The sequence below is a fragment of the Mizugakiibacter sediminis genome (assembly GCF_000953855.2).
GTDB lineage: Bacteria > Pseudomonadota > Gammaproteobacteria > Xanthomonadales > Rhodanobacteraceae > Mizugakiibacter > Mizugakiibacter sediminis.
The window spans coordinates 1-56,966 of sequence record NZ_DF970160.1; the positions used below are offsets into that span (position 1 = coordinate 1).

A 56,966-nucleotide genomic window follows, 5' to 3' on the forward strand; every position below is an offset into this window, starting at 1 on the left:
CTCCGACTGGCTGGCGCATCCGTGGATGCGATTGGCGCTGGCGGTGGCGGTCGCGCTGGCGCTGGGAACGCTGGCGGCGCGCGCGGTACGGTTCACATTGCGCCGCCTGCTCGAGGCCGGCGGCTTCGCGTCGATCGTGCTGCGCCGCTGCGCGCAGCCGTTCGAGCTGGCGCTGCCGCTGATCGCGGCGAAGGCGGCGCTGCACAGCGGTATGGCCGGCGGCGGCGCGGTGGACGCGTTGCAGCATGCGGCCACGGTGGCGGTGGTCGCCGCGCTCACCTGGCTCGGCGTGCGCGCGATTTCCGGCGTGGAGCGCGCGGTGATCGCGCGCCACCCGGTCGACGTCGAGGACAACCTGCAGGCGCGTCGCGTGCGCACGCAGACGCGTGTGCTCGCGCGCACGGCGATGTTCGCGGCCGGCCTGTTCGGGTTGGCGGCGGCGCTGATGACGTTTCCCGGCGTGCGCCAGCTCGGCGCCAGCCTGCTCGCGTCCGCCGGCGTGGCCGGCCTGGTGGTGGGCCTGGCCGCGCGGCCGGTGCTGTCCAACCTGCTGGCCGGCCTGCAGATCGCGCTGACGCAGCCGATCCGCATCGACGACGTGGTGATCGTCGAGGGCGAATGGGGGCGCATCGAGGAGATCACCGGCGCCTACGTGGTGGTGAACGTCTGGGACGAGCGCCGGCTGGTGGTGCCGCTGCAGTGGTTCATCGAGCACCCGTTCCAGAACTGGACGCGCACCAGCGCCCGGCTGATCGGCAGCGTGTTCCTGTGGGTCGACTACGCGTTGCCGCTGGCGCCGTTGCGCGCCGAGCTGGAGCGCGTCTGCCACGCCGCGCCGGAATGGGACGGGCGCGTGTCCCTGCTGCAGGTGACCGATGCCGACGCGCGCGCGATGCAGGTGCGCGCGCTGGTCAGCGCGACGGATTCCGGCCGCGCCTGGGATCTGCGCTGCCGCGTGCGCGAGGCGCTGATCGACTTCCTGCAGCGCGAATATCCGCAGCACCTGCCGCGGCTGCGCATCGACGGAGCGGAGCGCGCCCGCGCCGGCGCGGCATAGCTGCGAGGAGGCGCGGGCCGGCGCCGGAAACGCATCGGGCCGCGCGCGGCGGCCCGATGCATCGGCTTCCGCGCCGGCCGGCGCTCACGCCGCCTGGCGCGAGGCGCGCTTGCGGTCGTTCTCGGTGAGATGCTTCTTGCGCAGGCGGATCGCCTTCGGCGTGACCTCGACCAGCTCGTCGTCCTCGATGAACTCCAGCGCCTGCTCCAGCGACATCTTCACCGGCGGCGTCAGCAGCACGTTGTCGTCCTTGCCGGCGGCGCGGATGTTGGTGAGCTGCTTCTCGCGCAGCGCGTTGACGGTGAGGTCGTTGTCCTTGGCGTGGATGCCGACCAACTGGCCCTCGTAGATCTCCTCGCCGGCGTTGATCAGCAGACGGCCGCGTTCCTGCAGGCCCATCAGCGCGTAGGGCGGCGCCTTGCCGGTGCCGTTGGAGATCATCACGCCGTTCGGACGCTTGGCGATCGCGCCTTCCGAACGCGGGCCGTAGTGGTCGAACACGTGGAACAGCAGGCCGGTGCCGGCGGTGAGCGTGCGGAACTCGGTCTGGAAGCCGATCAGGCCGCGCGCCGGGATCATGTACTCCAGGCGCACGCGGCCGCGGCCGTCCGGCTCCATGTTCTTCAACTGGCCGCGGCGCAGGCCGAGGCGCTCCATCACGCCGCCCTGGAACGGCTCCTCGAGGTCGACGACGAGCTGTTCGTACGGCTCCTGCGGCACGCCGTCGATCTCCTTGACGATCACCTCCGGGCGCGACACCGCCAGCTCGTAGCCTTCGCGGCGCATGGTCTCGATCAGCACCGACAGGTGCAGCTCGCCGCGGCCGGACACCTTGAACTTGTCCGGATCCTCGGTCTCCTCGACGCGCAGCGCGACGTTGTGCAGCGTCTCGCGCAGCAGGCGGTCGCGCAGCTGGCGGCTGGTGAGGAACTTGCCGCCGCTGTGGTCCTTGTGGCCGGCGAACGGCGAGTTGTTGACCTGGAAGGTCATGCTGATGGTGGGCTCGTCGACGGTCAGCGCCGGCAGCGCCTCGGGCACGGCGGGATCGCACACGGTGTCGGAGATGCCGAGGCCGTCGATGCCGGAGATCGCGATGATGTCGCCGGCCTGCGCCTCCGGCACCTCGCGGCGCTCCAGGCCCATGAAGCCGAGCACCTGCAGCACCTTGCCGTTGCGCTTCCTGCCCTCGCGGTCGAGCACCGCCACCGGCATGTTGGCGCGCACCGTGCCGCGCTGCACGCGGCCGATGCCGATCAGGCCGACGTAGCTGTTGTAGTCGAGCTGGCTGATGCGCATCTGGAACGCGCCGGTCGGGTCGACCTGCGGCGGCGAGACGTGCTGCATGATCGCCTCGAACAGCGGCGTCATGTCGCCGTCGCGCGCTTCCGGGTCGAGGCTGGCGTAGCCGTGCAGCGCGGAGGCGTAGACCACCGGGAAGTCGAGCTGCTCGTTGGTGGCGCCGAGGCGGTCGAACAGGTCGAAGGTGGCGTTCAGCACCCAGTCCGGACGCGCGCCGGGGCGGTCGATCTTGTTGATCACCACGATCGGCTTGAAGCCCATCTGGAACGCCTTCTGCGTGACGAAGCGCGTCTGCGGCATCGGGCCGTCCATCGCGTCGACCAGCAGCAGCACGGAATCCACCATCGACAGCACGCGCTCGACCTCGCCGCCGAAGTCGGCGTGGCCGGGGGTGTCGACGATGTTGATGCGGTTGCCGCGCCAGGTGATCGCGGTGTTCTTGGCCAGGATGGTGATGCCGCGCTCGCGCTCCTGGTCGTTCGAGTCCATCACGCGGTCGGGCACCACCGCGCGCTCCGACAGCGTGCCGGACTGCTTCAGCAGCTGGTCGACCAGCGTGGTCTTGCCGTGGTCCACGTGGGCCACGATGGCGATGTTGCGGAGGTTCTCGATGGACATGCGGATCGCGTCCCGCGCCTGCGCGGCGGGGGCTCATGGGGGAGGGCGAGCCGCCGATTCTAGCGGGATTCGCGTGCCGGCGTATGAACGCCGCCGCCCCGGCGGGGCGGCGGACTGGATGGAGAGCCGCAGACTGCGACGGGGGTCGGATCGACGCGCCCGGCGGCACTTCCGGCAGCGGGCGCAGCTTCACCGACTTCGGGTCGCCGAGGTACTTGCCGAGATAGTTCGCGCCTCGCGGCGGTCGACCGCCACCGTGTCACTGCCGCGCGCCTTGCGCAACCGGCCCTGCCACTGCGCCAGCGCGGCGCGCAGCTCGGCATCCGGCTGCGGGTGCAGCTTGCCGCCGTCGAGCGCGGCCAGCGCGCCCCGTCCAGCTCGGTCCATTCGGCGGCGAGCTGCACGGCGGCGGCGCCGGGCGCGGCCGCGGTGCGCGGGGCGTTTCGTGCGGGCGTCGCCGCCGGTGCGCGCCGCCCTTGCACTTGCGGCGCGTGGGGCTAGACTCCGGTCAGACGACTTACGGCGGGCGCCCCGCCGGTGGTCCCGGCGCGCGCCCGAGGCTGCCTCCATGGCTGGCGGGAGGGTGCAGTGCAACCCACCGATATTCGCGTCCCCGACTACTTCCACAAGGTCGTCGATTGCCAGTGGGCCTGTCCGGCCCACACGCCGGTCCCCGAATACATCCGCCTGATCGCCGCCGGACGCTACTCCGACGCGTACCTGGCCAATTGGGTGTCGAACGTGTTTCCCGGCATCCTCGGCCGCACCTGCGACCGTCCCTGCGAGCCGGCCTGCCGGCGTGTGCGCGTCGAGGAAAACAACGGCGAGAAACCCGAGCCGGTGGCGATCTGCCGGCTGAAGCGCGTCGCCGCCGACTTCAAGGACGACATCCGCGCGCGCCTGCCGAAACCGGCGGCGAGGAAGAACGGCAAGCGCATCGCCTGCGTCGGCGCCGGCCCGGCCTCGCTGACGGTGGCGCGCGACCTGGCGCCGCTCGGCTACCACGTCACCGTGTTCGAGGCCGACGCCAAGGCCGGCGGTTTCATGCGCACGCAGGTGCCGCGCTTCCGCCTGCCGGAGGCGGTGATCGACGAGGAGGTGGGCTACGTCCTCGGGCTCGGCGTCGAGTTCTGCGGCGGCTCGCGCATCGACTCGATGAAGGCGCTGCTGGCGGAGGGCTACGACGCCGTGTTCGTCGGCTGCGGCGCGCCGCGCGGGCGCGACCTCGACCTGCCGGGTCGCCGCGAAGCCGCCGCGCACATCCACATCGGCATCGACTGGCTGGCCTCGGTGTACTTCGGCCATGTCGCTTCGGTCGGCAGGCGCGTGATCGTGCTCGGCGGCGGCAACACGGCGATGGACTGCTGCCGCTCGGCGAAGCGCCTCGGCGGCGAGGACGTCAAGGTGATCGTGCGCTCCGGCTTCGAGGAGATGAAGGCCTCGCCGTGGGAGAAGGAGGACGCGATGCACGAGGGCATCCCGATCCTCAACTACCTGGTGCCGAAGACCTTCGAGCACGTGGACGGCCGGCTGGTCGGCATGAGCTTCGAGAAGGTGCGCGCCGAACACGATGCGCAGGGCCGGCGCAGGCTGGTGCCGACCGGCGAGCCGGATGCCTTCTTCGAATGCGACGACGTGCTGGTCGCGGTCGGCCAGGAAAACGCCTTCCCCTGGATCGAGCGCGACCTCGGCATCGCGTTCGACCAGGGGGGCATGCCGGTGGTCGACCAGAGCACGCTGCAGTCGACCCTGCCACACGTGCTGTTCGGCGGCGACGCCGCGTTCGGCCCGAAGAACATCATCTGGGCGGTGGCGCACGGCCACGAGGCGGCGGTCAGCATCGACCGCATGCTCAACGGCGAGGACCCGCGCGAGCGTCCGGCGCCGACCACGCGCCTGATCTCGCAGAAGATGGGCATCCACGAGTGGAGTTACGACAACGCCGTCTCCGCCGACGGGCGCTACAAGGTGCCGTGGGCGCCGGCGGAGAAGACGCTGAAGAGCGTCAAGGTGGAGGTCGAGCTCGGCTTCGACGCGGAAACCGCGTTCAAGGAGGCGCAGCGCTGCCTCAATTGCGACGTGCAGACGGTGTTCAGCCGCGAGGCGTGCATCGAGTGCGACGCCTGCGTCGACATCTGTCCGATGGACTGCATCACCTTCACGAAGAACGGCGAGGAAGCCGAGCTGCGCACGCGTCTGCACGCGCCGGCGCTGAACCTGGCGCAGGACCTGTACGTCTCCGGCGAGCTGAAGACCGGCCGGGTGATGGTCAAGGACGAGGACGTGTGCCTGCACTGCGGCCTGTGCGCCGAGCGCTGCCCGACGGGAGCCTGGGACATGCGCAAGTTCGTCATCGAGATGACCCACGCCGGTCCCGGCTGCCGCGACCGGGCCGCACGCAAGGACGCCGCATGACCCTGCCCTCGACCCGCGCTTCCCGCCCCGGCCTGCAGGCGGTCAACGACTTCGTGGTGAAGTTCGCCAACGTCAACGGCTCGGGCTCGGCCTCGGCCAACGAACTGTTCGCCAAGGCGATCCTGCGCATGGGCGTGCCGGTGAGCCCGCGCAACATCTTCCCGTCGAACATCCAGGGCCTGCCGACCTGGTACGAGGTGCGCGTCAACGAACGCGGCTGGCTGGGGCGCCGCGGCGGCGTCGACCTGATGGTGGCGATGAACCCGCAGACCTGGGACGCCGACGTCGCCGAGATCGAGCCCGGCGGCTACCTGTTCTACGACAGCACGCGACCGCTGCCGCCGTCGAAGTTCCGCGAAGACGTCGCCGTGATCGGCATGCCGATCACCGAGTTGTGCAACGCCGCCTACGGCGACGCGCGGCAGCGCCAGCTGTTCAAGAACATCATCTACGTCGGCGCGCTGGCCGAGCTGCTGGGCATCGACGGCGCGGTGCTGGAAACGCTGCTCGGCGAGCAGTACCGCAGCAAGCCCAAGCTGATCGACGCCAACCGCGAGGCCCTGCGCATGGGCCGCGACTATGCGCGCGAGCACCTGCGCCAGCCGTTCGGGCTGCGCGTCCGGCGCGCCGACAACGTCGGCGACCGCATCTTCATCGACGGCAACAGCGCCGCCGCGCTGGGCTGCGTCTACGGCGGCGCCACCGTGTGCGCCTGGTATCCGATCACGCCGTCGTCGTCGCTGGCCGAGGCGTTCCAGAAGTACTGCGCCAGGTACCGCGTCGACAAGGCGAGCGGCCGCAACCTCTACGCGGTGGTGCAGGCCGAGGACGAGATCGCCTCGATCGGCATGGTGATCGGCGCCGGCTGGAACGGCGCGCGTGCCTTCACCGCCACCTCCGGTCCCGGCATCTCGCTGATGACCGAGTTCATCGGTCTGGCGTATTTCGCCGAGATTCCGGCGACCATCATCGACGTGCAGCGCGGCGGTCCCTCCACCGGCATGCCGACGCGCACCCAGCAGGCCGACATCCTCGCCTGCGCCTACGCCTCCCACGGCGACACCAAGCACGTGCTGCTGTTTCCGGAAGACCCGCACGAGTGCTTCGAGTTCGCCGCGCAGGCGCTAGACCTGGCCGATCGCCTGCAGACGCCGATCTTCCTGATGAGCGATCTCGACATCGGCATGAACCAGCGCCTGTGCGCGCCGTTCGCCTGGGACGACACGCGCGCCTACGACCGCGGCAAGGTGATGACGCGCGAGGAACTGGAGGCGGGCAAGCCGTTCGGCCGCTATCTGGACGTCGACGGCGACGGCATCCCGTATCGCACCTATCCCGGCACGCATCCGACGCGCGGCAGCTTTTTCACCCGCGGCACCACGCGCGACGCCTACGCGCGCTACTCGGAGAAGGGCGCCGACTACGTCGACAACATGCAGCGCCTGCTGCGCAAGTTCGAGACCGCGAAGACGCTGGTGCCGCCGCCGCTGCTGCGCCGCGCTTCGCGGCCGACCGCGCTGGGCGCGATCTTTTTCGGCTCGACCAGCCCGGCCATGGCCGAGGCGATCGACGCGCTGGAGGGCGCCGGCGTGCACCTGGACACGCTGCGCATCCGCGCGTTCCCGTTCGCCGACAGCGTGGCGGAATTCATCGCCGCGCACGAGCGCGTGTTCGTGGTCGAACAGAACCGCGACGGCCAGCTGCGCAGCCTGCTGGTCAACGAATTCGGCATCGACCCGGCGCGGCTGGTGCCGATCCTGCATTACGACGGCACGCCGATCACCGCGCGCTTCATCGCCCGCGCGATCGGCGAGCAGGCCGGAACGCGCGCGCCCGCCGCGCCGGCCGCCGCGGAGGCGCACGTGCCATGACCTACATCGCCAAGCCCGGGCTGCACCATCCGACCCTGCCGAAGAACGCGCTGTGCTACACGCGCCGCGACTACGAGGGCAAAGTCTCCACGCTGTGCGCCGGCTGCGGGCACGACTCGATCTCGGCGGCGATCATCCAGGCCTGCTGGGAGCTGGCGATCGAGCCGCACCGGCTGGCCAAGCTGTCCGGCATCGGCTGCAGCTCGAAGACGCCCGACTACTTCCTCGGCAACTCGCACGGCTTCAACACCGTGCACGGGCGCATGCCGTCGGTACTGACCGGCGCCAACCTGGCCAACCGTGAGCTGCTGTACCTCGGCGTCTCCGGCGACGGCGACTCGGCCTCGATCGGCATCGGCCAGTTCGTGCACGCGATCCGCCGCGGCGTGAACATGGTCTACATCGTCGAGAACAACGGCGTGTACGGCCTCACCAAGGGCCAGTTCTCCGCCACCGCCGACCAGGGCTCGGTGTCCAAGCGCGGCGTGGTCAACACCGACAACCCGATCGACATGGTCGGCCTGGCGCTGCAGCTCGGCGCCAGCTTCGTCGCGCGCAGCTTCTCCGGCGACAAGCAGCAGCTGGTGCCGCTGATCAAGGCGGCGATCGCGCACAGGGGCGCCGCCTTCATCGACGTGATCAGCCCGTGCGTGGCGTTCAACAACCACGCCGGCAGCACCAAGAGCTACGACTACGTGCGCGAGCACAACGAGGCGGTCAACCGCCTCGACGTGATCAGCGCCCGCGAGGCGATCGGCGTCGACTACGCCGAGGGCGAACTGGCGGAGGTGCGGCAGCACGACGGCAGCGTGCTGCGCCTGCGCAAGCTGCACGCCGACTACGATCCGGGCGACCGCATCGCGGCGATGAACTATGTGCACGCGCACCAGGTGCGCGGCGAGATCGTCACCGGCCTGCTCTACCTCGACCCCGACCCGCACGACCTGCACGAGCACCTGAACACGGTGGCGACCCCGTTCAACGCGCTGGGTGCCGAGGCGTTGTGCCCCGGCGCGGCGACGCTGGAGCAGATCAACGCCTCGCTGCGCTGAGCGCGCTGGATGTCCCTCTCCCCCCATCGCTCGCGATGGGGGGAGAGGGCAGGGCGAGGGGGCGGGCGTCGCTTTGCGCGCTGCGCGCCGGCGCCGGAACGCGTAACATCGGCGCTTCGCTTTCCACGCCCTTCCGCCCCCGATCCGCGCGCGCATCGGCGGCGGTCCAACCGAGACGATCCCATGAGCATCACCGCGACCCTGACCACCTCGCGCGGCCCCATCCGCATCGCCCTGCACGCCGACAAGACGCCGCTGACCGTGGCCAATTTCGTCAATCTCGCGCGCCGCGGCTTCTACGACGGCCTGAAGTTCCACCGCGTGATCGCCGACTTCATGATCCAGGGCGGCTGCCCGAACGGCGACGGCCGCGGCAATCCCGGCTACCGCTTCGAGGACGAGTGCCGCGCGGATCTTCGCCACGACCAGCCTGGCGTGCTGTCGATGGCCAACGCCGGCCCCGGCACCAACGGCTGCCAGTTCTTCATCACCCACGTCGCCACGCCCTGGCTGGACGGCAAGCACACCGTGTTCGGCGCGGTGCTGGGCGCCGGGGACCAGGCGGTGGTCGACGCGATCCGCCAGGGCGACACCATCGAGAAGGTGACGATCGAGGGCGACGCCGACGCGGTGCTGGCGCAGGTCAGCGATCGCGTGCGGCAGTGGAATGCGGCGCTGGACGCGCGTCGCTGATTGACGCCTGGGCCCGGGTCTGCCCGGGTACTGGCTGGACCGGCGCGCGCGCCGCGCGCGAACGCCGGCCCAGCCAGATGTGCAGCGGCAGTATCGCCACTGCGCCCAGTCCGAGCAGCAGGTGCACCCATTTGGCGAACTCGCGCAGGTCCTCGCCGGCGTAGTACAGCGCGTAGCCGGTGAGGATCAGCACCGCGGCGAACGCGGCTACGCTGCCGCCGCTCCAGCGGTTGCGCCCGGTGTTCCAGCCGAAGCGCACATGCTGCGGCAGCATCGAGCCCAGGAGCAGCAAGGCGATGAAGCCGCCGGCGCCGTGCAACTGGGTCAGTGAGTGCAGGGCATCGGTCGGTTCGCGGCCAGGCAGATCCCACCACACGGCCCAGACGACGCCGGTGACCGCGACCAGCCCGAGGCCACCGTAGAGCAGCCACAGGTGCAGGCGGATGCCGGTGCCGCGCTGCGAGGGGCGGGGGCGACGGCCGCGCGTCATAGCGTCACCGCCTGCGCGCGCAGTCGCGCGAGCAGCGACGCGCTGGCCTCGGCGCCGCGCAGCCAGACGATCTTGGTCAGCGCATCCGCACGCAGGCAGCTCGGAGCGAGCACGCTGACGCTGCGGTAGCGGCGCGGGCTGCCGCCGGCGGGATCGCGAATCGACCAGTCGCCGCCGCTTTCGCTGAAGTACGGCGCACTGGTGGCGATTGCGCCGTCGGCCAGCGCGCCCAGCGGCAGCAGGCGCTGCGGTTGCTGCGGATCGCGCACGGCGACCATCTGCGGTTCGTCGCCGAGCACGCGCAGGTCGCCGCCGGCGTTGACCACCGCCGCGGTCGCGCCGTGGCGGCGCAGCGCGTCGACCGCGCGGTCGACGGCGAAACCCTTGGCGATGCCGCCGAGATCCAGCCACAGCGGGCGGCGGTAGTGCACGCGGAAGCCGGGCAGCAGTTCCACGGCTTCCATACCCGTCGCCGGCGGCGCTTCGTCGGCGGGAGCGGGCAGGGCGCCCGCGGCTACCGACGCGCCGGCCACGCTGCAATCGAACGCGCCGTCGCTGAGTCGATGCAGGCGACGGGCGGCGCGCAGCACGCGGTAGGTCCACGGATGCACGCGCAGCGCGCGCCGTGCCGCCTCGCGATTGAGACGCGACAGCTCGCTCGTCGGATCGTGGAAACTCATCAGCGCGTGTACGCGCTCGACCGCGGCGAACGCCGCCGTCACCGCGCACGCGTCGCCGCGTGCGCGGATCTCGACCAGCGTGCCCAGCAGCGGTCGCGCGCGTGCGATCACGACTTCGCCAGGACCAGGTCGTACAGCGCGAGGACGCGCTTCACGCCCTGGGTGAGGTGCTTGCACGACAGCGTTGCCCCGCTGATGTTGCGGATGTCGCGGCCCAGCTCGAGCCGGTCCGCCGGCGTCTTGCCGACGAATTGCGCGCGCCAGTCCGCGTTGCGTACTTGCCCGCCGTAGGTTTCGCTGTAGGTCAGGACCTCGATGCCCTTGACCGCGCCGCGTGTGTCGAGCGCGACGGCGTACTTGATCTTCTCGTGCTTGCCGACCACTTCATCGACCACGAAGAACCCCCGGGGGGCGCGCCACACGCGGCCGGCGTCGAACTCCAGGTGCACGCCGGATGCCGCGAACATCGCCTTGCGCGTGGCCTCGTCCAGCGTCAGCGGCATCGGCTGCAGCGTCTCTCCCGGGAAGAATTCCGCTTGCGCCTGCGCGACCGACATGTAGTCGGCGGCATACGCCGGCGCCAGCACCAACAGCGCCGGCGCCGGCGCGAGGCTGCGCCATCGCATCTTCATCGTTTCGTTCCCCCGCGGCTCACCGGAACGGAATGCCGATCTTGAGCATGAATTCGTTGCGGGCGTGCTCGTCGCCGTAGATGCGGTCGCCGCGCACCACCTCCCGCTGTTCCTCGGTGAAGGCCTGTACGACCGGCAACTGGTGGCGCCACGCGGCCGTGAGCCACCAGTGCTGGGCCGCGTAGTGCAGATTGGGGCCGAGGAACCAGGCGGAGTGCTCCTTGTTGCCGAGGCCGTAGCCTTCGAACTCGCGGTGGTTGCGCGCTTCCAGGCCCAGCGACCAGTGGTCGGCGAAGCGATAGCTGGCACCGAAGGCCAGGTCGACCATGGTGGCCTTCTCCAGCGCCATCTTCATTTCTTCGCGTTCGATCTCGGCCATCAGGTTGCCGGCGAGGATCAGGCGGTCGTCGAGGAAGTTCTTCTGCGCGATCAGGCGCAACTCCAGTTCGCGCTCGTCCGGGCCGATCGCCGGCTCGGCGTAGACGGCGAGGCCGAAGCGGTCGGTCAACGGATTGAGGATCTGGTAGATCGCCTCCACGGACACGCTGTCGAAGTGCGTGCGGCGGAAGCGGCCGAACGGATCGTCGCCGGGGCCGAGATCGGTGCCCGGGCCGCCGGTGGTGCCGTCAGGCTCGTTGCGGAGGGCGTTGACGTAGCTCCAGTTGAGGTACGCGGACATCTGGAACTTGCTGGTGATGCCGAACTCGAGTTCCTCGCGGTTCTGCAGGTGGCGGTAGTCGCCGCCGGCTTGCCCCTGCTGCAGGAACGACCAGTGTTCGTACTCGAACGTGCCGGCCGGATGGATGTCGGCGGTGTAGATCCAGCCGAACGGCGATTCGCCGGCGCGGGCGGCGACGAGTGGCACGAGCAGGGCAAGCGCCAGCAGCGCGGCGCGGGTGCGTCGAAGCATGAGGTTCTTCTCCCCGGAACGGTCGTGGTGTTGGCCGTGCGTGCGGCGTGCTGGCGGCGGCGAGCGGTCGAGATATTAAATGATAGTAATTCGCAATTGCAATCAAGAGGCGGGCGCCGGCTCTCGCCGGTCACGCCCGCGCCCGCCGCCCGCGCTTGTGCTGGACGGCGCCTGCACGCATAGTCCGCGCGCGACACGCCGGAGACGCAGAGCAGCGGGAACACATGCGGGTACGCCTGGAAGACGTGGCACGCGCGGCCGGGGTTTCGCCGAAGACCGTCTCCCGCGTGCTCAACGACGAAGCCAACGTGACGGCGCGCACGCGCGAGAAGGTGCGCGCGGCGATCGAGGCGATGGGCTACCGGCCGCACCCGTCGGCGCGCAGCCTGGCCAGCAACCGCTCGTTCCTGGTCGCGACCCTGTACGACAACCCATCGTCCAACTACCTCACCGAGATCCTCGGCGGCGTGCTCGAAGCCTGCGACCAGCACCGCTACAGCATGCTGGTGCGGCCGCTGGACGTGAACGCCGCCGACTTCGTCGCGCGCGTGGATGCGTTCATCTCGCATCACCGACCCGAGGGCCTGGTGCTGACGCCGCCGATCACCGACCACGCCGCGCTGCTCGCGCGCCTGCACGAGCGCGGCGTGCGCTACGCCAGCGTCTCGCCGATCGAGCGCGCCGGCCGGATCGGCGCCTTCATGGACGAGCCGCTGGCCGCGCGCCAGATGGTGGAGCACCTGCTGGCCCTGGGGCACCGGCGCATCGCCCACGTGGTCGGCCATCCCGCGCACGGCGCCAGCCGCTGGCGACTGGACGGCTACCGCGCGGCGTTGCATGCCGCCGGAATGTCCTGTGATCCCGCGCTGGTGGTGCAGGGCGATTTCTCGTTCGGCTCCGGCGTGACGGCGGCGCGGGCGCTGTTTTCGCTGCCGCGCGACCGCGGGCCGACGGCGGTGTTCGCCGCCAACGACGACATGGCGGCCGGCGTGATCTGGACCGCGGGCGAACATGGGCTGGCCGTGCCGCGCGACGTGTCGGTGTGCGGTTTCGACGACACGCCGATCGCGCACCAGATCTGGCCGGCCCTGACCACCGTTCACCAGCCCAGCCACGACATGGGGCGGATCGCCGCGCTGCAGCTGCTGGAAGTGCTGCGCGGGCGCGGCGAGGGCGCGATGGTGCAGGTGCCGTTCGCCCTGCGCGTGCGCGAATCGACCGCGCCCGCGGCCTGAGCGCCGCGGGATGCGTCCGGCGGCGGGAAGGGGGCGGTCGTGCTGCACAGCAAATTGACAGCGCTGTCATCTGGCGCAAATATCCGCGCGGCCTCGGGGGACCCGCACCGGATCGGCAGGGAAACGGGGCATCGGCGCTGCCATCACTGACGAGACGCATCACCGCCGCGGCGTCCGGGACGCCACGCGGACATCACTGCACTGCTGGGGAGGAACTCATCTCATGACTCGCACGCACCTGGCGCGACTGGCGCTTTCCGTGGCGATCGCCGCGGCTCTAGGCCCCGGCCTCGCGCTCGCCCAGAACGACACGCAGAACCCGAACGACACCGCGCCGCCGGACAAGGCCAAGGCCGCGGAGGCGCGCGCCACCGGCGCGCAGAACCTCGAAGCGGTGGTCGTCACCGGCAACGTCGCCGCGGGCGGCCTGAAGAAGATCGACGCCAGCTACGCCATCACCACCGCGACGTCCGAGGAGATCAAGCGGGCCAACCCGAAGAGCACGGCGGACCTGCTGAAGATCGCCCCGGGCCTGTGGCCGGAATCCACCGGCGGCCAGACCGGCGCCAACATCGAGATCGCCGGCTTCCCCGGCGGCGGCGACGCGCCGTTCAACACCGTGCAGCTGATGGGTTCGCCGTTGTACGGCATGCCGACGCTGTCGTTCTTCGAACAGACCAGCATCTTCCGCCTCGACGACACCATCGACCGCGTCGAGATCATCCAGGGCGGTCCGTCCGTGGTGTTCGCCGACGGCCAGATCGGCGCCAGCGAGAACTTCATCCTGAAGCAGGGCACCGCGGTGCCGTCCGGCAGCCTCGGCGTCACCTACGGCGACGAGAACCTGCGCCGCGTCGACGGTTTCGTCGGCTTCCCGATCGCCAAGGACTGGTACGGCAGCTTCGGCGGCTTCTACCGCGATTCCGACGGCGTGCGCGACCCGCAGTTCCCCGCCGACAAGGGCGGCCAGCTCACCGGCACGCTGACGCACGACACCGAGAACGGCACGATGACGTTCTACGCGCGCTGGCTGGACGACAAGAACCAGTTCATCACGCCGATCCCGCTGATCCAGCACGGCACCGACAAGTTCAGCGCCTATCCGGGCTTCGATCCGCTGACCAGCACGTACTACAGCAAGGACATCCAGCACGTGTTCCTCGCCGGCTATCCGGGCGGCGGCACCAACGCCGACCTGGCCGACGGCCGCGGCGCGCGCATGGGCTTCCTCGGCGCCAATTTCGACTTCGACTTCGGCGACGGCTGGCACTTCTCCGACAAGGTGCTGTGGGATGCCGGCGACGTCGACACCAACGCGCTGTTCTCCGGCACCAACCCGGCCAGCCTGGACGACGAGCTGTACAACCTGAGCCCCAGCGTCGGCGGCTTCCAGCTTCCGGCCGGTTCGGCGACCGCCACCTACAAGGACGGCACCGTCGTCGACCCGAACCAGAGCGTGATCCATCAGGGCTGGTGGTTCATCCACAAGCACCTGAAGAACCTCAACAACGACATGCGCGTCAGCAAGGAGCTGTTCGAGGGCAACACGCTCACCGCCGGCCTGTACCTCGCGCACTACAGCGACGACGACAAGTGGGCGCTGGGCAACCAGATGCTGATGACCAACACGCCCAACGCGAAGCCGATCCTGGTGAGCTACGTCAACGGCGGCCAGACCTTCCGGCTGACCGACAATCAGGGGTTCCTGGATTACGGCGGCTACAACATCACCGAGCACGGCGTCGCCAACAACAAGGCGTTCTACCTGTCCGACCTGTGGCGCGTCGGCCGCTGGCTGTTCGACTTCTCCGCGCGCATCGAGAACCAGCAGGCGCACAACACCGTCTGCAACCTGAGCAACGTCAACCTGGACGGCGACCCGAACACGCTCTACGACAACGCGGTGCCGGTGTGCAACGGCACGTTCTCGCGCACCGACTACGACAAGACCCACCCCTCGTGGACCGTCGGCGCCAACTATCGTCTGGCCGACAACATGAGCGTGTACCTGCGCGCCAACAAGGGCGCCCACTTCGGCGACTTCGACAACGCCCTGCGCGGCAACGCCACCGGCAACACGCCGCCGCTGCAGAAGATCCAGAACTTCGAGGGCGGCTTCAAATACCAGTCGCCGCGCGTCTACGCCGACATCAGCATCTACCACCGGCAGTTCAGCGGCCTGCCGTACCAGCCGACGGACGGCGCGGGCGTGCCGGTGGGAAGCCCGCTGCTGTACGGCTCCGACTCGAAGGGCATCAACCTGACCGGCGCGGTCACGCCGATCGAGAACCTGCGGCTGCAACTGGTCGCCAACTACCTGGACGGCCACTACTCGCACAACCAGTCGTGCCTGCCCTTCACCAATCTGGTGACCGGACAAAGCGGCTGCGCCTTCATCGACGGCAAGCAACTGCAGCGCCAGCCGAAGCTGCGCTACATGTTCACGCCCAGCTACACGCTGCCCACTTCGTGGGGCGACCTGACCGCGTTCGTCACCTACACCCACGTCGGCTCGCACACCCAGGACCAGTCGGGTCTGCAGCAGCTGGGCACCTACAGCACCTGGGACTTCGGCGTGATCGCCCACGTGCAGCAGCACTGGGAACTGCGCCTGCAGGGCACCAACGTGACCAACGAACTGGGCCTGACCGAGAGCAACTCGCGCATCTTCGGCACCGCCAGCGACACCGGCGGCGTGATCCTGGCCCGCCCGCTCGAGGGCCGCGAGGTCAACCTGCAGGTCCGCTACCTGTTCTGACCGCAGGCGAGCACGGCGCGCCGCCGCCGCCAGGCGGAGCGCGCCTTTCCGGCGCGGCGGCCGCGCAGGCCGCCGCGTACACTGCGCCGGGACCGTTCCCGGCGGCGACCTGATCCGGAGTCGCGATGAAATCCGTCCGCATCCCGCTCGCAGCCGTGCTCCTCGCCGCCGCCGTCGCCACGCCGGCGCTCGCGGCGACCGATCCGAGCTTCCTGTTCACCGCCACGGCCGGGGATTTCGACCGCTACTTCCCCAGCTACCTGGCCAACGGCTACTTCACCACGATGACGTCCCCGCGCGGCACCGAGGGCAACCGTGCCTACATGGTCGCGTTCATGGACTACACGCAGGACGACATCGCGCGGCCGGCGGCGATTCCCGGCTGGAGCGAGATCGACTACAACCCGGGCGACGGCTGGCTGAACCGCACGCGCCTCGACGCGCGCTTCTTCGGCGACTACGCGCAGACGCTGGATGCCTACGACGGCACGCTGACCACGCGCTACCGCTACCGTTATGCCGACAGGGTCACCGACGTGCAGGTGGTCACCTTCGTCAGCCAGGCCGCGCCGCACCTCGCGGCGACGCGGCTCACGATCACGCCGCAGTTCGACGGCACCGTGCAGTTGAGCTTCCCGATCCGGCTGTGGTCGGAATACCAGCCGCGCTTTCCGATCGGCAAGCTGGACGGCGAGGCGATGATCGACGCGGTGATCGCCAGCGGCCAGAACCTCGACAACAAACCGGCGCCGACGTCGGACCGCGCCGCCGTCTGGTACCCCGGCTACACGCGCGTCCTCGCCGCCGACGGCGACCCCCGCGCGCTGACGCTGTGGCTGCGCGGCCGCGCCGAGCAAGGCCTGGGCATGGCCGAGGCGGCCGCGATCGGCCTGCCGCCCGGCTTGCAGGTCGAGGACGTGCGTCTCGAGAACGGCGCGCACAGGCTGTCGCTGGAGCTCACCGCGCGCGTGCTGAAGGGGCGCAGCTACGCCTTCACCAAGTACGTCGCCGTGTCGCGGGAAGGGTGGGGCGGCGGCGACCGCGAAGACCTCGCCCTCGCCGTCGCCGCGCGCCGCACGGGCTTCGAGCGCCTGCTCGCCGAGCACCGCGACGCCTGGCACGCGCTGTGGCGCTCGGACATCGTGATCGACGGCGATGCGGCGGCGCAGAAGGCGGTGCATTCCGACCTCTACTACCTGCTGTCCAACAGCACCGTCGGTACCGCCTGGCCGATGGGCGCCTGCGCGCTGACGCCGAACTACGCCGGCCACGCGTTCTGGGACAGCGACTCCTGGGTGTTCCCGGCGCTGCTGCTGCTGCATCCCGAGCGCGCCAAGCCGATCGTGATGTTCCGCGCGCGCACCATCGCGCCGGCGGAGAAGCGCGCGGCGCAGTACGGCGCCAGGGGCACGATGTATCCGTGGGAGGCCGACCCGGAGACCGGCGTCGACGTCACGCCGTACTTCGCCTACGGCATCTACCGCGAGATCCACGTCAACGCCGACATCGCCATCGCCCAATGGCAGTACTACCTCGCCAGCGGCGACGACGCCTGGCTGCGCCGGTACGGCTGGCCGGTGATCCGCGGCATCGCCGAGTTCTGGGCCAGCCGCGTGACCCACGACGCGGCGCAGGACCGCTACGAGATCCTGCACGTCACCTCGCCGGACGAGGCCTACGCCGACGTGCCGAACGACGCCTTCACCAACGCCGCCGCGCGCAAGGCGCTGAACATCGCCGTCGAGGCGGCGAAGCGCGTCGGCGCGGCGCCGGACCCGCGCTGGGCGGAGATCGCCGCGAAGATGTACATCCCGTTCTCCGCGCGCGAGCAGCGCCACCTCGACTTCGACGCCAGCGTGCCGCACGACAAGATCACCTGGATGGGCTCGTCGCTGGTCTGGCTGATGTACCCCAATCTCGACCTGCCGATGCCGGACGCGGTGCGCGCCAACGACTTCGCCTTCCAGCTCGAGGCGCTGAAGAGCCACGGCGACGATCCCAACGAGATGATGATGGTGATGCTGGCCGTCGCCGCCGCCGAACTGGGCGATGCCGATGCCGCCGGCCGCTGGATCGAGCGCAATCTGCAAGGGTTCCTCAAGCCGCCGTTCAACGTGCGCACCGAGACCGTGGCGAACAACGCCGGCTACATCCTCGCCACTTCCGCCGGCTTCCTGCAGAGCATGATCTACGGGCTGACCGGCCTGCGCATCGACGAGCGCGGCTTGAGCGAGGCCTACGCGCCGGTGCTGCCGCCGAAGTGGCGCGCGCTGACGCTGAAGAACGTGGTGTTTCGCGGCCAGCGTTACGACATCCGTGTCGAACGCGACGCCGCCGGCAAGGTACGACTGGTGCGGCGGAAGCCGTGAGGCATCGCGTGCCGGCGCCTGCCGCGCGCGGGGATGCGCAGGTTCCGGCGGCAACCGGGACGGGCAGGGCAGCCGCACGATGCTGCGTTTGCGCGAAGACCGCGGCGGCCGCGCGCCGTCGCCCCACGATGAGGCATGCATCGATGAAGAACGTCAGGCGGATCGCTTTCTTTTTCCTCTCCCTCGCCATGGCGGCTACCGCCGCGGCGGTGGCGCCGGACGCGGCGAAGACGCGCGCCTACATCGATCGCGCCTGGGACACCCTGACGCGCTCGATCGACGACTGCTCGGCGCTGGTCGATCCGAAGATCGCCGCGCATCCGGTGCTGTACCTGCCGCACGGCCTGGCCGAGCCGGCGAACGTCGCCCGCGCCGGCAAGCGCTGCAAGGTCGAGGTGCGCACGCTGCCGCGCCGCATCGAGCGCCTGGGCGAACTCGATCCGCTGACGCTGCCCGCGCAGGGCCTGCTGTACCTGCCGCATCCGTACGTGGTGCCGGGCGGCGCGTTCAACGAGATGTACGGCTGGGACAGCTACTTCATCGTGCTGGGCCTGGCCGCCGACCGCCGCGGCGCGCTGGCGCGCGACATGGTCGACAACGCGCTGTTCGAGGTCGAGCACTACGGCAGCGTGCTGAACGCCAACCGCACCTATTACCTGACGCGCTCGCAGCCGCCGTTCCTCACCGCGATGATGGCGGAAGCGATGCGCGCGCCCGGCGCGTTCCGCGATGCGGCCGAGCGGCGCGCCTGGCTGGCGCGCGCCTATCCGCTCGCTGTGCGCAACTACGCGATCTGGACGCGGCCCGAGCACCAGGCCGGCGACACCGGGCTGGCGCGCTACTTCGACCTTGGCAGCGGCCCGGTGCCGGAGATGCTCGGCGCCGAGTACTACCGCGGCGTGATCGCCTGGCTACTGGCGCATCCGTCGGAGGATCCGGGCTATCTGGTCGATGGCTCGGAGCATCCGGACGCCGCCGAGGCCGCGCGCCTGAAGACCGCAAGTTGTGACGTCGCCGTGTCGGAAGTTTGCGCCGGCGCCTGGGCGGACGGTCACCGGCTGAGCGCCGACTACTACCGCGGCGACCGCGCGATGCGCGAATCCGGCTTCGACACCAACTTCCACTTCGGCCCGTACGGCGGCTCCACCCACCACTACGCCGGCGTCGGCCTGAACAGCCTGCTGTACCGCTACGAGCGCGACCTGCACGACTTTGCCGAACGGCTCGGCATGAAGGAGGATGCCGCGCGCTGGGCCGCGGCCGCGGCGAAGCGCAAGGCGGCGATGGACAAGTATCTGTGGCGCGCCGACCTCGGCATGTACCGCGATTACGACTTCGTCGCGCGCAAGTCCTCCGGGCAGCCGTACATCACCACGTTCTATCCGCTGTGGGCGGGCGCGGCGTCGACGGAGCAGGCCGCGGCGGTCGAGAAACACCTGCCCGTCTTCGAACGCATGGGCGGGCTGACCATGGACGACCGCCGCAGCGGCGCGCAGTGGGACGCGCCGTTCGGCTGGGCGCCGACCAACTGGCTGGCGATCGCCGGCCTCGACGCCTACGGCTTCCGCGACGACGCGCAGCGGCTGGCGCGCAAGTTCCTGGGCACGGTCGACCGCAGCCTGGCCGCCGACGGCACCATCCGCGAGAAATACAACATGGAACTCGGCAACGCCGAGGTGGAGATCACTGCCGGCTACACGCAGAACGTGATCGGCTTCGGCTGGACCAACGGCGTGTACCTGAAGCTGCAGCAGTTGCTGGACGCCGCGCGTCGCGCGCCGCAGCGCGCCGCCGGCGGTTGATGCGGCCGCGGCAGGGCGGGCGGCCGCGGCGCCGCCCGCGTCGGGATCTCAGGGCGCCTTCGGCTTCAGCAGCAGCCGGTACAGGAACAGCAGGATCAGCGCGCCGATCACCGACATGATGAAGCCGGCGGGCTGGCCCGGCCGATACCAGCCGAGCGCCTGGCCCAGCCAGCCGGCCAGCAGCGAGCCGGCGATGCCGAGCAGGCCGGTGACGACGAGTCCGCCGGGATCCCTGCCGGGCATCAGGAACTTGGCCACGACACCGATCACCAGGCCGATCAGGAACATCCAGATCCAGTGCAGCATGCGCCTCCTCCTCTGCGGGGGCCTTCCCGCGCGGGACGCGGGGGCGTCCATGATGCCCGCTCGGGCATGACTTTGCGCGGCTGCGGGGCCGCCGCGACGCTGTGTTAAAATCGCGGCTTCTTTCTCCCCTCCGCGAGTGTCCTCCATGCCGAAGCTTGCGAAGCGCATGGGCCGCGCCAAGCCGAGCGCGATCATGGTGATCGCCGACAAGGCGAAGCGGCTCAAGGCCGAAGGCCGCGACGTCGTCAACTTCTCCATCGGCGTGCCGAATTTCCTGCCGGGCGAACACGTCTACGACGCGGTGCGCGCGGCGCTGTCGAAGGACTCCGGCCAGTACGGCTCCAACCGCGGCCGCGAGGACCTGCTCGACGCCTTCCTCAAGCACCTGGAAGCGGGTGGCTTCCGGGGCTACGAGCGCAAGCACTGCGCGGTGGCGGTCGGCGCCAAGCACATCCTGTACAACCTCGCCGAGGCGCTGCTGGACGAAGGCGACGAGATCGTCTTCGCCACGCCGTACTGGACCAGCTACCTCGACATCGCCGAGATCCTGGGCGCGAAGATCACGCTGCTGCCGTGCCCGCCCGAGCAGAACTACAAGATGACGCCGGCGCAGCTCGACCAGGCGCTGGCGAGCAAGCCCAAGGTGTTCCTGTTCAACAACCCGTCCAACCCCACCGGCATGGTGTACGCCCGCGAGGAGATCGCCGCGCTGGCCGAGGTGGTGGCCAGGCACCCGGACACCTGGGTGATCACCGACGACATCTACAACCGCATGGTGTTCGACGGCGTCGGCTACCACAACTTCCTGCACGTGCGCCCGGAGCTGCGCGACCGCGTGATCGTGGTCGATTCGCTGTCGAAGACCTACGGCATGCCCGGCTGGCGCGTCGGCTTCATGGCCGGCCCGGAGGCGGTGGCGCAGGCGCTGGTGACGCTGAACTCCAACCACATCACCAACGTCCCGGAGGTCGTCACCGCCGCGGCGGTCGCGGCGCTGACCGGCCCGCAGGACATCCCGGCGCGGAAGTGCGCCGAGTTCGCCGCGCGCCGCGACGAGGTGCTGGCGGCGCTGGCCGCGATCCCGGGCGTGAAGTGCCCGCGGCCGCAGGGGGCGTTCTACGTGTTCCCGGACATCTCCTGCGCCTTCGGCAAGTCGCACGGCGGCAGGAAGATCGCCAACGACGTCGACCTCTGCGCCGCGCTGCTCGACGCCAAGGGCGTCGCCTGCGTGCCCGGTTCCGCGTTCGGCGAGCCGCGCGCGCTGCGCATCTCCTACACCTGCCCGCAGGCGCAGTTGACCGAAGGCCTGAAGCGCATCCGCGAGTTCTTCGCCGAACTCGCCTGACGGAAGCGGGCCATGGGAAATCGGCAACCGGCGATTCGGCGACCGATCGAGCGTGCGCGGCACGCGGCCCATTTCCGCTTTCCGGTTTCCGTATCCAGTCATCACGGAGTGAACCCATGAAGTCCCCCGTCCGCGTTGCCGTGACCGGCGCCGCCGGCCAAATCGGCTATGCCCTGCTGTTCCGCATCGCCGCCGGCGACATGCTCGGCAAGGACCAGCCGGTGATCCTGCACCTGCTGGAAATCACCCCGGCGCTGCCCGCGCTGAACGGCGTGGTGATGGAGCTGAACGACTGCGCGTTCCCGCTGCTCGCCGGCATCGTCGCCACCGACGACCCGAACGTCGCCTTCAAGGACGTCGACTACGCGCTGTTGGTCGGCGCGCGCCCGCGCGGCCCGGGCATGGAGCGCAAGGACCTGCTGGAGGCCAACGGCGCGATCTTCGCCCCGCAGGGCAAGGCGCTGAACGCGCACGCCAGGCGCGACGTCAAGGTGCTGGTGGTCGGCAACCCGGCCAACACCAACGCGCTGATCGCGCAGCAGAACGCGCCGGACCTCGATCCGCGCTGCTTCACCGCGATGGTGCGCCTCGACCACAACCGCGCGCTGTCGCAGCTCGCCGAGAAGACCGGCGCGCACGTCACCGACATCCGCAAGATGACCATCTGGGGCAACCACAGCTCGACCCAGTACCCGGACATCCACCACGCCACGGTCAAGGGCACCGCCGCCACCAGCCTGGTCGACCAGGCCTGGTACAGGGACAGCTTCATCCCCACCGTGCAGCAGCGCGGCGCGGCGATCATCAAGGCGCGCGGCGCCTCCTCGGCGGCATCGGCGGCGTCGGCGGCGATCGACCACATGCGCTCGTGGGCGCTCGGCACCGAGCCCGGCGACTGGGTGTCGATGGCGATCCCGTCCGACGGCTCCTACGGCATCGCCCCGGGCGTGATCTACGGCTACCCGGTGACCTGCAAGAACGGCAAGTACGAGATCGTGCAGGGCCTGGAGATCAACGCCTTCTCGCGCGAACGCATGGACGCGACCGACAAGGAACTGCGCGAGGAGCGCGCCGGCGTCGAGCACCTGTTCGCCAGGAAGTGAGCGGCGATCCGCGCATCCGCGACGAAGGGCGGCCGCGGGCCGCCCTTCGCATGTGCGGCGGACGGCGGCGGCGCATCTTCGCAATGGCCTACGACCTTGGTCGGAACCCCGGCGCGGTGCGTTTGCACTAGGCTAGCGCCGTCACCCGCGACGGGGGCGGCCATGCGCTACGAAGACGCCTATCGGCGCTCGATCGAGGAGCCGGAAGCGTTCTGGGCGGAAGAGGCGCGGGCGATCCACTGGCACACGCCGCCGCAACGCATCCTCGACTACTCGAACCCGCCGTTCCGCAAGTGGTTCGTCGGCGGCACCACCAACCTCTGCTACAACGCGGTCGACCGCCACCTGGAAACGCGGCCGGACCAGCTCGCGCTGGTGGCGGTGTCGACCGAGACCGGCATCACCCGCCGCGTCACCTACCGCGAGCTGTACCGCGAAGTGAACGCCTTCGCCGCCGCGCTGCGGGAGTTCGGCGTCGGCCGCGGCGACCGTGTGGTGATCTACATGCCGAACTTCGCCGAGGCGGTATTCGCGATCCTCGCCTGCGCGCGCATCGGCGCGATCCACTCGGTGGTGTTCGGCGGCTTCGCAGCGCACAACCTGGCGCTGCGCATCGACGATGCGAAGCCGAAGCTGCTGATCTGCGCCGACGCCGGCATGCGCGCCGGCAAGGTGGTGCGCTACAAGCCGCTGGTGGACGAGGCCTGCGCCGCGGCGCGGTCGCCGCCGCCGGCGGTGCTGGTGGTGCGCCGCGGCCTCGATGCCGATCTCGCCATGCAGCCGGCGCGCGATTTCGAGTACGCGCCGCTGCGCGCCAAGCACGCCAACGCGCGCGTGCCGGTCGCCTGGCTGGAGTCGAACGAACCGAGCTACCTGCTGTACACCTCCGGCACCACCGGCAAGCCGAAGGGCGTGCAGCGCGACGTCGGCGGCTACGCGGTGGCGATGGCGTTGTCGATGCGCACGGTGTTCGACGTCGGCGCCGGCCAGACGATGTTCACCACCTCCGACATCGGCTGGGCGGTGGGGCATTCCTACAACGTCTACGGCCCGCTGATCGTCGGCGCCACCTCGCTGCTGTACGAGGGTCTGCCGACGCATCCCGACCCCGGCGTCTGGTGGCGGCTGTGCGCGCAGTACGGCGTGCGCAGCATGTTCTCCTCGCCGACCGCGATCCGCGTGCTGAAGAAGCAGGACCCGGCCTGGTTGAAGAAGCACGACCTGTCCGCGCTGAAATGGCTGTTCCTCGCCGGCGAGCCGCTGGACGAGCCGACCGCGAGGTGGATCAGCGAAGGCATCGGCAAACCGGTGATCGACAACTACTGGCAGACCGAGACCGGCTGGCCGGTGCTGACCCTGCTGCCGGGCCTGGACCTGAAGCCGCAGAAGTTCGGCTCGCCCGGCCTGCCCAACCTCGGCTACCGCATGCGCGTGGTCAACGAGGTCACCGGCGCGGACGCGGCCGCCGACGAAAAAGGCGTGCTGACCATCGTGCCGCCGTTGCCGCCGGGCTGCCTCAGCACGATCTGGGGCGACGACGCGCGTTTCCTGAAGGGCTACTTCGGCCACTTCAGGGAGCTGCTGTACAGCTCGCTGGACTGGGCGATCCGCGACGCCGACGGCTACTACTTCATCCTCGGCCGCACCGACGACGTGATCAACGTCGCCGGCCACCGGCTGGGCACGCGCGAAATCGAGGAGGCGGTGGCGACGCACGGCGCCGTCGCCGAGGCCGCGGTGATCGGCGTCGCCGACGAGCTGAAAGGGCAGGTGCCGGTGGTGTTCGCCACGCTGAAGGACGCGTCCGCCGGCGCATCCGCGCGGCGCGCCGCCGCCGAGGGCATGCTGGAGCGCGTCGTCGCGATGCTGGGCGCGGTGGCCCGGCCGGCGCGCATCTACGTCGTCGACGCGCTGCCGAAGACGCGCTCCGGCAAGCTGCTGCGCCGTTCGCTGGCGGCGCTGGCGCAGCACGCCGATCCCGGCGACCTGTCCACCCTGGACGATCCGAACGCGCTGGAGGAGATCAAGCGCGCGCTGGCGCGCGGACCGGAGTGGGGCGGCTGAGCCCGCCTCAGCCGCCGCGCGCTTCGGCGCGCTTCACCTGGGCGTCCACCACGGTGGCGGTGACCATGTCGCTGCCGACGTTGACCATGGTGCGCGTCATGTCGAGCAGGCGGTCGACGCCGAGCACGATGCCGATGCCTTCGGCCGGCACGCCGAAATTGATCAGCAGCCCGGCGATCAGCGGCATCGAGCCGCCGGGGATGCCGGCGACCGCCACGGCGCTCAGCACCGCCAGCATCATCAGCACCAGTTGATGGCCGAGCGACAGCTCGATGCCGAAGGCCTGCGCGACGAACAGCACCACGCAGCCCTCGAACAGCGCCGTGCCGCTCATGTTCATCGTGGTGCCGAGCGGCAGCACGAAACCGGCCGTGCCGGGCGCCAGCCCCAGCGTCTCGCGCGACGCCGCCAGCGCGGCCGGCAGGGTGGCGTTGCTCGAGCTGGTCGAGAACGCGGTGACCAGCACCGCGCGGACCGAGCGGAAGAACTCCAGCGGCCGGCGCTTCGCCAGCAGCATCAGCCAGATCGACATCGTGCCGAACAGGTGCAGCAGCAGGGCGAACGCGCAACCGAGCACGAACACGGACAGGGTGAGCAGGATGTCGGCGCCGACCTTGACGATCACGCCGTACATCAGCGCCGGCACCGCATAGGGGGCCAGGCGCAGGGCGAGGTGCACGATGTGCGTCATCACCTCGCCGATGGTCTCCATGCTGTCGAGGAAGCGGCGCCGGGCGGCGTCGCCGAGGCGCATGGCGGCGCCGCCGGCCAGGATCGCGAACAGGATCAGCGGCAGCACGTCGCCCAGCGCGTCGCGGCTCTGCCCGACCACGGCGCCGAACAGGTTGCGCGGCATGAACATCTCGACGACGACCTCGAAGCTCAGCGGCGGCCGCTCGGCCTGCCGCGCGATCTGCTGCTGCGCGCTGCCGCCGTATTCCTGCAGCAACTGCGCCTTGGCCGCAGCGTCGAGGTGCCGGCCGGGCTGCAACAGGTTCATCACCGCCAGGCCGAGCGCCACGGCGATGCCCATGTTGGCGACGAACAGCAGGAACGTGCGCCCGGCCAGCGGGCCGAGACGGTCGAGCCGTCCGAGCTGCGCCACGCCGCCGGCCAGCGAGGCGAACACCAGCGGCAGCACGACGAAGAACAGCATGCGCAGGAAGACCTGCCCGACGGGATCGAGCACCGCGTCGGCGAAGCGCCGCGCGCCGTCGAGCGCGCCTGGCCAGACCGCGCCGGCGGCGAGCGTGGCGACGCCGGCGAGGACGCCGGCGACGAGTCCCCACAGGATGCGGGAGGCGAGCGAATTCGGGGCAGCGGACATGCGCGGACTGTAGGCGGAAGCCGCGGGCGCTGTCCACGCGCGGGTACGCGCGCCGTCCCGTGCGCGGGTCGAGTTCCACTACAATGGGCAGGTTTCGGAGGACCTTCATGAGCCCTGTCGCATCCCCCGGCGCGCGTTTCCGCGCCGCCGTCGCCGCCGAGAAGCCGCTGCAGATCGTCGGCGCGGTCAACGCCTATGCGGGCATCCTCGCCGCGTCCGCGGGTTTCAAGGCGCTGTACGTGTCCGGCGGCGGCGTGGCGGCGTCCAGCCGCGGCATTCCCGATCTCGGCATCACCACGCTGGAGGACGTCGCCATCGACGTCGAGCGCCTGACCAGCGCGGTCGACCTGCCGGTGCTGGTCGACATCGACACCGGCTGGGGCAGCGCCTTCAACATCGCGCGCGCGATCAAGACCATGATCCGCGTCGGCGCCGGCGCCGTGCACATCGAGGACCAGGTGCAGGCCAAGCGCTGCGGCCATCGCCCCGGCAAGGAACTGGTGCCGAAGGAGGACATGGCCGACCGCATCAAGGCCGCCGCCGACGCGCGCAGCGACGCGCAGTTCGTGATCATGGCGCGTACCGACGCGATCGCGGTCGAAGGGCTGGATGCGGCGATCGAGCGCGCGCAGCTGTGCGTCGAGGCCGGCGCCGACATGATTTTCGCCGAGGCCGTCACCGAGCTGCCGATGTACCGCAGGTTCAAGGACGCGGTGAAGGTGCCGGTGCTCGCCAACATCACCGAGTTCGGCAAGACGCCGTTGTGGAGCACCGCGGAACTGGCCGCGGTCGGCGTCGACATGGTGCTGTACCCGCTGTCGGCGTTCCGCGCCATGGCCAAGGCCGCGCTCGGCGTGTACGAGGCGATCCGCCGCGACGGCCACCAGCGCGCGGTGATCGACGCGATGCAGACCCGCACCGAGCTGTACGACAAGCTCGGCTACTGGGACTACGAGCGCAAGCTCGACGAGCTGTTCGGCAGCCGCAAGGAAGGCTGACGGTGGCCGCGCCGACGCCGTCCGCCGAGTGCAACCCGTCGCCCGACCGCGCTACCGCTGACGCCGACCGACCGCTGCCCGCGGCTGCCCGTGGCCGAGATCTTCAACGACCGACGAGTCGATACGAGTAAAGCGTCGCCCCGCCGCGTACCGGTTGCGGTGCCGGCCCGATCCGGAGAGAACCATGAGCGAGAACGCCCAGCAAGTCCTTCCCAAGGCGAAGAAGTCGGTCGCGCTGTCCGGCGTCGCCGCCGGCAACACCGCGATCTGCACGGTCGGCCGCAGCGGCAACGACCTGCACTATCGCGGCTACGACATCCACGACCTGGCCACCAGGGCCTCCTTCGAGGAAGTGGCGCACCTGCTGGTGCACGGCGTGCTGCCCAACTGGTCGGAGCTGAACGCCTACCGCGCCAAGCTGAAGCGGCTGCGCGGCCTGCCGGCGCCGGTGAAGGGCGCGCTGGAGCTGCTGCCGGCGTCCACCCATCCGATGGACGTGCTGCGCACCGGCGCCTCGGTGCTGGGCACCGTGCTGCCGGAGAAGGAGGACCACAACCTCGCCGGCGCGCGCGACATCGCCGACCGCCTGATGGCCAGCTTCGGCTCGATGCTGCTGTACTGGTACCACTGGAGCCACAACGGCAAGCGCATCGACACCGAGACCGACGACGAATCGATCGCCGCGCACTTCCTGCACCTGCTGCACGGCAAGAAGCCCAGCGAGCTGCACGCGCAGTCGCTGGACAAGTCGCTGGTGCTGTACGCCGAGCACGAGTTCAACGCCTCGACGTTCACCGCGCGCGTGATCGCCGGCACCGGCTCCGACATCTACTCCTGCATCACCGGCGCGATCGGCGCGCTGCGCGGCCCCAAGCACGGCGGCGCCAACGAGGTGGCGATGGACATCATCGCCCGCTACCGCAGCGCCGAGGAGGCCGAGGCCGACATCCGCGCGCGCGTCGAGCGCAAGGAGATCGTGATCGGCTTCGGCCACCCGGTCTACACGATCGGCGACCCGCGCAACCCGATCATCAAGGAGATCAGCCGCAAGCTGTGCCAGGAAGGCGGCAACCCGCGCCTGTTCGAGATCTCCGAGCGCATCGAGACGCTGATGTGGGACATCAAGAAGATGTTCCCCAACCTCGACTGGTACTCGGCCAGCGCCTACCACATGATGGGCGTGCCGACGCCGATGTTCACGCCGCTGTTCGTGATCGCGCGCACCTCCGGCTGGAGCGCGCACGTGATCGAGCAGCGCATCGACGGCAAGATCATCCGCCCCAGCGCCAACTACACCGGCCCGGAGGATCGCGCCTACACGCCGATCGAGAAGCGCTGAGCGGGTCCGCCCCCGCGCGCGCGAAAGGGAGCCCGCGGGCTCCCTTTTCGTTTTCTGAACGCGCGGCGGCCGCATTCGCGGTATAAGCGGGCTGCGTGCGGGAACGAGGCCGTCACGGCGGGGAGGGCCCGATGCGCGGGCGAATGCGGGCGATGCGGTGGGCGTGCGGCTGCGGCCTGCTGCTGGTCGGCGGACTCGCGCAGGCCGCGCCTTCGATGGCGCTGGACCGCGTCAACCTGTGGCTGGGCGGCTACCAGCCGGACACGCGCATCCGGCTGAGCGTCGACGCCAGCGGCGGCCCGCAGGGCACGGTGATCGACGCCGAACGCGATTTCGGCCTGGACCGCCGCCATCCGGTCGGCCGCGCGCGCCTGGATTTCCTGCTCGGCGACCACCAGGGCTTCACCCTCGACGTGTATCGCTACGACAACAGCGGCGCGCGCGCCCTGGACCGGCAGGTGGTCTACGACGGCAACACCTACGACGTCGCCGCGGCGATCCGCAGCCGCATCGAGATCGATTTCGCCAGCGCCGCCTGGCACTGGTGGTTCGACGCCGGCGATCGCGACGTGGTCGGCGCCGGGCTGGGCGCGGCGCGCTACCGGCTGGCGGTCGACGTCGCCGGCGAGGCGTCGGTGCACGGGCCCGTCGGCGGCAGCATCGCGGCGGCCAGCCACCGCAGCGAGGCAGCGTGGGCGCCGGTGCTGACGCTGGGCTGGCGGCACGCGTTCACGCGCGACCTGCGCCTCTATGCCGACGTCTCCGGCGTGCGCAAGAACGCCGGCACGCTGCAGGGACACATCTACGCCGGCGCGGTCGGCGTCGAGTACTACCCATGGCAGCACCTCGGCGTCGGCGCCGAGTACGCCGCCACCCGCATCAATCTCGACAAGGATGGCCGCGACTACGCCGCGCGGCTGAAGCTGCGCCTGCAGGGACCCGCCGCCTTCGTGCGCATGCGCTTCTGACCGGCGCGGCTAGAGCATCGCCGCCAGCCGCGTGCCCTGGTCGATCGCGCGCTTGGCGTCCAGCTCCGCGGCGACGTCGGCGCCGCCGATCAGATGCACCGTCACGCCGGCGGCCTGCAGTTCCGCCTGCAGCGCGCGGTTCGGTTCCTGGCCCGCGCAGATCACCACATGGTCGACTTCCAGCGTGCGCGCTTCCGCGCCGACGCGGACGTGCAGGCCGGCGTCGTCGATGCGCTCGTAGCCGACGCCGCCCAGCATGACGACGCCTTTCTGCTTCAGCGTGGCGCGGTGCACCCAGCCGGTGGTCTTGTTGAGGCGCGCGCCGGGGCGGCCGGGCGTGCGCTGCAGCAGCCAAACCCTGCGCGCCGGCGGTTCCGGCGCGGGCGCGGCCAAGCCGCCGCGCGCGGCCAACGTGGTGTCGACGCCCCATTCCTGCGCCCATCGCGCGACATCGGTGCTGGGCGAGGGCGCCGGCTGCACCAGGAACTCGGCGACGTCGAAGCCGATGCCGCCGGCGCCGACGATGGCGACGCGCGCGCCGACGGCGGCGTCGCGCTGCAGCACGTCGACGTAGCTCAGCACCTTGGGATGGTCGTCGCCGGGAATGCGCGCCGCGCGCGGCACGACGCCGGTGGCCAGCACCACGGCATCGTAGCCGCCGGCGGCCAGCGTCGCCGCGTCCGCGCGCGTGCCGAGGCGCAGGTCGACGCCGGCGTCGGCGAGGCGGTGGGCGAAGTAGCGCAGCGTCTCGGCGAACTCCTCCTTGCCGGGGATGCGCTTCGCCATGTTGAACTGGCCGCCGATCGCCTCGCCCTGTTCGAACAGCGTGACGGCGTGGCCGCGCTCGGCCAGCGTGGCGGCACAGGCGAGGCCGGCGGGACCGGCGCCGACCACGGCGTAGCGCTTCTTCGCCGCGGCGGGCGCGATCGCCAGCTCGGTCTCGTGGCAGGCGCGCGGATTGACTAGGCACGACGCGCGCCGGTTCTCGAACACGTGGTCGAGGCAGGCCTGGTTGCAGGCGATGCAGGTGTTGATGCGGTCGGCGCGGCCGGCGCGCGCCTTCGCCACCCAGTCGGGATCGGCCAGCAGCGGGCGCGCCATCGACACCATGTCGGCATCGCCGGCGGCGAGGATGCGCTCGGCGACGACGGGCGTGTTGATGCGGTTGGTGGCGATCAGCGGGATCGTCACCTCGCCCTTCAGCCGCCGCGTCACCCAGCCGAACGCGGCGCGCGGCACCGAGGTGACGATGGTCGGCACGCGCGCTTCGTGCCAGCCGATGCCGGTGTTGATCAGCGTGGCGCCGGCCGCCTCGACCGCCTTCGCCAGCGCGACGATCTCGTCCCAGGCCTGTCCGTCCTCGACCAGGTCCAGCATCGACAGGCGGTAGATGATGATGAACGCGCGGCCGACCGCCTCGCGCGTGCGGCGCACGATCTCGACCGGGAGGCGCATGCGGTTTTCCAGGCTGCCGCCCCAGCGGTCCTGCCGGCGATTGGTGCGCGCGGTCAGGAACTGGTTGATCAGGTAGCCCTCCGAGCCCATCACCTCGACGCCGTCGTAGCCGGCGTCCTGCGCCAGCCGCGCGCAGTCGACGAAGGCGCGGACGGTGCGCACGACGCCGCGCGCGCTGAGCGCGCGTGGCGTGAACGGCGTGATCGGCGACTTGACGCGCGAGGGCGCCACCGACAAGGGGTGATAGCCGTAGCGGCCGGCGTGCAGGATCTGCAGGCAGATGCGCCCGCCCTCGCCGTGCACCGCGCGCGTCACCTGCCGGTGCCGCGCCACGTGCCAGGGCATCGACAGCCGGCCGGCGAACGGCTTCAGCCAGCCTTCGACGTTCGGCGCCAGCCCGCCGGTGACCATCAGGCCGACGCCGCCGCGGGCGCGCGCGGCGAAGTAAGCGGCCAGCCTGGGATAGTCGCGCGCGCGGTCCTCGAGGCCGGTATGCATGGAACCCATCAGCACGCGGTTGGGCAGGGTGCAGAAGCCGAGCTCGAGCGGCGCGAACAGGTGCGGATAGGTCACGGCGGGCCAGCCAACGATTCAAACGATCGTTCGAGCATGCCCGCTGCGCGGCGCCGCGGCAAGCCCGCGCCGCTGGGACGCCGCGCTCAGCCCCAGCCGCGCAGCACCAGCTTGCCGATGCTGCGGCCGGATTCCAGCCGCGCGTGCGCCACGCGCAGGTTGGCCGCGTTGATCGGCGCCAGCGTCCCGGTCAGCGTGCTGCGCAGCGCGCCCGCGTCGACCAGCGCGGCGACGCGGGCGAGGATGCGGTGCTGCGCGATCATGTCCGGGGTGCGGTACTGCGCGCGCGTGAACATGTACTCCCAGTGCACGCTGGCGCTCTTGCTCTTCAGCGGCTCGAGGTCGACGGCCTGCTTCATGCCGACGACCAGGCCGATGCGTCCCTGCGGCGCCACCAGGTCCGTCATCTGCGCCCAGTACGGTTCGGCGGCGGTGAAGCAGACGATGGCGTCGACCGCGGCGAAGCCGAGCGCTTCGAGCTGCGGTTTCAGCGGCTGGCGATGGTCGACCACGTGGTCCGCGCCCATGCGCCTGCACCAATCGACGGTCTCGGCGCGCGAGGCGGTGGCGATCGCGGTGAGGCCGGCGCGCTTGGCGAGCTGGATGGCGATCGAGCCGAGCCCGCCGGCGCCGGCGATCATCAGCAGCGTGCGATCGCGGTCGGCGCCGTCGGCGTCGAAGCCGAAACGCTCGAACAGCAGCTCCCACGCCGTCAGCGCGGTCAGCGGCAGCGCCGCGGCCTCGGCGAAGTCGAGCGTGCGCGGCATCGGCCCGACGATGCGCTCGTCGACCAGATGGAACTCGGCATTGCAGCCGGGACGGTCGATCGCGCCGGCGTAGTAGACGCGGTCCCCGGGTTTGAACAGCGTCACCGCCTCGCCGACCGCCTCCACCACGCCGGCGGCGTCCCAGCCCAGCACGCGCGGCGCGGCTTCGACCGCCGCCTTGGGCGCGCGCACCTTGGTGTCGACCGGATTGACCGACACCGCCTCGACGCGCACCCGCAGGTCGTGGCCGGCGGGCGTGGGCGTGGGCAGTTCGACGTCGATCAGCGATTCGGGATCGTCGATGGGCAGATAGCGGGTAAGGGCGACGGCTTTCATGGCGGCTCGTGCGGCGGTGGCGGCGAGGAGAAGAACGGGTTCACACCGGCGGCGGCGTGCGTTCGGCGAACTGGCCGTGCCGGTACGGGTAGTAAGGATAGGGCGGGGTGACGCGGCTGGCTTCGTCCAGGCGGGCGACCTGTTCCGCGTCGAGGCGCCAGCCGACCGCGCCGCGGTTCTGCCGCAACTGCGCCTCGTCGCGCGCGCCGATCAGCGGCGACGAAGCGCGGCCGGCCCGTCGCCGCGCGCGCTGAGGCCGCCGGCGCTCAGCCGCCGGCCTGCTGCGCGATGCGCGCGCGCTGCGCCTGCGCGCGCCGCGCCGCCCACCAGCCGAGTCCGCACACGCCGGCGACCAGCACCACGTCGAGCAGGTACTCGGCCCAGCCGTAACGGTCGAACCAGGCGGCGACGAGGCCGTCGTGGGCGATCATGCGCGCGGCGGTCCAGGCGATCGCGCCGGCGCCGACGTAGACGATCGCCGGGAAGCGTTCGATCAGTTTCAGGATCAGCGTCGAGCCCCACACCACCAGCGGCACGCTGACCAGCAGGCCGATCACCACCAGGCTCAGATGGCCGTGCGAAGCGCCGGCGATCGCCAGCACGTTGTCCAGGCCCATCAGGGCGTCGGCGACGACGATGGTGCGCATCGCGCTCCAGAAGCCGCCCGCCGCCTTGACCTCGTGCGCGTCGCCTTCGTCCTGGCGCAACAGTTTCCAGGCGATCGGCAGCAGGATCAGGCCGCCGGCCAGCATCAGGCCGGGAATCTGCAGCAGGTAGACCACGATCGCGGTCAGCGCCACGCGCACCGCGACCGCGCCGAAGGTGCCCCAGAAGATCGCCTGCTTCTGCAGGCGCCGCGGCAGATTGCGCGCGGCCAGCGCGATGACGATGGCGTTGTCGCCGGCCAGCACCAGGTCGATCAGGATGATCGACAGCAGTCCGGAAAAGAATTGCGGGGTGAGGAAATCCATGCAGTCTCCGCGGCGCGCTCGATCTTCCGCGATGACGGCGGACGCGCGCACGGTCCGGCGTCACCGCGAAAGTCTCGCTCGCAGCCGGCAGGCTGCCGCGACGGCCGGGGCAGGACATGCCCGTGATGACGGCCGCCGCGCAGGCCGACGGCGCGGGAGGGCGCCGCGGCCAGGGAGCTACTCCCCTTCGGGGTGAATGTAGCGGAAGCATTCTCTGCAGCGCCGCGGCGCGGCGTCAAGCTTGGTCGTTCAGCCATCGAAAGCGTAGGCGTGCAGCGCCAGGCTGCCGTACTCCCAGGCGCGGTGCAGCGGGCGCGCCGCGCCGCCGGCCGCGCCCCAGGCGACGAACAGCGGCCAGAGGTGCTCCGGCGTCGGATGCGCCAGGCGCGGCTGCGGCGCCACGCGCAGCCAGTCGCGCGCGGCGGCGTCGTCGCCCGCCGACAGGCGCGACTCCAGCCACGCCGCGAACGCGGATGCCCACGGCGGCGCGGGGCCTCCCTGCCAGGCGAGCGCGCCCAGGTTGTGCACGAAGCCGCCGGAGCCGACCAGCAGCACGCCCTCGTAGCGTAGCGGCGCCAGCGCGGCGCCGAGGCGGAAATGCCAGTCCGCGTCCGCGCCGGGGTTCACCGCCAGCGGCAGCACCGGGATGTCCGCCTGCGGGTACATGCGCCACAGCGGCACCCACACGCCGTGATCGAGGCCGGCCTGCGCGTCGGCGCGCGCGTCGAAGTCGGCCGCGTGCAGCAGCCCGACGACGCGCGCGGCCAGCGCCGGCGCGCCCGGCGCCGCGTAGCGCAAGGCGTACAGCGGCGCGGGGAAGCCGTGGAAATCGTGCACGGTCGGCGGCTGCGGGTGCGCGCCGACGACCGCTTGCGCCGCTGCGAAATGCGCGGAGGCGACCACGATCGCGGCCGGGCGCGGCAGCCGCCCGCCCAGGCCGTCGAGGAAACGGCCGGTGGGCGAGTCCTCCAGCGCCAGCGTCGGCGCGCCGTGCGAGACGAACAGCGTGGGCAGCGCGGCGGATGCGGTCACGGCAGGGTGCCTCGGCGATGCGGCGGACCGGCGGCAGCGTACCGGTCCGCCGCGCGTGCGGTCACGCGGTCTTTGCCTTGGCGGATTGCGCCGCGCTTTCCGCCGCCAGCGCCGCCTTCACCGCCGGACGCTGCGCGACGCGCTGGCGGAACGCGGCCAGGTTCGGCCAGCGGCCGAGGTCGATGCCGACATAGCCGGACCAGCCGGCGACCACGAACAGATAGGCGTCGGCGATGCCGAAGCGCTCGCCCATCAGGTAGGGCGTGCCGGCGAGATGGCGTTCGACGGTGTCGAAGCGGCGGCCCAGCATCTCGATCGCCTGGGCCTTGTACGCCTCCGGCGTCTGCGGGTGGAACAGCGGCGAGAAGCCCTTGTGCAGCTCGGAGGTGATGAAATTCAGCCACGACTGCAGCCGGTAGCGCTCCAGCGTGCCGGCGGCCGGCGCGAGGCCCGTCTGCGGCGCGCGGTCGGCGATGTACTGCATGATCGCCGGACCTTCGGTCAGCACGACGCCGGGTTCGATCTCCAGCGCCGGCACGTAGCCGTTCGGATTGACCTGGAGGTAATCGGCGCCGTCCTCGGTGCGCTTGGCGGCGGTGTCGACCTTGACCAGTTCGAACGGCAGGCCGGTTTCGCGCAACACGATGTGCGGGGCCTGCGAACACACGCCGGGAGAGAAGTAGAGCTTCATGGAGCGACCTCTTGGTGGGGAAGGGGGGACGGCCGGATGGGCGCCCGGCTTACGCCGCCTGCGCGGCGCGCCGGTCCAGCGCCCCGGGGCCGACGCCCAACAGCGCCTGCGCCAGGCCGACCACGCCGAGGAACAGCGGGTATTCCCGGCCGAGGCGCAGCAGCAGGACGGCGGCGGACGAAGCGTGCATGGATCGGGCAGCGTGATGAACCGGACGGGCCGGCGACGCCGCGAAAGTTAGGGATTGCCATGGCGCAACGGAATACGCAATATCGGCAAGCCGATCTTGCAAGCATGCAAAGGCCATGAGGGACTGGAACGACCTGCGCTACCTGCTGGCGATCGCCCGCGGCGGCAGCCTCGCCGCGGCGGCGCGCGCGCTGGGGGTCAACCATTCCACCGTGTTCCGCCGCCTGAACGCCTTCGAGCGAGCGCTGGGCGTGCGCCTGTTCGAGCGGCTGCCGGAAGGCTATGTGTTGACCGCGGCCGGCGAAGGCGTGCGCCGGCAAGCCGAGCAGGCGGAGGCGGCATTGCTGGCGCTGGAGCGCACCGCGGCCGGCGGCGACTATCGCCTGTCCGGCGACATCCGCATGACCACCGCGGCCAACCTCGCGCACGACTACGTGGCGCCGGCGGTGGCCGCTTTCCGCGGGCGTTATCCCGACATCCGCGTCGAGATCGCCGTCAGCGACCACGACTTCGACCTGAACCGCCGCGAGGCCGACCTGGCGCTGCGCGCCACCGCGCAGCCGCCGGAGTTCCTGGTCGGCCGCCGCATCGCCACGCTGCGTTGGCACGTCTGCGCCAGTCCGGCCTATCTGCAGCGGCACGGCCGGCCGCGCAACGTCGATGAATTGGCGCAGCACGCGCAGATCGGCGCCGATGACGCGTTCGCGCGCATCGGCGTGTTCGCCTGGCAGCGTCGTGCCGTGCCGCCGGAGCGCATCGTCGTGCGCGCCAACGAGCTCAACACGATGGCCGCGCTGGCCGAGGCCGGGGTCGGCCTGGCGCTGCTGCCGAGCGACCAGGTGCGCTCCGGACTGGTGCGCCTGTTCGCGCTGGACGCCGCGTTCGACGGCGCGTTGTGGCTGCTGACCCACCCGGATCTGCGCCATGCGGCGCGCATCCGCGCCTTCGCCGATTTCCTCCACGAACGGCTGCGCGCCGATCCGCGCCTGGCGGACGCATCGCCCGCCCCGGCCACGGCATCGACGCGCGCGCGCCGCCCGGCGCGGACCCGCGGGCCCTGAGCCGCGCCGCGAGTTCTGGCAAAATTCCCGGTTCCGCCACGGTTCCCGCCGTGGTCGTCCTCCTCGCGCGCAGATCGCGCGTCCAGCCTGCACAGGAAATGCCGATGGCCCACCACGACATCCGCTCCGCCAAGCGTCCCGATCCCGACCAGCCGATGCGCGACATCGCCGACTACGTCGTCGATTACCGCATCGACTCCGCGGAGGCGTACGAAACCGCGCGCTACATGCTGATGGATTCGCTCGGCTGCGCGATGCTGGCGATGAAGTTCCCCGAGTGCGTCAAGCACCTCGGCCCGGTGGTGCCGGGCGCGACCATGCCGGGCGGCGTGCGCGTGCCGGGCACCAGCCACGAACTGGATCCGGTGCAGGCCGCCTTCGCCATCGGCACGCAGATCCGTTGGCTCGACTTCAACGACACCTGGCTGGCCGCCGAGTGGGGCCATCCTTCCGACAACCTCGGCGCGATCCTGTCCGTCGCCGACTACCTCAGCCGCAAGGCCGAACGCGAACGCGGCACGCCGCTGACCGTGCGCGACGTGCTGACCGCGGCGATCAAGGCCCACGAGATCCAGGGCTGCTACGCGCTGAAGAACAGCTTCAACCGCGTCGGCCTGGACCACGTGATCTTGGTGCGCCTCGCCTCCACGGCGGTGACCACGCACATGCTCGGCGGCGACAAGGACGCGATCGTCACCGCCGTCTCGCACAGCTGGATCGACAACGGCGCGCTGCGCACCTACCGCCACGCGCCGAACACCGGCCCGCGCAAGAGCTGGGCCGCCGGCGACGCCTGCCGCCGCGCCGTCATCCACGCGCTGAACGCGGCCGACAAGGGCGTGGTCGGCTACCCGTCGGCGCTGACCGCGAAGACCTGGGGCTTCTACGACGTCGCGTTCAAGGGCAAGCCGTTCGAGTTCGAGCGCCCGTTCGGCAGCTACGTGATGGAGAACGTGCTGTTCAAGATCAGCTACCCGGCCGAGTTCCACGCGCAGACCGCGGTGGAGTGCGCAATGCAGCTGCACCCGCAGGTGGCCGGCAGGCTCGAGCAGATCGAGCGCATCGTGATCGAAACGCAGGAGGCCGGCTGCCGCATCATCGACAAGACCGGCCCGCTGGCCAACTATGCCGACCGCGACCACTGCATCCAGTACATGGTGGCGGTGCCGCTGATCTTCGGCCGTCTCACCGCCGACGACTACAGCGACGCCGTCGCCGCCGATCCGCGCATCGACGCGCTGCGGCAGTTGATGGAGGTCAAGGAAAACCCGCAGTTCACCCGGGACTATTTCGACCCGGATAAGCGCTACATCGGCAATTCGGTGCAGGTGTTCTTCAAGGACGGCAGCAGCACCGAAAAGGTGTCGATCGATTATCCGATCGGCCACCGCAAGCGGCGCGCGGAGGGCATCCCGGTGTTGCTGAGGAAGTTCGAGGGCGCCCTGGCCGGCCACCTGCCGGCGCGCCGGGTCGAGGCGATCCTGGCCGCCTGCCGCGACCCCGGCCGGTTCGAGGCCATGCCGGTACACCGCCTGATGGATTTGTTTGCGTCGTGAGGGGCTGAATAGCCTCTGAAAGGGGGGCGGTGCGGTGGCGGGAAATGTTTGTTTTTTGATAAGATCGCGCCGCCCTGCAAAGGGTCACCATTACAAGGCTTCAAAAGCCGGAAAGCCGCACGTTCGCTTGCAAGGTGCTCCGCGCGAGGTGGCGCGGATGCGAAAAACGAGAAGAGGAGATTCCCATGAAGCGTAAGGGCCTGTTAGCGCTGGTCGCCCTGGTCGTTGGAGGCGTGGGCATCGCTCACGCTACGGACTACAGCAACTGGTATATCGCCCCGCGCGTCGGCGCGGTGTTCCCCGACAGCAACCGCAAGACGCAGGAGTCGCCCCTGCTCGGCCTCGGCGTCGGCTATTGGGTCAACCCCAACTTCGCGGTCGACTTCGAGGCCACGCACAACAACGCGGACTTCAAGGACAACTCGCCGCGTCCCGGCAAGCAGTGGGAGAGCATGGGCCTCGACGTCGCCGGCCGCTGGATGTTCAGCGACTGGAGCGGCTGGCGCCCGTACGTGATGGGCGGCATCGGCATGCTCAAGCACGCCGCGGTGTCCGCCGGCACGCCGGCGCCGGGCACCGGCGGCATCGGTGCGGGCTACACCCACGGCTGGGGCCCGATGGTCACCGCCGGCGTCGGCATCCAGAAGGCGTTGACCGACCGCGTCGCGTTCCGCGGCGAAGTCGCTTATCGCTACGACCGCGACACGCAGTCCGCGCGCTTCGCCGGCCTCGAGGATCACAAGCAGTACGGCGACGCGCTGGCGTCGATCGGCCTGGTGATCTCGATGGGCCAGCCCGCCCCGGCTCCGGCCGCGGCGCCGGCGCCCGCTCCGGCGCCGACCTGCGACCAGTTGGACGACGACAAGGACGGCGTCAACAACTGTGACGACAAGTGCCCGAACACGCCGGCCGGCACCATCGTCGGTCCGGACGGCTGCCCGCAGAAGGTGGTGATCGACCTGCGCGGCGTGAACTTCAAGTTCGACCGTCCGAAGAAGGGTGAAACCGACGTCTCCAAGGTCCTGAAGGAGCCGACCGAGGAGTCGATGGCCATCCTCGACCAGGCCGTGGATACGCTGAAGCGCTATCCGCAGGTGCGCGTCGAGGTTGACGGTTACACCGACGACAAGGGCAAGGAGGACTACAACCAGGCGCTGTCCGAGCGTCGCGCCAAGATCGTGTACGACTACCTGGTCGCGCACGGCATCGACGCCAGCCGTCTGGACGGCCCGAAGGGCTTCGGCGAGTCCAACCCGATCGACACCAACAGCACCGAGGAAGGCCGCGCGCGCAACCGCCGCGTCGAGCTGAAGGTGCTGGATCAGGGCGCGCCGCAGCAGTAAGCGGTCCGTTGCTCCGCACGAAGAAAAGCCCGGCGCGAGCCGGGCTTTTCTCTTGCGGCGTCGGAGGGCGCGGCGTCGGGGCCGCGCGCCCTTCGCCTCACAGCCTCAGTTCGACCGCGGTCTTCACCGAGTTGGCGATGAAGCAGGCGGCGTGGGCGCGCTCATGCATCTTCGCGTAGTCCTCGGCGCCGGGCCGTCTGTCTCCGCCGAAGCCGACGCGCGGCGCCAGCACCGCGCGCACCACGGCCATCTTGCCCTCGGCGTTCTTGTCGAGATAGGCGACCGCGGCGTCCTCGTAATGGTCGATCACGTAGCCGCGGTTCGCGGCCACGGCGAGGAAGGTCAGCATGTGGCAGCTGCTCAGCGCCGCCAGCAGCAGTTCCTCCGGGTTGCTGGCGTCCGGGTTGCCGCCGTAGGCGCCGGCCGCGGCCGAGTTGCGCACGATCTGGCCGCCCTCGAAGTGCACGTCGTGGTCGCGGCTGTAGTTGCCGCGCTCGAACGGGCCGCCGCCGCGCGACCAGACGGTCCTGATGTGGTGTTCGGACATGGGGTTCTCCTCGCTGGGCTTGTCGCGCCCGGGCGCCGTGCCTAGGCTGGTGCGATGAACAAGCCTAGCCCAAGACCGGCGCGATCGCCGCTGCCTGCATCCAGGCACGGCCTGGCGCGCGTGCTGTCGAAGCTGGGCGTGTGCTCGCGCAGCGAGGCCGAACGGCGCGTCCGTGCCGGCCGCGTCAGCGTGGACGGGCGCTGCGTGCGCGATCCCGAGCGCCCCACCGATGCGGCGCGCGAGCGCATCGCGCTGGACGGCGTCGACGTCGGCGGCGTGCCGCGGGTCTACCTGATGCTCAACAAGCCGCGTGGACTGGTGGTCAGCGCCGCCGACGAACGCGGCCGCGACACCGTCTACCGGCTGCTCGAGGGCTCGGGCCTGCCGTGGCTCGGCCCGGTCGGCCGCCTGGACAAGGCCAGCGAGGGCCTGTTGCTGATGAGCAACGACACCGCCTGGGCGGCGGCGATCACCGATCCGCGCACGCATCTCGACAAGACCTATCACGTGCAGATGGCGGGCGCGCCGGACGCCGCGGCGCTGGCGCGCATGCGCACCGGCATCCTGGTCGACGGCGAGCGGCTGGCGGTCAAGCGCGCCGTGGTGCTGCGCGGCGGCGCCCGCAACACCTGGCTGGAGGTGGTGCTGGACGAAGGCCGCAACCGCCACATCCGCCGCCTGCTGCAGGCGCTCGGTTTCGAGACGCTGCGGCTGGTGCGCGTCGCGATCGGCCCGCTCGCGCTGGGCACGCTGCCCAAGGGCGGCTGGCGGCGGCTGGCTGCGGACGAAATCGCCGCGCTCGCCATCCCCGCGCCGCACGCGCGTTGAACCGCATGCGGCGCGGCGCGTCTCAGTGATGCGACAGGTGGATGTGCTTCGGCGCCACCAGCCGCTCGAATTCGCTGAACGGCATGCGCATCACCTCGGTGTGCGTGCCGGCGTTGAAAGCGATGTCGCCGTGGCTGACCAAGGCGTCGTCGACATACACCTCCATGCCGTACAGGTTGCCGAACGGCGGCATCGCGCCCGCTTCGCAGTCGGGGAAGCGGTCGCAGAATTCGGCTTCGGTGGCCAGCTCGGCGGTGGCCGCGCCGGCGGCCTGGCGCAGGCGGCCGAAGTGCACGCGCCGGGCGGCCGGCACGACCACCATGGCGAGGCGGCCGTCCAGCTTCACCATCACCGTCTTCGCCATCATGCTGCCGCGGATGTGCGCGCTGGCCGCGGTTTCCTGCGCGGTGACCGCGCGCGTGTGGTGGATGGTCTCGTAGGGGGTGTGCTGCTCGTGCAGGTAGCGCTGCAGGCGGGGCTCGGGCATGGCACTGCTCCGCGTGGCCGGCTTCGCTCCCATCGGCGCGGCCCGGTTTGGCGGCACGCGCGGCGCGGTCCGTGGCCGCGGCCCGGGGCGGCGCCGATGCGCGGGCGCCGCTCCATGCCCAGCTTACTCCCGCCCGCCCGACGCGACAAAGCCGCGCCGGAGCGGCTCAGGCTTTCAGCACGCCCAGCCTGCGGCCGACCTTGGTGAAGGCGGCGATGGCACGGTCGAGGTGCTCGCGCGTGTGCGCGGCGCTCATCTGCGTGCGGATGCGCGCCTGGCCTTGCGGCACCACCGGATAGAAGAAGCCGATCACGTAGATGCCTTCCTCCAGCAGTTCGGCGGCCATGCGTTGCGCCAGCGGCGCGTCGTAGACCATCACCGGCACGATCGGATGCACGCCCGGCTTGATGTCGAAGCCGGCGCGGGTCATCTGCTCGCGGAAATAGCGCGTGTTGGCCTGCAGGCGCTCGCGCAGGTCGCCGGCCGAGGAAAGCATGTCGAACACCTTGATCGCCGCGGCGACCACGTGCGGCGGCAGCGAGTTCGAGAACAGGTACGGCCGCGAGCGCTGGCGCAGCATCTCGATGATCTCGCCGCGGCCGGTGGTGAAGCCGCCCAGCGCTCCGCCCAGCGCCTTGCCCAGCGTGCCGGTGAAGATATCGATCTTGTCCATCACGCCGTGCACTTCCGCCGAGCCGCGGCCGGTGGCGCCGAGGAAGCCGGTGCAATGGCACTCGTCGATGTGCACCATCGCGCCGTACTTCGCCGCCAGCGCGGTGATCTCGTCCAGCTTGGCGACGAAGCCGTCCATCGAGAACGCACCGTCGCTGGTGATCAGCTTGGTGCGCGCGCCGGCGGCGTCGGCGGCCGCCAGTTGCGCTTCCAGGTCGGCCATGTCGCTGTTGGCGTAGCGGTAGCGCTTGGCCTTGCACAGACGAATGCCGTCGATGATCGAGGCGTGGTTGAGCGCGTCGGAGATCACCGCGTCCTCCTCGCCCAGCAGCGGCTCGAACAGGCCGCCGTTGGCGTCGAAGCAGGCAGCGTAGAGGATGGTGTCCTCGGTGCCGAAGAAATCGGCGATCTTGCGCTCCAGCTGCTTGTGCAGGTCCTGCGTGCCGCAGATGAAGCGCACGCTGGCCATGCCGAAGCCGTGGCTGTCGAGCGCGTCCTTGGCCGCCTGGATCACCTCCGGGTGGTCGGCCAGGCCGAGGTAGTTGTTGGCGCAGAAGTTCAGCACGCGGTGGCCGTCGGCCAGCGTGATCTCCGCCGACTGCGGCGAGGTGATCACGCGCTCGGCCTTGTACAGTCCCAGCGCGCGGATCGAGGCCAGTTCGGCGGCGTAGCGGTCGCGGGTGGCGGCGGTGTAGGTCATCGGATCAGTTCCACGAGCAGACGACTTTGCCGCAGTTGCCGGACTCCATCAGGTCGAAGCCCTTCTGGAAGTCGTCGATGGCCACCTGGTGCGTCAGCACCTTCTGCAGCGGGAAGCCGGTCAGCAGCATCTGCGTCATCTTGTACCAGGTCTCGTACATGCGCCGGCCGTAGATGCCGTGCAGGGTGAGGCCCTTGAAGATCACCTTGTCCCAGTCGACGCCGGTGCCCTTCGGCAGGATGCCGAGCAGGGCGATCTTGCCGCCGTGGTACATCACGTCGAGCATGTCGTTGAAGGCGCGCGGGTTGCCGCTCATCTCCAGGCCGACGTCGAAGCCTTCCATGTGCAGGTCCTTGACCACGTCCCGCAACGACTGCTGGGCGACGTTGACCACGCGCGTCGCGCCCATCTCGGCGGCGAGCTTGAGGCGGTAGTCGTTGACGTCGGTGACCACCACGTTGCGCGCGCCGACGTGCTTGGCGATGCCGGCGGCGATGATGCCGATCGGGCCGGCGCCGGTGATCAGCACGTCCTCGCCGATCAGGTCGAACTCCAGCGCGCAGTGCGCGGCGTTGCCGTAGGGATCGAAGAACGCGGCGAGTTCGGAAGGGATGGTGTCGGGGATCGGCCACAGGTTCGAGGCCGGCATGGCGATGTACTCGGCGAACGCGCCGTCGCGGTTGACGCCGATGCCCACCGTGTTCGGACACAGGTGCTGGCGTCCGGCGCGGCAGTTGCGGCACATGCCGCAGACGATGTGGCCTTCGGCGGAGACGCGCTGGCCGACGCTGTAGCCGCGCACGCCGGGGCCCATGTCGACGATGCGGCCGACGAACTCGTGGCCGATCACCAGGCCCGGCTTGATCACGCGCTGCGACCACTCGTCCCACTTGTAGATGTGCAGGTCGGTGCCGCAGATCGCGGTCTTCTCCAGCTTGATCAGCACGTCGTTGGGGCCGATCTCGGGCACCGGCACCTCTTCCATCCAGATGCCCTTGGTGGCTTCGCGCTTGACCAGCGCCTTCATCAGCTGCGGCATGGCGGATCTCGTGTGGGTTGCGGCGAACGGCCGCGCGGCCCGGCATTATACGGCGCGCCGCATGCGCCGCTGCGCCGCAGGGCTCAGCTGCCGGCCGCGCGCGACGGCTGTCCGCCTTCCGCGACGAGCTGGCGCAGCATGTCGCGCTCCAGCGGCTGCGAGAACAGGAAGCCCTGCAGGCGGTCGACGCCGTGGTGCTCGAACCAGGCGAGCTGCGAGCTGGTCTCGATGCCTTCGGCGACCACGTCCAGGCCGAGGCTGCGCGCCAGGGTGATCATCGCCGCGACGATCGCCGCGTCCGGCGTGTCGCCGAGCACGTTGTCGACGAAGCTGCGGTCGATCTTCAGCGTGTCCACCGGCAGCTGGCGCAGGTGGCTCAGCGAGGAGTAGCCGGTGCCGAAGTCGTCCAGCGCCACGCGCACGCCCAGCGCGCGCAGGCGGTGCAGGCACTCGATGGTGCGGTCGGCGTCGCCGAGCGCGCTCGATTCGACGATCTCCAGCTCCAGCCGGTGCGGGGTCAGCCCGGAGGCGTACAACACGTTGCGCACCAGTTCCGGGAAGTGCTCGCGCTCGAAGCTGCGCGCGGAGATGTTCACCGCCACGCCGATCTCGGCGTCGTGGCGCTGCTCCCACAGGCGCGCCTCGCGGCAGGCGCTCTCCAGCACGTAGCGGTCGAGGTCCTCGATCAGGCCGAGGTGCTCGATCTCGTCCATGAACAGCGCCGGCGGCAGCACGCCGCGCTTGGGATGGCGCCAGCGCACCAGCGCCTCGGCGCCGCACACGCGGTGCGCGCCGCGGGTGAAGATCGGCTGGTAGAACAACTCGAACTCCTCGTGCTGCAGCGCGCGCCGCAGCTCCGCCTGCAGGCCCAGCCGGGTCAGCGCCAGCGCGTTCATTTCCGCGGAGAAGAACTGGAAGCGGTTGCCGCCCACGTCGTGGGCGCGCTGGCAGGCGCTCTCGGCGGCGGCGATCAACGTGCCCGGCTTCAGCGCGTCGTCCGGCGACACGGCGATGCCGATGCTGGCCGACAGCGCCAGCTCGCGGCCGGCGTCGTAGAACGGCGCGCGGATCGCCGCCAGCAGGTCGTCGGCGACGGTGGCGAGATCGCCGAAATTGGACACGCGCGGCACCACCTGCACGATGCGGTCGTCGGACAGCCGCGCCGGCCGCGGCCAGCCCGGATGCGCGCACGACTCGATGCGGTTGGCCGCCTCCGCGATCAGCGTCTCGGCGGTGATCACGCCCAGCGTGCCGGCAAGGGTGTCGGCCTGGTCGAGGCGCACCAGCAAAGCGGCGGTACGGTGGTTGGTCTGCCGCAGCTGCATCTCCAGGTCGGCGAGCAGGCGGCGGCGGTTGGGGAAGCCGGTGACCGGGTCGAAGTCGCGCAACTGGCGCAGCGCCTGGTCGGCCTTCTGCGCGCGCGTGCGCTCGTCCTCCAGCAGCCAGATCACCAGGCCGAAGCCGATCAGTTGCTGCGCGGCGAGATCGAGCACGCCGGTGTAACGCAGCCAGGGCAGCGGATGCGCGGTGTAGGCCTGGCCGGCCAGCAGGATCAGCGCCCAGAGCATTTCCAGCCCGTACAGGCCCAGCGCGGCGGCGGCGATGCGGCCGCCCATGCTGGTGCGGCGCACGAACCGCCACAGCACCGCGGCGGCGGAAAGATAGGTGGCGGCGGTGATCGCCTGACGCAGACCGTCGCGCAGCAGCGCGCGCTGGGTCATCGCCGCGGGATCGTTGGCGAAGGCCAGCGCGCATACCGCGGCGAACGCCAGCGCGCCGCTCATCGTGTAGCGCAGCCAGCGCGGCGGCAGCGGCCGCGACGCCACCGCGGCGTAGGTCGCGAACGCCACCAGCACCGCCTGGGCGTAGGCGGCGCCCAGCGACATCACGGTGAACATGCTGCGCGCGGAGACGAGCGGAGCGCCTTCCCCGGCGTCGGCGAGTCCGGTGGCCAGCCAGGCCAGCGTCAGGTACAGCGCCAGCGCCGCGAACGACATGCCCCACAGGCGCAGGTGCGGGTGGCGGTAGACGCGGAAGTAGTAGGCGAAGATCGCGGCCTGCAGCACCGCGCCGAGCGATTGGGCCGCAAACAGCACCAGCTCGAGCGTGAGCGTCGCCATCCGGCTCCAGGCGGCATGCGGGCTTGGTTCCGCGCGCCTATGAGACTCGACGGACCCCCGCTTGTAAAGCGGCGGCGTCAGGCGGCTCCGGCGCGCTTGCAGGGCCCGGAAATCGCGGGCCCGCGGCTACAATGGACCGATGCCCGGCCCCGATCCGCGTCCGCTCGCCGTCTTCCTGATGGGGCCCACCGCCGCGGGCAAGACCGCGCTGGCCTGCGCGCTGCGCGAACGCTTCCCGCTCGAGATCGTCAGCGTCGATTCCGCGCTGGTCTATCGCGGCCTCGACATCGGCACCGCCAAGCCGGATGCGGCCACGCTGGCGCGGCACCCGCACCGGCTGATCGACATCCGCGACCCGGCGCAGCCGTACTCCGCGGCCGACTTCCGCCACGACGCGCTGGCGGCGATGGCGGAGATCGTCGCCGGCGGCCGCGTGCCGCTGCTGGTCGGCGGCACCGGGCTGTACTTCCGCGCTCTGCAGCGCGGCCTGTCGGAGCTGCCGGCGGCCGACCCCGCGCTGCGCGCGCGGCTGGCGGAGGAGGCCGGGACGCTCGGCCTCGCCGCGATGCACGCGCGGCTGGCCTGGGCCGACGCCGAGGCCGCGGCGCGCATCCGTCCCAGCGACCGCCAGCGCGTGCTGCGCGCGCTGGAGGTGATCGCCTTGACCGGCCGGCCGCTGTCCGCGCAGCAGGGCGCGCCGCGGCCGCCGCTGGCCTACCGCGTGCTGAAGCTGGCGCTGGTGCCGCAGGCGCGCGCGCCGCTGCACGCGCGCATCGCCGCGCGCTTCGACGCCATGCTGGCCGCCGGCTTCCTCGACGAAGTGCGCCGGCTGCGTGCGCGCGGCGACCTCACGCCGGACCTGCCGGCGCTGCGTGCGGTCGGCTACCGGCAGGCCTGGGAGCATCTGGACGGCGCCACCGATCCCGCCGCCTTCCGCGCGCGCGCCGTCCACGCCACCCGCCAGCTGGCCAAGCGGCAGATCACCTGGCTGCGCGCCGAACTGGACGCGCGCTGGCTGGACCCCGATCGCCCCGACCTGGCCGAAGCGGCGGCGCAGGCGGTCGGTGCGTTCCTGCCGGCGTGACGCGGTCCGCTTTCGCCGGATGTTTAAATGCGATTAAGATTCGCTGGCTTGGACCGGGGCGGCGGCCTCCTGCCGCAGTGCGTTTTGCCCGGCTCCGACGTTGCCACGGGGAGAGAACCAAGATGTCGAAAGGTCAGTCGCTGCAGGATCCGTTCCTGAACGCCCTGCGCCGCGAGCGCGTGCCGGTGTCCATCTACCTGGTGAACGGCATCAAGCTGCAGGGTACGATCGAGTCCTTCGACCAGTTCGTGGTGCTGCTGCGCAATACGGTCAGCCAGATGGTCTACAAGCACGCCATCTCGACCGTCGTGCCCAGCCGCAACGTGCGCGTCGGCGCTTCCGGCGAGGCACATGCCGCTGCCGAACACGCCGAAGCCGAGAGCAACAGCCAAGGCTGAGCAGTCCTGTTCGAACGTCAGAAGAAAGGTGAGCGCGCGCTGCTGGTGCTGCCGCACGCGCGCGGCGACGGCGATGCGGTCCGCCGCGCCGACGAATTCGCCGAACTGGCGAAGTCCGCCGGCGCGCAGGTGCTGGAGCGCATCACCGCGCGCATCGACCAGCCCAATCCGCGTTTCTACCTGGGCAGCGGCAAGGCCGACGAGGTCGCCGCGCGCGTCAAGGCGCTGGAGGCCGACCTGGTGTTGGTCGACCATGCGCTGACGCCGGTGCAGGAGCGCAACCTCGAGAAGCATGTCGGCGCGCGCGTCGTCGACCGCACCGGCCTGATCCTCGACATCTTCGCCCAGCGCGCGCGCTCGCACGAAGGCAAGCTGGAAGTCGAGCTGGCGCAGCTGAAGCACCTGGCGACGCGTCTGGTGCGCGGCTGGACCCACCTCGAGCGCCAGCGCGGCGGCGCGATCGGCCTGCGCGGCCCCGGCGAGACCCAGCTCGAGACCGACCGCCGCCTGCTCGGCGAGCGCGTCAAGCTGCTCACCCGCCGCATCGAGAAGGTGCACGTGCAGCGCGAGCAGCAGCGCCGCGCGCGCCTGCGCAACACCGTGCCGCGCGTCGCCCTGGTCGGCTACACCAACGCCGGCAAGTCGACGCTGTTCAACGCGCTCACCGCAGGCAGCGTCTACGCCGCCGACCAGCTGTTTGCCACGCTCGATCCGACCGTGCGCCGCATCGAGGGCCTGAGCTGCGGCCCGGCGGTGCTGGCCGACACCGTGGGCTTCATCCGCGAGCTGCCGCACGACCTGGTCGCCGCTTTCCGCGCCACCCTGGCCGAGGCGCGCGATGCCGATCTGCTGCTGCACGTCTCCGACGCCGCCGATCCCGAGCGCGACCGCCTGATCGAGGTGGTGAACGGCGTGCTGGAGGAGATCGGCGCGGCCGGCGTGCCGCAATTGCACGTCTTCAACAAGATCGACCTGACCGATCTGCCGCCGCGCCTCGAACGCGCCGGCGACGGCCGTCCGGAGCGCGTGTGGATCTCCGCCGCCACCGGCGCCGGCCTCGACCTGCTGCGCCAGGCCTTGGGCGAGCGCCTGGGCGGCGCGCGCGTGCGCGCCGAGCTGCGCCTGCCGCCGCGCGCCGGGCGTCTGCGCGCGCGCCTGATCGCGCTCGGCGCGGTCGCGCGCGAGCGTCATGCCGAGGACGGCGGCTGGCTGCTGGAGCTCGACGCGCCGCAGGCGGTGCTGACGCCGCTGCTCGGCGACGGCAGCGCCGAGGACGCGCGGCTGCTGCGCGGCGTGCTCGGGTCCTAGCCGTCGAGCGTCGACTGGTTCGCTCCCGCCCTCTCGCAGGGAGGGATCCGCCCCCTGAGCGGCCCGCGCCCGGCGCCTCGCGCCTCGCGCCCGGCCGCCCCCCCGCGAGCAGGGGGCGGTGCGTCATTCGCCTCGCGCGCTCGCCGCGCAACCCCGTTTCCCTTGCCGCCCCGCCGCCGCACCCCTAAAATTTCAAGCGCTTCCGCTGTGGTCTCCGGCCGGCACGTCCGTCGCCGGCCCGGCCGCGCGGCCATGCCGACATGCGTGTTCGGGCTTCGCCGGCGCCGCGCGCCGGACCCGACCATGCCCCGAGGAGCCTGACCATGCCCTGGAACGAACCCGGCGGAAACCCACGCGACCCGTGGGGCGGAGGCAATCGCGGCCCCGACCTGGAGCGCTCGCTGCGCCGCCTGCGCGAACGCTTCGGCCGCCTCGGCGGCGGCGGCGGGCTGTTCTCGATCCTGCTGGCGCTGGCACTGGCGCTGGTGCTGGTCGATTCCTTCACCGTGATCAACGCGCGGCAGGTCGGCGTGGTGCTGCGCTTCGGCCGCTTCGAGCGCGTGCTGCCGCCCGGCTTCCACCTGAAGTTCCCGCGCCCGATCGAGGCGGTGACCAAGGTCGAGACCACGCAGGTCAAGTCGGTCAGCGACCAGGTGCGCATGATCACCAACGACGAGAACATCGTGCTGGTGGACTTCAACGTGCAATTCCAGGTTTCCGACGCGCGCAAGTACCTGTTCTCGATGCGCGATCCCGAGGACACGCTGCGCCAGGCCGCCGAGGCGGCGGTGCGCTCGGTGGTCGGCGCCAACACCATGGACACGATCCTGTCCGCGCAGGGCGCCGAGCTGGTGTCGAAGACGCGCGACGCGCTGCAGAAGACCCTCGATGGCTACGACTGCGGCCTCACCGTCACCGAGGTGAACTTCCAGAACGTCTCGCCGCCGCAGGAAGTGAAGGCCGCGTTCGACGACGTCAACAACGCGCGCGAGGACAAGCAGCGCATCGAGAACGAGGCGCAGGCCTACGCCAGCAAGGTGGTGCCGGAGGCGCGCGGCGAGGCGGCGCGCATCACCGCCGAGGCTCAGGGCTACAAGGCCGAGCGCGTCGCCACCGCCGAGGGCGAGGCCGCGCGCTTCGAGCAGATCCTGCAGCAGTACCGCGCCGCGCCCGACGTGACCAAGCGGCGCCTGTGGCTGGAGACCGTCGAGAAGGTGTTGGCCGGCACCACCAAGGTGATCGACGGCAGCCGCGGCAAGAACCTGATCTACCTTCAGCCCGAAGGCGGCGCGGCGCCCGGCGCGGCGCCGGCGGCAACGGGCACGGCGTCCGTGAGCGCCCCGGGAGACAAGCCATGAGGGCGATATCCGCGGTCATCGCCGTGCTGATCGCGCTGGTCGGCATGAACAGCGTGTTCGTGGTGAAGGAAGGGCAGACGGCGCTGCTGCTGCAGTTCGGCCGCATCGTCGCCACCGACTACGCGCCCGGCCTGCACTTCAAGCTGCCGTTCGTGCAGCAGGTGGTGAGTTTCGACAAGCGCATCCTCACGCTGGACGCGCAACCGGAGCGCTATTTCACCGCCGAGAAGAAGAGCGTCAACATCGATTTCTACGTGAAGTGGCGCATCGCCGACACCGCCGCCTACTACCGCGCCACCGCCGGCGAGGAGCTGCAGGCGGCGCAGCGGCTGACGCCGATCGTCAAGGACGCGCTGCGCTTCGAGGTCAATGCGCTGCCGCTCGACGAGCTGATCTCCGGCGGCCGCCAGGACATCACCGAGCGCGTGCGCGCGCTCACCGACGCCGCCACGCGCAAGACGCTCGGCATCACCGTCACCGACGTGCGCATCAAGCGCATCGACCTGCCCGACGAAGTCAGCGAATCGGTCTACAACCGCATGAAGGCGGAACGCCTGCGCATCGCCAACAGCCTGCGCTCCACGGGCAAGGAAGAGGCCGCCAAGATCGAGGCCGAAGCCGATCGCCAGAAGCAGGTGCTGCTGGCCGACGCGCAGAAGCAGGCCGCGCAGATCCGCGGCGACGGCGACGCCAAGGCGGCGGCGATCTACGCCGCGGCATACGGCAAGGACCCCGGCTTCTTCGCGTTCTACCGCAGCCTGCAGTCCTACCGCACCGCCTTCGGCGACGGCAAGAGCGTGATCGTGCTGGACCCGGGCTCGGACTTCATGCGCCAGTTCGGCGAAGAACCCAAGCGCTGAGCGCCGCCGATGCCGCACGATCTCGCCGCAGCGCTATGCCTGGTGCTGGTGCTGGAAGGCCTGATGCTGTTCGCCGCACCGCGCGGCTGGCAGCGCATGGCCGCCGAGGCGCAGAAGCTGCCGCCGCGCAGCCTGCGCCTGATCGGCGCTGCGGCGATCGCGATCGGACTGATCGCGCTGCGGCTGATGCATTGATGGCTCGTCTCCCACTCCCGCCGGCGGGAGTGGGCTGCGGTGAGGATGGTGCCGCGCAGCGATGCGGCGATGCTCGGGAGTTTGCGCCGCGTCGCGGGTCTCCCTCTCCCGCTGGCGGGGGAGGGCTGGGGTGAGGGTGGTCCTCCCGATCGCCGCGCGGCGTCGAGCGCGCGGCCGGCGTAGGATGCGCGGTTGGCAAGAACGTAGCCGCAGAGCGGCTGCGGCATCGAACGAATCTGTTCCATCTATCAGGCGAGTGTCATGGGCAAGTCAGTCGTAATCCTCGGCGCGCAATGGGGGCGAGCGGCGGCGTCAGCGAACTGCTGCGGATAGCAGTTCGCGCCGGCGCGAGCGCCCGGCCATGGATGGCCGGGCCGGTGCCACGCCACAGGGACGTGTCGAAGCGGTCTTTCGGCAAGCCTCGTCGCGCGACGAGGCCACATCAGGCGAGAACATCATGGGCAAGTCGGTAGTAATCCTCGGCGCGCAATGGGGCGACGAAGGCAAAGGCAAGATCGTCGACCTGCTGACCGAGCGCGTCGGCGCGGTCGCGCGCTTCCAGGGCGGCCACAACGCCGGCCACACGCTGGTGATCGGCGGCAAGAAGACCGTGCTGCATCTGATCCCGTCGGGTATTCTGCGCCCGGGCGTGCAGTGCCTGATCGGCAACGGCGTGGTGCTGTCGCCGGCGGCGCTGAAGCAGGAGATCGAGGAGCTCGAGGGGCAGGGCGTCGAAGTGCGCTCGCGGCTGAAGATCAGCCCGGCCACGCCGCTGATCATGCCCTACCACATCGCGCTCGATCAGGCGCGCGAGAAGGCGTCCGGCGCCAAGGCCATCGGCACCACCGGCCGCGGCATCGGTCCGGCCTACGAGGACAAGGCCGCGCGCCGCGGCGTGCGCGTCGCCGACCTGATGTATCCGCACGAGCTGCCGGAGAAGCTGCGCGAAGTGCTCGACTACCACAACTTCGTGCTGACCCACTGGCTGAAGGCCGAGCCGGTCGACTACGAGAAGACGCTGGACGAGGCGCTCGCCTACGGCGAATACCTCAACCCGATGATCGCCGACGTCGCCACGCTGCTGCACGAGGCGCGCCAGACCGGCCAGCACATCCTGTACGAAGGCGCGCAGGGCGCGCTGCTCGACGTCGACCACGGCACCTATCCGTACGTCACCTCGTCGAACACCACCGTCGGCGGCGCGCTCGCCGGCACCGGCGTCGGCGCCTGCGACATCGACTACGTGCTCGGCATCTGCAAGGCCTACGCGACGCGCGTCGGCGGCGGTCCGTTCCCGACCGAGCTCGACGACGAGATGGGCGAGCTGCTGCGCAAGCGCGGCGCCGAGTTCGGCGCCAGTACCGGCCGCCCGCGCCGCTGCGGCTGGATCGACCTGGTCGCGCTGAAGCGCGCCGTGCAGATCAACGCGATCTCCGGCCTCGCCATCACCAAGCTCGACGTGCTCGACGGCTTGCCGTCGATCAAGGTCTGCATTGCCTACGAATACCGCGGCAAGCGCCGCGAGCTGGCGCCGCTGGATGCCGCCGGCTGGGCCGAGTGCAAGCCGGTGTACCTCGAGTTCCCCGGCTGGGAGGAGCCCACCTCCGGCGTGCGCGACTGGAACAAGCTGCCCGCCGCCGCGCGCGCGTACCTGCGCGCCGTCGAGGAACTCTCCGGCTGCCCGCTGGCCATCGTCGCCACCGGCGCCGACCGCGACGACACCATCGTGCTGCACGATCCGTTCGCCTGAGCGGAGCGCGCTGCGCACCCAGCAAAAAGGCCCGCAAGGGCCTTTTTGCTTTGCTCATGGCGTCTGTGGCTGCGTCGGGGCTGTACGGTCGAGCTGAAGGGACCGCCGAAGCCGGGCAAGGAAGCGGAGTGGTTTTTGCGCACGTAGCGATTGCGCGTGCAGGCGCCGCCCTGCGGACGGCGTCCCCCCTCATCCCGGTCCTCTCGGCGAGGGGGAGCAAATCCGGGCGCGATGGCTTGTGCGCGTATGGCGCGTCGCGCGGTGCGGGGCACGTTGCCGCGCGAGGCACGCGCGCCGCTCAGGCGCTCTGCGCCGCCGGCGGTTCGATGGCGATTTCGATGCGGTTGCGGCCGTTTTGCTTGGCGCGGTACAGCGCCGCGTCGGCCGCTTTCACCAGCTCGGCTGCGCGCCGGCCGTGCGTGGGCGCGACGGAGGCGACGCCGACGCTGAGACTGACGCGGCCGGCCGGCGTGTCCTCGTGCGGCAGCGCGAGCTGCTCCACCGCCTTGCAGATGCGCACGGCGACGGCGTGGCCCTCGACGACGCCGGCGTCTCTCAGCACCACCGCGAATTCCTCGCCGCCGTAGCGCGCGCAGACGATGTCGTGGCCGCGCAGCGAGCCGCGGATGGTCTGGCCGATGCTGCGCAGGCAGGCGTCGCCGGCGGGATGGCCGTAGCGGTCGTTGTAGGCCTTGAAGTGGTCGACGTCGATCAGCAGCAGCGTGATCAGTTGCGACTTGCTGCGCGCCTCCGTCCAGGCGCGGCGCAGGCCGAAGTCGAAGCCGCGGCGGTTGCCGATGCCGGTCAGGGTGTCGCGCATCGCCGAGGCGGCGAGCCGGCGGTTGGCGCGCTGCAGCTTGCCGTTCAGCGCGGCCAGTTCGGACACCATCACCTGTGTGGCGCTGTTCACCTCCTGCAGGCGCAGCTTCAGCATGGTGAGGTGCAGCACGCCGCCGATCTGGTCGGCGAGCAGGTCGAGCACGGCGCGCACGTCGGCGTTGAAGCTCTCCGCTGCCGGGCTCTCCATGTTGAGCATGCCGAGGATCTGGCCGCGATGGCGGATCGGGATCACCAGCTCGGCGCGCGTCAGCGCGTTGCCTTCGATGTACTCGGGGTCGGCGGTGACGTCGGGCACGAACACGGCCGAACCCGTGCGCAATGCGCGCCCGGTGATGCCGCGGTCGGCGGGCCAGGTGCGGCCGAGTTCCAGCGGCACGTGCGACTCGCCGGCGAAGGCGCGCAGCGTCAGCTCGCCGCTGCCGGGCTCGATCAGGCCGATCGTCGCCAGCGACAGGTGGAAGCGGCGATAGATGTAGCCGATCACGCCCTGCAGCAGGGTGTCGAGATCCTCTTCGAACAGCAGGATGTAGGAAAGATCGACCAGCAGGTCGGCCAGCGCCGACTTCTGCCGCGCGCGCTCCAGCGCCAGCAGCGTGGCGAGGTGGCCGAGGTGCGGGCGCAACGATTCGAGGATGCCGGCGTGCGCGGGCGCGTCGACGCGCAGGCGGGCGAGCGGCGCGCCGTCCTCGTCGTCGATGCGCAGGCTGTTCGGGGCCTGCTCCTCCGAGGGGAAAGCATGGCCCGGCTGCGGACGGTGCAATTCCGTCTCGACCGCGCCGCCGCAGCGGCGGGCGAGCGCGCCGCGCAGGACGTCCATCCATTCCGCCGCGCTGCCGGCGCGGTTGAGGGAGAGGATGTCTTCGGTGCGGGGAAACATGCGGGGCGGCTCCACGGCTGCGACGCGACCGCTCGCTCGCCGACGATGGTAGCGCGCCGCGCGCGCGCCGTCCTTCCCGCGGATTGCCGGCAGACACGAAAAAGCCCGCTTGCGCGGGCTCTTTCGGCTTCAGACTGGTGCCCAGGAGAGGACTCGAACCTCCACGGTTTTACCCGCTAGTACCTGAAACTAGTGCGTCTACCAATTCCGCCACCTGGGCAAGGCCGCGGACGGCGCCGGGGCGCCGCTGGGAGCCGCGTACGATAGGCAGGCGCGGCGCGCTTGTCAATCCGTCCTTGCAAATCCGGCGGGGCTCCCGCAGGCTGGCCGCAGCGGCGCGACCGCCGCCGATCCCTCGCCGGCCGGGGCGGCGCCGGCCGCGCGCGACACCCATCGGCACAGAGAACCCAGATGTCCCGACGCAAGAGCCGTTCCCGCTCGACCCACGGCCAGGACGCGCGCCCCGCGCGTGCGGTCAAGCGCCCGCGCGCCAACCGCAACGCGGTGGCGCCGCGGCCGTTCCACGACCCGCACGCCGAGCGCGAGGCGCAGCGCTACGCGCAGCCGATCCCCAGCCGCGAGGCGATCCTCGCCCTGCTGACCGAGCGCGGCGCGCTGATGCCGGCGGAGGCGATCGCCGAGGCGCTGGGCCTGCGCACCGACACCGAGATCGAGGCGCTGGGCAAGCGCCTCGCAGCGATGCTGCGCGACGGCCAGTTGCTGCTGAACCGCCGCGGCGGCTACGGCCCGGTGAACAAGCTCGACCTGATCCCCGGCGTGGTGCTGGCCAACGCCGAAGGCTACGGCTTCCTGCGTCCGGACGACGGCGGCGAGGACGTCTATCTCTCGCCGGCGCAGATGCGCCAGGTGCTGCACGGCGACCGCGTGCTGATCAGCATCGTCGGCCTCGACCGCCGCGGCCGCAAGCAGGGCGCGATCGCCGAGGTGCTGGAGCGGCGGTCGCCGCGGCTGGTCGGGCGCGTGGTCGAGGAGAACGGCGTCACCGTGGTGGTGCCGGACGACCGCCGCCTGCACCAGGACATCCTGATCCCGCCCGGGCAGGAGGCCGGCGCGCGCTCGGGCCAGATCGTCGTCGCCGAGATCACCGACCCACCGACCGCCTACCGCGCCCCGCTGGGGCGCGTGCTGACGGTGCTGGGCGAGCGCCTCACCCCTTCGCTGGTGGTGCAGATGGCGATCGCCAGCCACGACCTTCCGCACGTTTGGCCGCAGCACGTGCTGCGCGCGGCCGCCGACATCGCGCCGCAGGTCGAGCGCGCCGACCGCGAGGGCCGCGTCGACCTGCGCGGCCTGCCGCTGGTCACCATCGACGGCGAGGACGCGCGCGACTTCGACGACGCCGTCTACGCCGAACCGCGCGCCGACGGTTTCCGCCTGGTGGTGGCGATCGCCGACGTCTCGCACTACGTGCATCCGGGCGGGGCGCTGGACGAGGAGGCGTACAAGCGCAGCACCTCGGTGTACTTTCCCGGTTACGTGGTGCCGATGCTGCCGGAGACGCTGTCCAACGGCATCTGCTCGCTGAACCCGCAGGTCGAGCGGCTGTGCATGGTCTGCGACATGCTGGTCGACCGCGACGGCGAGGTCGGCCGCTCGCGCTTCTATCCGGCGGTGATGCGTTCGCACGCGCGGTTGACCTACCATCGCGTCTGGCAGGCGATCGGCGAGAAGGACGCCGACGCGCGCGCCGAACTGGCCGACGTGCTGCCGCACCTCGAGCGCCTGCATCAGCTCTACAAGCTGCTGGCGAAGGCGCGCCAGCGCCGCGGCGCGATCGACTTCGACAGCCACGAGGTGAAGTTCCGCCTGGCGCCGTCCGGCGAAGTGGTGCAGCTCGGCGCCGAGGCGCGCAACGACGCGCACCGCCTGATCGAGGAGTGCATGATCGCCGCCAACGTGCAGGCGGCGAAGTTCCTGGCCAGGCGCAAGGTGCCGACGCCGTACCGCGTGCACGCGCCGCCGCCGGACGACAAGTACGAGGACCTGCAGCAGTTCCTGCGCGAATTCAAGCTGCGCCTGCCGCCGATCGGCGAGGTGACGCCGGCCGATTTCTCCGCGCTGCTGCGCAAGGTGCGCAAGCGCCCGGAGGCCGCGCTGATCCAGTCGGTGCTGCTGCGCGCGCAGAGCCTTGCCGTCTACCACCCGGCCAACCACGGCCACTTCGGCCTGGCGCTGGAAGCCTACGCGCACTTCACCTCGCCGATCCGCCGCTATCCGGATCTGCTGGTGCACCGCGCGATCCGCCACGCGCTGGGCAAGGGCAAGCCGTCCGACTACCGTTACAGCGAGGTCGAGATGGCGAGCATGGCCGTGCACTGCTCGCAGCGCGAACGCCGCGCCGAGGAGGCCGAGCGCGACGTCGACGAGCGCTACAAGTGCGCGTGGATGGAGAAGCATGTCGGCGAGGAATTCGACGGCATCGTCACCGGCGTCACCTCGTTCGGCCTGTTCGTCGAGCTGATCGAGTCGAAGATCTCCGGGCTGGTGCACATCACCCAGCTACCCAACGACTACTACCATTTCGACCCGATCCGCCATCTGCTGGAGGGCGAGCGCACGCGCGGCAAGTTCCGTCTC

General features: G+C 70.8%; 47 protein-coding genes, 1 tRNA gene and 1 pseudogene (1 of these 49 running past the window's edge). 27 read left to right on the top strand and 22 right to left on the bottom strand.

Annotation, left to right across the window (positions count from 1 at the left end; translation table 11 throughout):
* Positions 1-1,057 (top strand): mechanosensitive ion channel family protein (locus MBSD_RS03475; RefSeq protein ID WP_425478092.1); only part of this gene is annotated, 1,057 nt, incomplete at its 5' end.
* An 84-nt stretch (positions 1,058-1,141) separates the two neighbouring features.
* Here the strand turns inward: MBSD_RS03475 and typA are convergent.
* Together typA and MBSD_RS15115 are read right to left on the bottom strand one after the other, a co-directional pair.
* Complete coding sequence (typA, locus tag MBSD_RS03480) at positions 1,142-2,974, bottom strand: translational GTPase TypA (protein WP_062535101.1); 1,833 nt, start codon at positions 2,972-2,974, stop codon at positions 1,142-1,144.
* A gap of 189 nt (positions 2,975-3,163) precedes the next feature.
* On the bottom strand, positions 3,164-3,361 hold the full coding sequence (locus tag MBSD_RS15115; RefSeq protein ID WP_148667800.1) for a hypothetical protein: 198 nt from the start codon (positions 3,359-3,361) through the stop codon (positions 3,164-3,166).
* 201 nt (positions 3,362-3,562) lie between these two features.
* Between MBSD_RS15115 and MBSD_RS03485 the strand changes: the two genes are divergently transcribed.
* The 4 genes from MBSD_RS03485 to MBSD_RS03500 all read left to right on the top strand — a co-directional run bounded on the left by MBSD_RS03485 (position 3,563) and on the right by MBSD_RS03500 (position 9,005).
* Positions 3,563-5,389: an FAD-dependent oxidoreductase gene (locus MBSD_RS03485; protein WP_062535103.1), complete on the top strand. Its 1,827-nt coding sequence runs from the start codon at positions 3,563-3,565 to the stop codon at positions 5,387-5,389.
* On the top strand, positions 5,386-7,260 hold the full coding sequence (locus MBSD_RS03490) for a 2-oxoacid:acceptor oxidoreductase subunit alpha (protein WP_062535105.1): 1,875 nt from the start codon (positions 5,386-5,388) through the stop codon (positions 7,258-7,260). Before MBSD_RS03485 ends, MBSD_RS03490 begins: the two co-directional genes overlap by 4 nt.
* Complete coding sequence (locus MBSD_RS03495) at positions 7,257-8,312, top strand: 2-oxoacid:ferredoxin oxidoreductase subunit beta (protein ID WP_062535107.1); 1,056 nt, start codon at positions 7,257-7,259, stop codon at positions 8,310-8,312. The genes MBSD_RS03490 and MBSD_RS03495 overlap by 4 nt, the downstream gene beginning before the upstream one ends.
* Positions 8,313-8,495: 183 nt before the next feature.
* Positions 8,496-9,005, top strand: a complete 510-nt coding sequence (locus MBSD_RS03500) for a peptidylprolyl isomerase (RefSeq protein ID WP_062535109.1) — start codon at positions 8,496-8,498, stop codon at positions 9,003-9,005.
* Here MBSD_RS03500 and MBSD_RS03505 read toward each other — a convergent pair.
* Genes MBSD_RS03505 through MBSD_RS03520 form a run of 4 tightly spaced genes read right to left on the bottom strand, consistent with a single transcriptional unit; the run spans position 8,956 to position 11,717 of the window.
* Positions 8,956-9,495 (bottom strand): hypothetical protein, encoded by a 540-nt coding sequence (locus tag MBSD_RS03505; protein WP_062535111.1) that lies wholly within the window; start codon positions 9,493-9,495, stop codon positions 8,956-8,958. The genes MBSD_RS03500 and MBSD_RS03505 overlap by 50 nt on opposite strands.
* Positions 9,492-10,286 carry an FAD:protein FMN transferase gene (locus MBSD_RS03510; protein WP_062535113.1) on the bottom strand — a complete coding sequence of 265 codons (795 nt, stop codon included), beginning with the start codon at positions 10,284-10,286 and terminating at the stop codon, positions 9,492-9,494. The genes MBSD_RS03505 and MBSD_RS03510 overlap by 4 nt, the downstream gene beginning before the upstream one ends.
* Positions 10,283-10,807, bottom strand: a complete 525-nt coding sequence (locus MBSD_RS03515) for an FMN-binding protein (protein ID WP_201797447.1) — start codon at positions 10,805-10,807, stop codon at positions 10,283-10,285. The genes MBSD_RS03510 and MBSD_RS03515 overlap by 4 nt, the downstream gene beginning before the upstream one ends.
* A gap of 19 nt (positions 10,808-10,826) precedes the next feature.
* Positions 10,827-11,717, bottom strand: coding sequence for a DUF6662 family protein (locus MBSD_RS03520; RefSeq protein ID WP_062535116.1), 891 nt, complete (start codon positions 11,715-11,717; stop codon positions 10,827-10,829).
* A 224-nt stretch (positions 11,718-11,941) separates the two neighbouring features.
* On the opposite strand from MBSD_RS03520, the gene MBSD_RS03525 reads away from it, so the two are divergent.
* The 4 genes from MBSD_RS03525 (at position 11,942) to MBSD_RS03540 (ending at position 19,881) form a co-directional block, all read left to right on the top strand.
* Positions 11,942-12,952 carry a LacI family DNA-binding transcriptional regulator gene (locus MBSD_RS03525; RefSeq protein WP_062535118.1) on the top strand — a complete coding sequence of 337 codons (1,011 nt, stop codon included), beginning with the start codon at positions 11,942-11,944 and terminating at the stop codon, positions 12,950-12,952.
* A gap of 223 nt (positions 12,953-13,175) precedes the next feature.
* The gene (locus tag MBSD_RS03530) at positions 13,176-15,710 is read left to right on the top strand and encodes a TonB-dependent receptor (RefSeq protein WP_062535120.1); all 2,535 of its coding nucleotides are present in this window, start codon (positions 13,176-13,178) and stop codon (positions 15,708-15,710) included.
* A gap of 125 nt (positions 15,711-15,835) precedes the next feature.
* Complete coding sequence (locus MBSD_RS03535) at positions 15,836-18,079, top strand: glycosyl hydrolase family 95 catalytic domain-containing protein (RefSeq protein WP_062535122.1); 2,244 nt, start codon at positions 15,836-15,838, stop codon at positions 18,077-18,079.
* Between the two features lie 143 nt (positions 18,080-18,222).
* Positions 18,223-19,881 (top strand): trehalase family glycosidase, encoded by a 1,659-nt coding sequence (locus tag MBSD_RS03540; RefSeq protein ID WP_062535124.1) that lies wholly within the window; start codon positions 18,223-18,225, stop codon positions 19,879-19,881.
* Positions 19,882-19,929: 48 nt separating this feature from the next.
* Here MBSD_RS03540 and MBSD_RS03545 read toward each other — a convergent pair whose 3' ends face one another.
* Positions 19,930-20,187, bottom strand: coding sequence for a GlsB/YeaQ/YmgE family stress response membrane protein (locus MBSD_RS03545; protein WP_237071738.1), 258 nt, complete (start codon positions 20,185-20,187; stop codon positions 19,930-19,932).
* Positions 20,188-20,332: 145 nt separating this feature from the next.
* On the opposite strand from MBSD_RS03545, the gene MBSD_RS03550 reads away from it, so the two are divergent.
* The 3 genes from MBSD_RS03550 to prpE all read left to right on the top strand — a co-directional run bounded on the left by MBSD_RS03550 (position 20,333) and on the right by prpE (position 24,699).
* Complete coding sequence (locus tag MBSD_RS03550) at positions 20,333-21,532, top strand: pyridoxal phosphate-dependent aminotransferase (RefSeq protein ID WP_062535126.1); 1,200 nt, start codon at positions 20,333-20,335, stop codon at positions 21,530-21,532.
* Positions 21,533-21,648: 116 nt separating this feature from the next.
* A complete protein-coding gene (locus MBSD_RS03555; RefSeq protein WP_062535128.1) occupies positions 21,649-22,635 on the top strand; it encodes a malate dehydrogenase in 987 nt (328 codons plus the stop codon).
* A gap of 162 nt (positions 22,636-22,797) precedes the next feature.
* Positions 22,798-24,699 (top strand): propionate--CoA ligase, encoded by a 1,902-nt coding sequence (gene prpE, locus MBSD_RS03560; RefSeq protein WP_062535129.1) that lies wholly within the window; start codon positions 22,798-22,800, stop codon positions 24,697-24,699.
* A gap of 7 nt (positions 24,700-24,706) precedes the next feature.
* On the opposite strand, the gene MBSD_RS03565 is transcribed toward prpE, so the two are convergent.
* Positions 24,707-26,026 carry a dicarboxylate/amino acid:cation symporter gene (locus MBSD_RS03565; protein ID WP_062535130.1) on the bottom strand — a complete coding sequence of 440 codons (1,320 nt, stop codon included), beginning with the start codon at positions 26,024-26,026 and terminating at the stop codon, positions 24,707-24,709.
* 107 nt (positions 26,027-26,133) lie between these two features.
* On the opposite strand from MBSD_RS03565, the gene prpB reads away from it, so the two are divergent.
* From prpB to MBSD_RS03580, 3 genes are all read left to right on the top strand, one after another.
* The gene (prpB, locus tag MBSD_RS03570; protein WP_062535132.1) at positions 26,134-27,024 is read left to right on the top strand and encodes a methylisocitrate lyase; all 891 of its coding nucleotides are present in this window, start codon (positions 26,134-26,136) and stop codon (positions 27,022-27,024) included.
* Positions 27,025-27,208: 184 nt separating this feature from the next.
* Positions 27,209-28,363: a bifunctional 2-methylcitrate synthase/citrate synthase gene (gene prpC, locus MBSD_RS03575; protein WP_062535134.1), complete on the top strand. Its 1,155-nt coding sequence runs from the start codon at positions 27,209-27,211 to the stop codon at positions 28,361-28,363.
* 152 nt (positions 28,364-28,515) lie between these two features.
* Positions 28,516-29,331, top strand: a complete 816-nt coding sequence (locus MBSD_RS03580; RefSeq protein WP_062535136.1) for a hypothetical protein — start codon at positions 28,516-28,518, stop codon at positions 29,329-29,331.
* 9 nt (positions 29,332-29,340) lie between these two features.
* Here the strand turns inward: MBSD_RS03580 and MBSD_RS03585 are convergent, their stop codons facing one another.
* The 7 genes and pseudogenes from MBSD_RS03585 to MBSD_RS15330 form a co-directional block, all read right to left on the bottom strand.
* Positions 29,341-31,359, bottom strand: coding sequence for an NADPH-dependent 2,4-dienoyl-CoA reductase (locus MBSD_RS03585; RefSeq protein ID WP_062535138.1), 2,019 nt, complete (start codon positions 31,357-31,359; stop codon positions 29,341-29,343).
* An 86-nt stretch (positions 31,360-31,445) separates the two neighbouring features.
* The gene (locus tag MBSD_RS03590) at positions 31,446-32,462 is read right to left on the bottom strand and encodes a zinc-binding alcohol dehydrogenase family protein (protein WP_062535140.1); all 1,017 of its coding nucleotides are present in this window, start codon (positions 32,460-32,462) and stop codon (positions 31,446-31,448) included.
* 40 nt (positions 32,463-32,502) lie between these two features.
* Positions 32,503-32,685, bottom strand: a pseudogene (locus MBSD_RS03595) (aldo/keto reductase); the annotation flags it as partial.
* Positions 32,686-32,728: 43 nt separating this feature from the next.
* A complete protein-coding gene (locus MBSD_RS03600; RefSeq protein ID WP_062535141.1) occupies positions 32,729-33,433 on the bottom strand; it encodes a TerC family protein in 705 nt (234 codons plus the stop codon).
* Between the two features lie 249 nt (positions 33,434-33,682).
* On the bottom strand, positions 33,683-34,465 hold the full coding sequence (locus tag MBSD_RS03605; RefSeq protein ID WP_062535143.1) for a DODA-type extradiol aromatic ring-opening family dioxygenase: 783 nt from the start codon (positions 34,463-34,465) through the stop codon (positions 33,683-33,685).
* Positions 34,466-34,526: 61 nt separating this feature from the next.
* Complete coding sequence (gstA, locus tag MBSD_RS03610) at positions 34,527-35,156, bottom strand: glutathione transferase GstA (protein WP_062535145.1); 630 nt, start codon at positions 35,154-35,156, stop codon at positions 34,527-34,529.
* A gap of 49 nt (positions 35,157-35,205) precedes the next feature.
* Entirely contained in the window at positions 35,206-35,346 is a 141-nt protein-coding gene (locus MBSD_RS15330; RefSeq protein WP_187300546.1) for a hypothetical protein, read from the bottom strand.
* 115 nt (positions 35,347-35,461) lie between these two features.
* Between MBSD_RS15330 and MBSD_RS03615 the strand changes: the two genes are divergently transcribed.
* The 3 genes from MBSD_RS03615 to MBSD_RS03625 all read left to right on the top strand — a co-directional run bounded on the left by MBSD_RS03615 (position 35,462) and on the right by MBSD_RS03625 (position 39,305).
* The gene (locus MBSD_RS03615) at positions 35,462-36,406 is read left to right on the top strand and encodes a LysR family transcriptional regulator (protein WP_062535147.1); all 945 of its coding nucleotides are present in this window, start codon (positions 35,462-35,464) and stop codon (positions 36,404-36,406) included.
* A 104-nt stretch (positions 36,407-36,510) separates the two neighbouring features.
* Entirely contained in the window at positions 36,511-37,962 is a 1,452-nt protein-coding gene (locus MBSD_RS03620; RefSeq protein ID WP_062535239.1) for a bifunctional 2-methylcitrate dehydratase/aconitate hydratase, read from the top strand.
* 185 nt (positions 37,963-38,147) lie between these two features.
* Positions 38,148-39,305, top strand: coding sequence for an OmpA family protein (locus MBSD_RS03625; protein WP_062535149.1), 1,158 nt, complete (start codon positions 38,148-38,150; stop codon positions 39,303-39,305).
* A 97-nt stretch (positions 39,306-39,402) separates the two neighbouring features.
* On the opposite strand, the gene MBSD_RS03630 is transcribed toward MBSD_RS03625, so the two are convergent.
* Positions 39,403-39,852, bottom strand: a complete 450-nt coding sequence (locus tag MBSD_RS03630) for an OsmC family protein (protein ID WP_062535151.1) — start codon at positions 39,850-39,852, stop codon at positions 39,403-39,405.
* Positions 39,853-39,906: 54 nt separating this feature from the next.
* On the opposite strand from MBSD_RS03630, the gene MBSD_RS03635 reads away from it, so the two are divergent.
* Positions 39,907-40,680 carry a pseudouridine synthase gene (locus tag MBSD_RS03635; protein ID WP_062535153.1) on the top strand — a complete coding sequence of 258 codons (774 nt, stop codon included), beginning with the start codon at positions 39,907-39,909 and terminating at the stop codon, positions 40,678-40,680.
* Positions 40,681-40,702: 22 nt separating this feature from the next.
* Here MBSD_RS03635 and MBSD_RS03640 read toward each other — a convergent pair whose 3' ends face one another.
* From MBSD_RS03640 to MBSD_RS03655, 4 genes are all read right to left on the bottom strand, one after another.
* The gene (locus MBSD_RS03640; protein ID WP_062535154.1) at positions 40,703-41,167 is read right to left on the bottom strand and encodes an aminoacyl-tRNA deacylase; all 465 of its coding nucleotides are present in this window, start codon (positions 41,165-41,167) and stop codon (positions 40,703-40,705) included.
* 166 nt (positions 41,168-41,333) lie between these two features.
* Positions 41,334-42,539 carry a glycine C-acetyltransferase gene (gene kbl, locus MBSD_RS03645; RefSeq protein ID WP_062535155.1) on the bottom strand — a complete coding sequence of 402 codons (1,206 nt, stop codon included), beginning with the start codon at positions 42,537-42,539 and terminating at the stop codon, positions 41,334-41,336.
* Positions 42,540-42,543: 4 nt separating this feature from the next.
* Complete coding sequence (gene tdh / locus MBSD_RS03650) at positions 42,544-43,566, bottom strand: L-threonine 3-dehydrogenase (protein ID WP_062535240.1); 1,023 nt, start codon at positions 43,564-43,566, stop codon at positions 42,544-42,546.
* 95 nt (positions 43,567-43,661) lie between these two features.
* Positions 43,662-45,698 carry a putative bifunctional diguanylate cyclase/phosphodiesterase gene (locus MBSD_RS03655; RefSeq protein ID WP_062535158.1) on the bottom strand — a complete coding sequence of 679 codons (2,037 nt, stop codon included), beginning with the start codon at positions 45,696-45,698 and terminating at the stop codon, positions 43,662-43,664.
* Positions 45,699-45,837: 139 nt separating this feature from the next.
* On the opposite strand from MBSD_RS03655, the gene miaA reads away from it, so the two are divergent.
* The 7 genes from miaA to MBSD_RS03690 all read left to right on the top strand — a co-directional run bounded on the left by miaA (position 45,838) and on the right by MBSD_RS03690 (position 52,651).
* Positions 45,838-46,782: a tRNA (adenosine(37)-N6)-dimethylallyltransferase MiaA gene (gene miaA / locus MBSD_RS03660; RefSeq protein ID WP_062535159.1), complete on the top strand. Its 945-nt coding sequence runs from the start codon at positions 45,838-45,840 to the stop codon at positions 46,780-46,782.
* Between the two features lie 122 nt (positions 46,783-46,904).
* Complete coding sequence (gene hfq / locus MBSD_RS03665; protein WP_062535161.1) at positions 46,905-47,180, top strand: RNA chaperone Hfq; 276 nt, start codon at positions 46,905-46,907, stop codon at positions 47,178-47,180.
* A gap of 6 nt (positions 47,181-47,186) precedes the next feature.
* A complete protein-coding gene (gene hflX, locus MBSD_RS03670) occupies positions 47,187-48,488 on the top strand; it encodes a ribosome rescue GTPase HflX (RefSeq protein WP_062535163.1) in 1,302 nt (433 codons plus the stop codon).
* A 323-nt stretch (positions 48,489-48,811) separates the two neighbouring features.
* Positions 48,812-49,846: an FtsH protease activity modulator HflK gene (gene hflK / locus MBSD_RS03675; protein ID WP_062535165.1), complete on the top strand. Its 1,035-nt coding sequence runs from the start codon at positions 48,812-48,814 to the stop codon at positions 49,844-49,846.
* Positions 49,843-50,706, top strand: coding sequence for a protease modulator HflC (hflC, locus tag MBSD_RS03680; RefSeq protein ID WP_062535167.1), 864 nt, complete (start codon positions 49,843-49,845; stop codon positions 50,704-50,706). The genes hflK and hflC overlap by 4 nt, the downstream gene beginning before the upstream one ends.
* 9 nt (positions 50,707-50,715) lie before the next feature.
* A complete protein-coding gene (locus tag MBSD_RS03685; protein WP_062535169.1) occupies positions 50,716-50,901 on the top strand; it encodes a DUF2065 domain-containing protein in 186 nt (61 codons plus the stop codon).
* A 457-nt stretch (positions 50,902-51,358) separates the two neighbouring features.
* The gene (locus MBSD_RS03690; protein WP_062535171.1) at positions 51,359-52,651 is read left to right on the top strand and encodes an adenylosuccinate synthase; all 1,293 of its coding nucleotides are present in this window, start codon (positions 51,359-51,361) and stop codon (positions 52,649-52,651) included.
* A 298-nt stretch (positions 52,652-52,949) separates the two neighbouring features.
* On the opposite strand, the gene MBSD_RS03695 is transcribed toward MBSD_RS03690, so the two are convergent.
* Together MBSD_RS03695 and MBSD_RS03700 are read right to left on the bottom strand one after the other, a co-directional pair.
* Positions 52,950-54,368 (bottom strand): diguanylate cyclase, encoded by a 1,419-nt coding sequence (locus MBSD_RS03695; protein ID WP_148667801.1) that lies wholly within the window; start codon positions 54,366-54,368, stop codon positions 52,950-52,952.
* Between the two features lie 135 nt (positions 54,369-54,503).
* Positions 54,504-54,588 (bottom strand) — tRNA-Leu (locus MBSD_RS03700).
* A gap of 191 nt (positions 54,589-54,779) precedes the next feature.
* On the opposite strand from MBSD_RS03700, the gene rnr reads away from it, so the two are divergent.
* Positions 54,780-56,966, top strand: partial view of a ribonuclease R gene (rnr, locus tag MBSD_RS03705; RefSeq protein WP_114693196.1) — the 5' portion only. It continues 90 nt past the right edge of the window; 2,187 of the gene's 2,277 nt are visible here — the first part of the coding sequence; its start codon is at positions 54,780-54,782; its stop codon lies beyond the right edge, outside the window.

Excerpts from the sequence above, each read along its gene's own strand:
- MBSD_RS03565 (WP_062535130.1), bottom strand. The coding sequence starts at position 26,026 with ATGTCCGCTGCCCCGAATTCGCTCGCCTCCCGCATCCTGTGGGGACTC.
- MBSD_RS15115 (WP_148667800.1), bottom strand. The coding sequence starts at position 3,361 with ATGGACCGAGCTGGACGGGGCGCGCTGGCCGCGCTCGACGGCGGCAAG.
- MBSD_RS03600 (WP_062535141.1), bottom strand. The coding sequence starts at position 33,433 with ATGGATTTCCTCACCCCGCAATTCTTTTCCGGACTGCTGTCGATCATC.
- miaA (WP_062535159.1), top strand. The coding sequence starts at position 45,838 with ATGCCCGGCCCCGATCCGCGTCCGCTCGCCGTCTTCCTGATGGGGCCC.
- prpC (WP_062535134.1), top strand. The coding sequence starts at position 27,209 with ATGAGCGAGAACGCCCAGCAAGTCCTTCCCAAGGCGAAGAAGTCGGTC.
- typA (WP_062535101.1), bottom strand. The coding sequence starts at position 2,974 with ATGTCCATCGAGAACCTCCGCAACATCGCCATCGTGGCCCACGTGGAC.
- MBSD_RS03540 (WP_062535124.1), top strand. The coding sequence starts at position 18,223 with ATGAAGAACGTCAGGCGGATCGCTTTCTTTTTCCTCTCCCTCGCCATG.
- MBSD_RS03620 (WP_062535239.1), top strand. The coding sequence starts at position 36,511 with ATGGCCCACCACGACATCCGCTCCGCCAAGCGTCCCGATCCCGACCAG.
- MBSD_RS03695 (WP_148667801.1), bottom strand. The coding sequence starts at position 54,368 with ATGTTTCCCCGCACCGAAGACATCCTCTCCCTCAACCGCGCCGGCAGC.
- MBSD_RS03535 (WP_062535122.1), top strand. The coding sequence starts at position 15,836 with ATGAAATCCGTCCGCATCCCGCTCGCAGCCGTGCTCCTCGCCGCCGCC.
- tdh (WP_062535240.1), bottom strand. The coding sequence starts at position 43,566 with ATGAAGGCGCTGGTCAAGCGCGAAGCCACCAAGGGCATCTGGATGGAA.
- MBSD_RS03615 (WP_062535147.1), top strand. The coding sequence starts at position 35,462 with ATGAGGGACTGGAACGACCTGCGCTACCTGCTGGCGATCGCCCGCGGC.
- MBSD_RS03545 (WP_237071738.1), bottom strand. The coding sequence starts at position 20,187 with ATGCTGCACTGGATCTGGATGTTCCTGATCGGCCTGGTGATCGGTGTC.
- MBSD_RS03640 (WP_062535154.1), bottom strand. The coding sequence starts at position 41,167 with ATGCCCGAGCCCCGCCTGCAGCGCTACCTGCACGAGCAGCACACCCCC.
- MBSD_RS03690 (WP_062535171.1), top strand. The coding sequence starts at position 51,359 with ATGGGCAAGTCGGTAGTAATCCTCGGCGCGCAATGGGGCGACGAAGGC.
- MBSD_RS03555 (WP_062535128.1), top strand. The coding sequence starts at position 21,649 with ATGAAGTCCCCCGTCCGCGTTGCCGTGACCGGCGCCGCCGGCCAAATC.
- MBSD_RS03685 (WP_062535169.1), top strand. The coding sequence starts at position 50,716 with ATGCCGCACGATCTCGCCGCAGCGCTATGCCTGGTGCTGGTGCTGGAA.
- MBSD_RS03500 (WP_062535109.1), top strand. The coding sequence starts at position 8,496 with ATGAGCATCACCGCGACCCTGACCACCTCGCGCGGCCCCATCCGCATC.
- MBSD_RS03630 (WP_062535151.1), bottom strand. The coding sequence starts at position 39,852 with ATGTCCGAACACCACATCAGGACCGTCTGGTCGCGCGGCGGCGGCCCG.
- MBSD_RS03590 (WP_062535140.1), bottom strand. The coding sequence starts at position 32,462 with ATGAAAGCCGTCGCCCTTACCCGCTATCTGCCCATCGACGATCCCGAA.
- MBSD_RS03525 (WP_062535118.1), top strand. The coding sequence starts at position 11,942 with ATGCGGGTACGCCTGGAAGACGTGGCACGCGCGGCCGGGGTTTCGCCG.
- MBSD_RS03635 (WP_062535153.1), top strand. The coding sequence starts at position 39,907 with ATGAACAAGCCTAGCCCAAGACCGGCGCGATCGCCGCTGCCTGCATCC.
- hfq (WP_062535161.1), top strand. The coding sequence starts at position 46,905 with ATGTCGAAAGGTCAGTCGCTGCAGGATCCGTTCCTGAACGCCCTGCGC.
- MBSD_RS03495 (WP_062535107.1), top strand. The coding sequence starts at position 7,257 with ATGACCTACATCGCCAAGCCCGGGCTGCACCATCCGACCCTGCCGAAG.
- MBSD_RS03505 (WP_062535111.1), bottom strand. The coding sequence starts at position 9,495 with ATGACGCGCGGCCGTCGCCCCCGCCCCTCGCAGCGCGGCACCGGCATC.
- MBSD_RS03515 (WP_201797447.1), bottom strand. The coding sequence starts at position 10,807 with ATGAAGATGCGATGGCGCAGCCTCGCGCCGGCGCCGGCGCTGTTGGTG.
- MBSD_RS03580 (WP_062535136.1), top strand. The coding sequence starts at position 28,516 with ATGCGGTGGGCGTGCGGCTGCGGCCTGCTGCTGGTCGGCGGACTCGCG.
- prpB (WP_062535132.1), top strand. The coding sequence starts at position 26,134 with ATGAGCCCTGTCGCATCCCCCGGCGCGCGTTTCCGCGCCGCCGTCGCC.
- MBSD_RS03625 (WP_062535149.1), top strand. The coding sequence starts at position 38,148 with ATGAAGCGTAAGGGCCTGTTAGCGCTGGTCGCCCTGGTCGTTGGAGGC.
- prpE (WP_062535129.1), top strand. The coding sequence starts at position 22,798 with ATGCGCTACGAAGACGCCTATCGGCGCTCGATCGAGGAGCCGGAAGCG.
- MBSD_RS03490 (WP_062535105.1), top strand. The coding sequence starts at position 5,386 with ATGACCCTGCCCTCGACCCGCGCTTCCCGCCCCGGCCTGCAGGCGGTC.
- MBSD_RS15330 (WP_187300546.1), bottom strand. The coding sequence starts at position 35,346 with ATGCACGCTTCGTCCGCCGCCGTCCTGCTGCTGCGCCTCGGCCGGGAA.
- MBSD_RS03655 (WP_062535158.1), bottom strand. The coding sequence starts at position 45,698 with ATGGCGACGCTCACGCTCGAGCTGGTGCTGTTTGCGGCCCAATCGCTC.
- hflC (WP_062535167.1), top strand. The coding sequence starts at position 49,843 with ATGAGGGCGATATCCGCGGTCATCGCCGTGCTGATCGCGCTGGTCGGC.
- MBSD_RS03530 (WP_062535120.1), top strand. The coding sequence starts at position 13,176 with ATGACTCGCACGCACCTGGCGCGACTGGCGCTTTCCGTGGCGATCGCC.
- MBSD_RS03520 (WP_062535116.1), bottom strand. The coding sequence starts at position 11,717 with ATGCTTCGACGCACCCGCGCCGCGCTGCTGGCGCTTGCCCTGCTCGTG.
- hflK (WP_062535165.1), top strand. The coding sequence starts at position 48,812 with ATGCCCTGGAACGAACCCGGCGGAAACCCACGCGACCCGTGGGGCGGA.
- gstA (WP_062535145.1), bottom strand. The coding sequence starts at position 35,156 with ATGAAGCTCTACTTCTCTCCCGGCGTGTGTTCGCAGGCCCCGCACATC.
- kbl (WP_062535155.1), bottom strand. The coding sequence starts at position 42,539 with ATGACCTACACCGCCGCCACCCGCGACCGCTACGCCGCCGAACTGGCC.
- MBSD_RS03550 (WP_062535126.1), top strand. The coding sequence starts at position 20,333 with ATGCCGAAGCTTGCGAAGCGCATGGGCCGCGCCAAGCCGAGCGCGATC.